The following is a 56,753-nucleotide window of genomic DNA, read 5'->3' on the forward strand; positions in this document are numbered from 1 at the left end:
TTCTAACACACCTTTTTGTTTTTGTGTATTTTCTTGTATAAGATATTAACTTTTTATGCTTTAGTCATTAACAGTTCGATTGATACTGAATTTATTCCTCTAACTTATGCTATCTTTAAGTATAACGTTGCTAACAATAAGCAACAGGGGTTAGGAACTAGCCTCTCCAAACGTGGATGTCTAAGCTCTACTTCTACGAATCGTAAGCATACGGGATCAATGAAGCAACTTGGGCAGATGAAGCGTCAGAAATCCCAACTCAAAGAGGGCGTGGTGTTAGAAACCCCGTTCTCCTACGAGGCGGGGTAGTTCAGTGCGACCTGTACTGGTCAATTGGTACGGGACACCGTGTCCTCTGGTGATTTCTACCACCAGCCCTCATGTAAAACACTCATAAGAGTGCGGTCACAACCGAGTAGGTAACGAAATAGTTGGAATGCAGACCACAAATGTAGCCGTAACTGCTAGGGATTAAGCGGTAAGGAGCTAGAGGGAAGATGTAGAAGGGTGAACATAGTCTAAGATGGCGAATAAACTGCGACATCCCGCAATAAGCCAAATTATCCCTGACAGGCTTAAACCAAAATGGTAAGAAGGTAGCTAATATGTTTGAACTTCATATTAGCGTAGAAATACAAACCCTTCCGCAGAAAAGTCATCCACCCTAACTATATTGTTAAAACCAATTGATACAACAGGGTAAACCCTACAGAGTCTCAGTAATGAGTAGGTCTGAGGTAACAAAGACGGAACTCTCTGGAGGGTAGAAGATGGAGGAAAAAGCGAATGCTCAACTGTAATAGTCGAGATAAGGGTTCAAAATTTGCCCTTGAGCGAAAGCAATAGCAGACTTCCTCTGGGTCTTATACGGACAGAAACGAAAACAAAGATTCTAAATTGGAGTTAAAAGTTAGATGTCAAAAGTAATTTTGATAAATGGAGACACAAGACAACTAGAGGACTGGAGTCAGGTCAACTGGCAAAAAGCCTATAAAGTTGTTAAGAATTTGCGTTGCCGAATCTTCCGTGCTAGAAAACTTGGTCAGTGGAAGCAGTTGAGAAGATTGCAGAAACTGTTAATAAGAAGCCTATCAAACCTATTGCTAAGTGTTAGACAAATTACTCAAATCAATGACGGAAAGCAAACAGCAGGGATAGACAAGGAGGTGATAAACACCCCTGCACAGCGAGTAAAACTTGTCAAGGAATGGGAAATGCCAAAAGCAGTACCTACAAAACGGGTATATATACCGAAATCCAATGGCAAGAAACGTCCTCTCGGCATCCCAACCGTGAGAGATAGAGTTGCACAAGCAATAGTTAAAAATTCACTAGAACCTGAATGGGAAGCCGTATTTGAACCAAATTCCTTCGGCTTTAGATGCGGAAGAAGTTGTCATGATGCCATCGACCAATGTTTCATCCGTCTTAAAGGAGACACAAGAACAGGTGGAAATCGCACCTATGACAAATGGGTTTTAGACGCTGACATTAAGGGCTTCTTTGATAACATTGCCCATGAATCTATCCTGAACATGATAAAAAGTCACCCTAAAAGAGAACTTATCAAAGGATGGTTAAAAGCTGGATTTATCGATAGCGGTATCCACAACCCTACCGAAACAGGCACTCCTCAAGGTGGTGTTATAAGTCCATTGTTAGCAAACATTGGATTGCACGGGTTAGAAAAGTATATAAAGCAATGTAACCCAAAGCTAGGCATCATAAGATATGCAGATGATTTTGTAGTCACAGCAAAAGATAAAGAATCTTTGGAAAAAGTGCTTATCCAGATAAAGCAATGGTTATCCGAAAGAGGACTAGAAATCAGTACTGAGAAGACTCGGATAGTTCATATAGATGAAGGATTCGACTTTTTAGGGTTTAACCTTCGCCATTATAACGGCAAACTATTAATCAAACCTCAAAAAGAAAAAGTCCTAGCCTTCTGTAAAAAGATAAGAATAACCTTATCCAATATGAAAGCTCGGACACAAGAAGATGTCATCAAAAAATTAAATCCACTTCTCAGAGGTTTTGCTAACTATTACAAAGGGGTAGTAAGTAAAGAAACCTTCTCATACATCGAAAATCGAGTATGGCATTACCTTTGGTGTTGGGCTACTCGTAGGCATCCCAATAAATCAAAAACATGGGTTTCCAAACGTTATTTTAACAGTTTCAAAGGAAGAAATGGAGTCTTTATGTGTAATGGTTCTGGCAGGAAAGGAAAAGAGGTAACTCATATCCTATACAATATAAAAACAACACCAATAACCAGACACATTAAAGTAAAAGGTAATGCCAGTCCAGATGATTCCTCACTTCGTGAATATTGGAATAACCGTAAAATTAAACAGGGCAAAAACTACTGGGCAAAAGGTAGCAAATACTACCTAGTAGCCAACAATCAAAACTGGAAATGTCCTATATGCGGAGAAAATTTATTCAACGGAGAACAAATAGAAACCCATCATATTGTACCCGTCAAGGATGGTGGTGAAGATTCCACTGATAATCTTGTACATTTACACAAGGCTTGTCATAAACAGGTACATTCTAAATCCAAGTTGAAGGCTTGAAGTAAGGCTTGAGCCGTGTGATTAGTAATAGTCACGCACGGTTCTTAGGGGAGGGGAGAAGGGCGACCTTCAAACCTTACCCGATTAGTGCAGAACTCCTATTGTTGTTAATAATCATGATGAATCAAGAATATGACATAGAAAATCAATTTCTGAATCGAACTTTAACAACTGGAGAGTGTATTTTTCAGGAAGGAGACAAGGGAGATTTTGCTTATATCATTGAACAAGGAGAAGTGGAAATCTCGACGGTAACGCCCGAAAATGAACGTATTATTTTAAATACACTCATGCCTGGGGATATGTTTGGAGAATTGGCTTTAGTAGATGGTAGTCCTCGATCGGCTTCCGCTTATGCTAAAACTAATGTGGTGTTAACTGTCGTTACAGGAGAACAAGTTAAGAGTAGAATTGAATCTGCTGATCCTATTTTAAAGTTATTATTAATGGTAGTAATGAACTATTTTAGATCGGAAACAGGACGACTTCGATCGAAATCAGAATTTGATATATCATCCCTAGATAACACAAAAAAAGAGTATCAAGAAAAGATTTTTCAGGCAATAGAATTAATCAGATTAGAAAGTGATTTAAGAAATGGTTTTAAACAAAATCAATTAGTTCCATATTATCAACCTATTGTGGATTTAAACACTAATTTAATTGTCGGTTTTGAGGTATTATTAAGATGGTTTTCTCCCACTAGAGGGAATGTTTCCCCCGGCATATTTATTCCGTTAGCGGAGTCAACTTCCTTAATTATTCCTATGGGAGAATGGTTATTGGATAAAGCCTTGAGTTCGATCGAATTGATCAAAAAAGAGACAAATTTAGATATATTTTTAAGTATAAATATTGCCGAAAAACAGATTCAAAATCAAGATTTTTTACAGGTTTTTAAACAAAAAGTAAATGAATCTTCTGTTAAGCCCCAACAAATCAAATTAGAGATATTAGAAAGAAGTTTATTTGAGGGAGAAAAAGCCTTAACTTTAGTACAAGATTGTCGTCAATTTGGCTTTCCTTTAGTGATAGATGATTTTGGCACGGGTTACGCTAATTTAGCCTATTTAAAAAACTTTCAATTCGATACATTAAAAATAGATCAATGTTTTGTAAAAGACTTAGAAAATAATGTCAAAGATAAAATTATTTGTAAAACATTAATTCATTTGTCTCATGGTTTAAATATGACTGCCGTAGCTGAAGGCATTGAAAATCAAGAACAATGTGAGATATTATCTTCTTTAGGATGTAATTATGGACAAGGATATTTATTTTCACCCCCCGTATCTTTTGAGCGTGCGATCGAATTAATCAAAACTCAGATAGAGTGACATCTTCCCACGCTAAGTTACAGACGTGGGTTTTCAAATATCTTACTTAGACTTTCTAGCTATTGAGATTAAACATCGATAACAGTAATCCAATCTTGATAATTTGCTTCTCTATTTTCCGTAATAGCAGTTAATTTTTCCTTAATTTTTAAGGTGATATTTTTCTGTTGAGGAAGGTGATAATTTTCTACTCTTTTGACGGGGGTAACTTTTGCCGCAGTGCCACATAAAAACACTTCATCAGCGATAAATAATTCTGTTTTATCTATTTCTCTTTGTTCAATTTCTATACCTAAATCTTTAGCTATAGTTAAGACACTATCCCTAGTAATTCCTTCTAAAATATCTTGATCTAAACTAGGGGTAATTAACTTATTATTTCTTACCATAAAAATATTCATCCCCGTCGCTTCACAGACTTTTCCTTTGGAATTCATCAAAATCGCTTCATCAAAACCACTATCAACGGCTTCGGTTTTAGCTAAAGCGGAAGTAATATAAGCTCCACTAATTTTACCTCTTAAGGGTAAACTACGATCTTCTTGACGATACCATGAACTGATACGGCAACTAATACCATCAGGAGAAAGATAATCCCCCATTTCTAAACCATAGACAAAAAAGTTTTTTTCAATGTTGTGAAGTCTTGGCGCAATACCCAAATCGGAGGTATAAACAAAGGGACGGATATAAAAGGCTTTAGTGGGTTTATTTTTACTAACAAAATCTCTAATTACTTCTTCTATCTTCTCTGCTGACAATTCGTAATGTAAATATTTGGCACTATTACTTAATCTCTGACAATGACGATCTAAGCGAAATAATAACACTTGTTGGGGATTTGCAGGGTTTATTGTACCTCTCAACCCTCCAAACGCTCCTGTACCATAATGTAACGCATGGGTTGCGATCGAAATATTAGCGTCTTTAAAGGGGAGAAATTTGCCTTCAAAATAGGCGATAGGTAAAAAATCTGACATGATTTGTGATTTAACGGTCTTTTGATAGATCATTTTATCATACCATTAAGAATGAAGAATTAAGAATGAAGAAGAATGAAGAAGAATTAAGAATTAAGAATTAAGAATTAAGAATTAAGAATTAAAGGTGTTAATCAATAGCACACCGTGTAATTTATTGCACTTCTAATAGCTACCGTCTGCTAAAGCGATACTATACACTATAAACTATACACTATACACTATGATTTATTGTCTTAATCCTCAGTGTAATCACCTAAATCCAGACACTAACCGCCATTGTCAAAAGTGTAACTCAATTTTACTGATCAACGATCGATATGGGGCAATCAAAGAGATTGGGAAGGGAGGATTCGGAAAAACTTTTTTAGCGGTGGATTATGGTAAAAGAAATTTATCCCGTTGTGTGATTAAACAATTATTACCCTCCTCCATGAATGAAAATCAAAAAAATTGGCAATTATTTGCAGAAGAAGCAAATCGCTTAAAAATGCTTAATTCTTATCAACAAATACCTCAATTAATTGATTTTATTAAACAGAATAATGGTTATTATATTATTCAAGAATTTATTGATGGAGAAAACCTTGCACAAGAGTTGCTTAAAGATGGTATTTTTAATCAAGAAAAAATTGTTAAATTACTCAAAAATATCTTACCTATACTCAAAGAAGTTCATCAACTAAATATTATTCATCGAGATATAAAACCAGAAAATATTATCAGAAAAATTGATAATCAAATTCTTTATTTAGTGGACTTTGGAGCGTCTAAATTATTAGATTCTGAGGATAAATTTAAAACCGCTACGGTTATTGGTAGTGCTGAATATATTGCTCCCGAACAAGCAAGGGGTAAAACAGTTTTTGCTAGTGATTTATATAGTTTAGGAGTAACTTGTATTCATCTATTGACAAATCGATCGAGCTTTGATTTAATCGACTTAAATAATCATTGGATTTGGGAACAATACTTAACACAAAAAATATCTAAAGATTTAAAAAAAATTATCAATAAAATGATTGCTTTTTCTCTGAATACAAGGTATCAAAAAGTAGAAGATATTATTAAAGATTTAGATAATTTAGATAAAAATAAACTTAATTTATCATGGCAAAATTTGACAATTTTTAGTATATTAGGTTCGATCGTAATTCTATTTACTCATAAATTTAATTTATCACCTCCTCAACCCGTCAAAGATACTCCTCCTGATACCCCCATTAATGATTCTATTGTCAATACTCCCATTGATGATTCTTCCCCTAATATAAAACCGAATGAATCGATTAAATCAGTAGAAATACTAGAAAAAGAAGCCATAGAAGGTTTAATGTTATTGACAGATATTCAAGATCAATACTTTAGAAGAAATGGAGAATTTTTAGACAAAAATCCCTATTTACCCTTCGCAAATGGACATATATTTAGAATAGAAAAACTAGACGATCGACATATAGCAATTATAGCCTTAGCTCAAGAAAAAAATTTAAGAAATTTTGTCGTAATGATTTGGGGAGGTAAACCAGATTTACCAGAAAATATTGCAAAAACTAAGCAATATAAAGCAAAAGATAACGATTGGGGAGTATTCGCAACCCCTAGTATGGGTTTAAATAAATCAAATTCTCCTCAAAATGCCATCAGATTTAATTATTGTGAAACCGAAAAACCAGTGTCAAAATTTCCTAACTTTAGCAATATTAAATTAACAGATTCTTTACCGTTATCTTATGAAGAATTGTCTTGTCCTGAAGGATATATTTATTCATTATTATTTCTTGAAATAATGAGTCAAAAAGCGGCGGAAATTCCTCCCTCAATTATTTATGACATAGAAGGAGATAATTTACGCATTAAACAATAAAGCTCAACAAATTTTACACTAATTTTCAGGGAACATCAGATTATAACCTTGATGAGTGTAAATCACATTTTTTGTATATAATGATTCAGGGATTGTTTAGTAATCCTGAAGAATAGCATCAGCAAGACATAAATGAAGGAAAAAATAATTTTCCTATATGATGCGATCGAGATTAATGTTGTCTAGTATTTTGAAATAGTCATGAATAGATTTTTAGTGGGCGATGCCGTGCCTTGGTTTCAATGCAAAAGCTCAACTAATCCTCAGTTTAACTTTCACAGTATAGGAGGACGCTATATTGTTCTCACTTTTTTTGGTTCAGCCGCCAATCCCATCGGATTTCAAATTTTATCCTTTTTGTGTCAACAAATACGCCATAAGTTTAATGATAGCCACTTATGTTTTTTTGGTGTTAGTATTGATCCTCAAGATTTAGAATTAAATCGTGTTCAAGACATGATACCGGGTATTCGCTTTTTTTGGGATTTTGATCTCAAAGTTAGTAATCTCTATGGTGCATTACAATCTAATCAAGATAGTATAATTAGTTATGCCCCTTTTACCTTAGTTCTTGATCCCTCATTACGAGTAATTGCTAACATACCTATTATTGACGCTGATAGTCATAATCGATCGATCGAACAAATTATCAATCAATTACCCTCAATAGATGATTACGCTCAAGTACCCATATCAGCACCCATATTAATAGTACCCCGTGTGTTCGAGCCCCAATTTTGTCGCCAATTAATCAACTTATACAACGAAAATGGTGGCAGTGAGTCGGGCTTTATGAGGGAAAAAGATGGTAAAACCATCGGCATTCAAGATCATAGTTTTAAAAGAAGAAAAGACTATAATATTGAGTCAGAAGATATTAAAACAGGTATCAGACAACGGTTAAGTCGAAGATTAGTCCCAGAAATCGCTAAAGCCTTTCAATTTCAAGTCACCCGTATAGAAAGATATATTGTTGCTTGTTATGATAGTAACTCAGGGGGTTTTTTCCGTCCCCACCGAGACAATACCACCAAAGGCACTGCTCATCGTCGTTTTGCCGTGACTATCAATTTAAACGCCGAAGAATATGAGGGGGGCAATTTAAGATTTCCCGAATTTGGCTCAAAAACCTATCGAGCGCCAACGGGAGGGGCGGTAGTTTTTTCTTGTTCTTTACTCCATGAAGCCACTCCCGTAACTAAAGGATTTCGTTATGCGACTTTACCATTTTTATACGATGATGAAGGGGCAAAAATAAGAGAGGCAAATCAACAATTTTTGGCAAATCAAGTTATTAATCTGAATAATTAGGGAGTATTGCTAATTTTAACTTGATGTCGAAAGGAGGCATTATCGTTGTCTTTTTCCCAATTCGATCGAATCTTAACTAAGGTTTAAAAGGTTTTACCTAATCCTGCCTGTTTACAAATTTGATTAACTGTTATTCGATCGCACCCTTTACACAATATAAATAGGGAGTGCTGAAAAAGTCTTTTGATGGGGATAGGTGTCAGGTTTCAGGTGTCAGGTGTCAGGTTAAATAGGGGTTGCTGAAAAAGTCTGAGGGTTGAATAATACTCAACCTCCACCACCTGAATTCGATATAAAAATAGATGAGGGCTGACTTGGAAGACAGGCAGACAGGAAGATTATATTTCTGATGAATGAATAAAATTATCTCAAAAGTTAGCAGTTTTGGCAATTTTCACATAAACCAAAAAATTCTAAAGTATGATAATAAAGTTTAAATTTATGGTCAGAAAAAATTTTATTAAGACTATGATCTATTAAACAATTTTCTTGAATTAAAATAGTTGATTGTCCACAATTAATACAATTAAGATGATGGGAATGTACTTTATTTATGAGTCTATATAAAGATTCTCCTTGAGGGGTTACTCTCTCTTGTACAATACCTTGAAGATGAAAATATTTTAAAGTCCGATATACTGTTGCTAGTCCTATTTTTAGATGATTTTCTTTTAACCTTATATATAAATTTTGGGCTGTAATTTCCGTATCTAAATTTTCTAATAACTCAATCACTTTTTGTTGATTTTTAGTATATTTAATAGACATAAATTTATTATTTTATCAATAATTAACACTTTAAAAAATAGGATGATTACTACATAATTATAATTTAATAGTCTTCATTTTTTGCAAAATTAAATTTAGACAACCTCATTTTATCTGTTATTATGATAATGATTATCATTATTTTGATTAACGATGAGTTTATTATTATATCGCCCAAGACGTTTAAGACGTACAGAATCCCTTCGATCGATGGTACAAGAGAACCATTTAACCGTCAATGATTTGATTTATCCTATCTTCGTCATGGAAGGAAAAAACATCAAACAAGAAATTCCCTCCATGCCTAACTGTTATCGCTATTCCCTCGACTTATTCTTAAAAGAAGTACAAGAAATTTATGATTTGGGTATCAATTCGATCGCCCTTTTTCCCTTAATAGAACAAGAAAAGAAGGATAATAAAGGAAAAGAGAGCTACAATCCAGAAGGATTAGTACAACGCACTGTAAGAGCGATTAAAGCCGAAATACCGCAAATAACAGTAATCACAGATATTGCCCTTGATCCTTACTCCCCTTACGGTCATGATGGTATTGTTAAAGATGGAGAGATATTGAATGATGAAACCGTAGAAGTCTTGGTAAAAATGGCACTATCCCACGCCGAAGCAGGAGCAGATATAGTCGCCCCTTCCGATATGATGGATGGTAGAATAGGGGCAATTAGACAGGCATTAGACAAAGAGGGATGGATAAATACAGGAATCCTAGCCTATTCAGCAAAATACGCCTCAGCTTATTATGGACCTTTTCGGGATGCTTTAGAATCTGCCCCCCAGTTTGGGGATAAAAAAACCTATCAAATGGATTATGCCAACGGTAAAGAAGCGATTAAAGAAGTAGCCTTAGACATTAAAGAAGGTGCAGACATGGTAATGATTAAACCTGCTTTAGCCTACTTAGATATTATCAGACGGGTACGAGATTATACTAATTTACCCGTAGTTGCCTATAACGTTAGTGGAGAATATGCCATGATAAAAGCAGGTAGTCAAAGAGGATGGATTGATGAAGATAAGGTAGTGTTAGAAACCCTTACCAGTATGAAAAGAGCGGGTGCAGACTTGATTTTAACCTATTTTGCCAAACAAGTAGCCCAACAATTAAGCCAAAATTAATTTATTGTAGGTTGGGTTAAACGAAGTGCAACCCAACATTATCAAAATTTTGTAGCACTATTACTTCCCATTTGATTTATAGTAAGCATCCAGAGGGCTGATAAAGGCTAAAGCCATAACTACAAACCTTTACCAAACTTTCGGTTGAAACTGGTTAGAATTAATAATAGTCATATTTTCTCCTGATGGAATCATCACAAATAAACCTTGAGAATAAGCATAATTAGCAACTTCATCCGTGACTACCATGGCTGCCACAGCACCCAATGCCCTCATATTTTGGTATCGTGGCATTAATCGTTTAAACTTTTCTAACCTTTGTAAATGTTCATCCACATCTCTTTGAGTCAATTTGCTTTTTACTTCTACCAATACCACTTCAGTATTATTTACTAATAATAAATCAATTTCTAAACCGCCTTCTTCTCTTTTTACTGCTACATCGGATTGTAATTCATGGACATCAATACCTCTTTCTTGAAACAAGCGTACAGCAGATGGACGTACTTGCCATTCCACAAACTCCCCTAAACGATTTCCTAACTTTCCAATTTCTTGGCTTACTTGTTTAATTCTGCGATCGGTTTCTTGCATTCTGCGATCGGTTTCTTGCATTCTGCGATCGGTTTCTTGCATTCTGCGATCGGTTTCTTGAGATTGTTGTTTAAGGATACGTTCGGTTTCTTGAGATTGTTGTTTAAGAATACGCTCCGTTTCTTGAGATTGTTGTTTAAGGATACGCTCTGTTTCTTGGAAACGTCTTTCTGTTTCTTGAGATTGTTCTTTGATAACACGCTCCGTTTCTTTTTGGGCGGCTATTAATTCACCTAATAATTGCCAAACTTCTTCTGCTGTATTTACCATATTTTTATTACATGGATTCTTTCTCTACCTAAAATTATACTTAATTTTCCGAAATAGTTCGATCGAGCCTTATAACCGAAAAGAGATACATAACCCCTTGTCAAAATTTATGATAACGATTATCATTTTAATTAGTCTCATCATCAAAAAAATATGACATATACGGAATCTTCTCTCATCAAGTCGGCTAATTCTTTCGTACCTAATCTCATCACGGAATCTCAACCCCCCGTCACCGAAGCGGATATGATTCAAGCCGTTAGAACATTGTTACTAGGTTTAGGGGAAAATCCCGATCGAGAAGGATTAATAGATACCCCTAAAAGGGTAGTAAAAGCCTTAAAGTTTCTCACTTCTGGTTATAATCAATCCCTCGATGAATTGTTAAACGGTGCAGTATTTCACGAAAACGCCAATGAAATGGTATTAGTCAGAGATATTAACTTATTTAGCTCCTGTGAACATCATATACTACCTATTTTAGGTAGGGCGCACGTCGCCTATATTCCTAATGGTAAAGTTATTGGCTTATCAAAAATTGCGCGTATTTGCGAAATGTATGCCAGACGATTGCAAGTGCAAGAGCGTTTAACTGCTCAAATCGCCGATGCTTTACAAGGATTATTGCAACCTCAAGGGGTAGCAGTGGTTATCGAAGCAACTCATATGTGTATGGTAATGAGAGGAGTGCAAAAACCCGGTTCTTGGACTTCGACAAGTGCATTACGAGGGGTATTTAATGATGACGCAAAAACTCGTCAAGAATTTATGAATTTAATTCAACATCGCCCCACTTTTAACAGTTAATGGTGTAGGGTATTGGGATGAGGGGATGAGGGGATGAGGAGAGAAGGGGAAAAAAAATTACTGAGTTTTCTATTTTCCTTTCTTAATTCTTAATTCTTAATTCTTAATTTTTAATTCTTATATTTATGAATAATTTAATTTTACCAAAAAGAGGCTTACCAGTCACTATTATTACTGGTTTTTTAGGTAGTGGCAAAACCACTTTACTTAATCATATTCTTACGAATAATCAAGATTTGAAAGTAGCAATTTTAGTTAATGAATTTGGTGATATTGATATTGATAGTCAGTTATTAATTTCTACTGATGATAATATGTTAAGTCTTAGTAATGGTTGTATTTGTTGCACCATAAATGATGATTTAATGGATACGGTTTTTCAAGTTTTAGAAAGTGATAAAAAAATTGATTATTTAATTGTTGAAACTACGGGAGTAGCTGATCCTTTACCCATAGTTTTAACTTTTTTAAGTCCAGAGTTACGAGATTTAATTCGTCTTGATTCGGTGTTAACTTTAATTGATGCAGAAAATTTTACGGCGGAACATTTTGAGAGTGATGCCGCTTTAAAACAGGTAATTTATGGAGATATTATTTTATTAAATAAGGTTGATTTAGTCACTGAAGATAAGATAAAAGCCTTAGAAAGTGATATTTTTTGTATCAAAAAAGGTGCTAATATTTTACACACTGAATATGGTAAAGTACCCTTACCTTTAATTTTGGATATTGATATAAGTAAACCTACTAATTATCCTTCGGAATCTGTTACTAATTCTCATGATCATAACCATCATCATCACGAACATGATCACCATCATAACCATGATCATCACCATTCTAATCATTTAGAAGTAGATGGTTTTATGTCTATTTCTGTAGAGTTCGATCGAGCCTTTCATGTGGACAAATTTCAGAATTTTATTACTGATAATATCATGAATCAAGTATTTAGAGCAAAAGGAATTTTATGGTTTGCTGAAAGTGGATTAAAACATATTTTTCAACTAAGCGGAAAGCGCTATGATATTGATACAGAAGAATGGCAAAATAACCCTAAAAATCAGTTAGTGATGATAGGAAGAAATCTGGATGAAAATAAATTAAAAGAGAAACTCAAACAATGTTTAATTAATTCGTAATCAGTAATTTTCTAAAATATAATTTTCATAAAAAGAATATGATAACAGCAGTAATGGGTAACTTTGGGGTAGGAAAAACCTATTGGATAAAACAACAAATAAAAGAGAATAATGACGATAGTTATTATTTTAGTCCGCAAACTCAAACTTTTCCTATTGATGGTGCTTTTTTACAAAGTTTTTTCCCTGATTTATCAATTACTGATTTAGAATCTCCCACCGAATTATTAAAGTTAGCCCAAAAAAATGATATTTATGTAGAAATTCCTGAATATCTGGATTTAAAAGCAATTCTTCCTCTTTTATCAGCTTTAAATTGTCAAAAAATTGCCATAGTTAGCAAAGACGAAAATCAACAAAAATGGCAAGGATTAGCAGATAAAATTATTGTTAATCAAGAAGTAATAATTAAGGATAATTTAAACTCTTTTTCTAATTTACAAATACATCGAGCCGGTTTAACCCAAGAAGTGGTAGATTTTGCCAGTTTAGAGACTTTTTGGCAAGAATTAACTCAAGGTGCTTATGGTGATATTCTTCGGGCTAAAGGTATATTTAATATTATGGATGGTCAATGTGTTTATGGTGAATATTTGCACAATGGCTATAATCCCGAATTTTATCCTTTAAATTTATCATTATCTTTAGAAGGCAGACCAACTCATTTTAGCGGTTTAGAAATTATTGGTTGTAATTTAGAAAAACAAGCCATTGCTGACACCTTGGGGGATTTTTGCCTTGAGGATTCTGCGGTTTATTTCTATCAACAACAAGTCAAAGAGTCTTTAGGAGAATTGTAATATCAAAATAGATAATAGCTGAATGTACCTAATTTCCCGATAGAATTTGAGATTAAATAACTTCTGAGTTTTTCTCATGGGAGGAAGGTGGAAATTCAGCCCATTTTCTGCATATTTGCTGATAACATTGAGGGGGAGTAATGGGAAGGTTTTTGAGATAAAAAAAGTAACTTGATTAAACGATTCTAGTAATAAAATAATTTCTGTAGCTGGATTATAGTTATCCACTGCTTCGAGAATGTGGGCACTCATAAAGTGATGTTGTAAAATTACCGTATCGGGAGTGGCTAACCAAGCATTCAAGAAAGGTGTTAACCGATTTCGGGAAACAAAATGAGTTTTAAATGTCTCTCCTGTAATCCCCATAGAAGGAGAATTAGTACTACAAGTAATTACTCCCCTAGAAGCTGTTAAATAACCTGCCCAAGCGTTATAACCGATCGCCACAAGGTTGGTAGCGATCAAGTTTTCTTGCCAGTTCAATAAATTGGGGTTATTGTTCATTGAAAAGAATAGTTATAAACTCTCGGTTTTTTCTCGGATAAGTTTTGTGGCTTCCACCATATTTTTTAAAGCTGGAATGACCTCCTCCCAACGGCGAGTTTTTAAGCCACAATCAGGATTCACCCAAATTTGTTTTAAGGGTAAATTGCTAATACCTTCTTGTAATTGTTGCGCCATTTGCTCGGTAGAAGGTACAACAGGGCTATGAATATCGTAAACGCCATTACCGATTTGATGAGCATAACCTGCCTCTGTCACTTCCTCCAGAGTTCGATTATTACTACGACTATTTTCGATGGAAATAACATCAGCATCGAGTCTTTCAATATCTTTAATAATATCACCAAACTCTGAATAACACATATGAGTATGAATTTGAGTGGCAGGATTGGCGATCGCCGTTGAGAGACGAAAAGCATCCACAGCCCAAGCCAAATAATTACTCCAACGCTCTTGTTTAAGGGGTAATCCTTCCCTGAATGCGGGCTCATCTACTTGAATCACCTTTGCACCAGCTTTTTCTAAATCGGCTACTTCTTCTCTTAATGCTAAAGCAATTTGAAAGGCTTGATCTTGTCGAGAAATATCTGTACGAGGAAATGACCAGTTTAAGATTGTCACAGGACCTGTTAACATACCTTTAACGGGTTTAGTGGTTAAGGATTGCGCTACCTCAAATTCTCTGATAGTCATAGGTTCAGGACGTGCTATGTCCCCAAAAATAATGGGCGGACGAACATAACGACTACCGTAACTTTGTACCCAACCATGTTCAGTAAAGGCAAATCCTGACAATTGTTGACCAAAATATTCTACCATGTCCGTACGTTCAAATTCCCCATGCACTAACACATCAAGACCAATGTCTTCTTGAAGTTTAATACATTCAGCAATATGATGATCGATCGCATCTTCGTATTGTTGCTGTGTCAATTCTCCTCGTTTATATTTTACTCGCAACTGTCTCACTTCAGAAGTTTGGGGGAAAGAGCCGATGGTGGTAGTGGGTAACATCGGTAAAGGTAACTGTTTTTCAAGGCGCTCTAAATAAGATAAAGTGCGATCAAAATCGTTAGTTTTCAAATTGGTGAGCTTATGGGCGACATTTTCAGAATAAGGGCTAAATTCTTTAAATATTTGCCATTGTGCGTCAATTTCATCGTAAAAACTTTGATTATCAGCTTCAGAAAGCATTTTTACCTCCCTTAATTTTTGTTGAGCAAAACTCAACACATTTCTTAAAGGTTCGGCTAAATTAACCTCTTTTTGAGCATCAAGGGGAACAAATTGCAAAGATGCAGAAGGTTGAATACTAATATTAGTCGTAATTTCTTGAATTTGGTGTAAGGTTGAAATCACAGATTGAGGGCGAATTTTCCAGACATTTCGCGCATCGATAATACCAACTCCTAACCGTTTATCTTCAGGAAAACCACCTATTTTCAATAAATCCAGATTATTCCCCCTCGTAAAGTCTAAACTAATAGCCTGTACTGGTAAATTAATTACCCAGCTATAATTTGCACCCAAATCTTCAAAATAAGTAACAAGGTTAATGGGTAAACCAATGTTAGCTAATTCATGATAAGTGGTGAGGATAGCTTCTTTTAATTCTGAGGTTTCCTTAGTAACTAAAATTGGCTCATGAAACTGTACTTCTTCGATACCATATTCTTTGAGTTGAGTTAATAAATCACCATAAAGAGGTAATAACTTCTCCAGATTTTCTTGCAAACTCCCTTCTTTTCTACTCAATTCTAATAAAGTGACAGGGCTTAAAATGACAGGATTTGAGCGTTTACCGAGGATGAGTTGCGATCGCCTTACCTTGGCTAGAAAATCGTCAAAATTAGCTTGGGGTTGGCAATCAGAGCTAATTTCAGGCACTAAATAATGATAATTAGTATCAAACCATTTAGTCATTTCAAGGGCTGGAATACCATCAACACCTCTACCCATAGCAAAATATTGTTTTAAACCCGTCAAAGACTGAAAACGATTAGGAATCAAACCTAAACGCACACACCAATCTAAAACATGATCATAAAACGTCATATCACCTACTGCAATGCGATCGATTCCTGCCTCTAATTGTCTTTGCCAATTGGCAGTTTCTACAGATTCAATGGTGTGAATTAAAGCATCAGCTTCTAATTTTCCAGCCCAAAAACCTTCGAGCGCTTTTTTTACCTCTCGTTTTTGTCCGATACGAGGATAACCTAACGTTCCTGTTGTAATTGTCATCTTGATTAATATTCTAATTATGATAAACTTGAAAAAAAAGTCATGGTAAGATTGACCGCCTTTTATTGTTTAAAGCAGTAGTGTCCGAATAGTTTTAGTTGATAGCAAGTATTACTCCCCTAACAAAAACCTTGATTTGTATAAAATAAGGCTACGAAAAATTATGATCACAACAACTGCTAAAATTTTTGTGATCAGTCATTCAACCAAATTTATATAAATTCCATCAAAGTGAATGAAGACTATATGCCAAGATAGAACGTACCCATAATTGAGGGTTAGGGATAAAGAACTATTTTTTGTGTAAGGCTTATAAGCTATTGACCGATGAAAATAAGTTAGAATTGACGTTGACACGAAGAACGGACTCAACTCTTAATTTATTACATCTTTAACCCAAAAAGTAGCTACTCATAATTTAGCCACACATCGGTAAAAAATACGATCGAAAAAAATATTGAAGACACCATCATCTGTACCTCGCAGATAAATAAAATAACATGGTTGAGTATCGGTGGGCATTCTGACTAATGAGACTTTGCTCAATCACAGTTGCGGGACAGCGTCGGATTTTAACCGGACTTTCCCCCTTACGTTCGATGGAAGTGACCCATCAAAACCGATGACTTAAATTATATCAGAGTTTATGTAATTTTGGCAATAATTTTTTTGCTCACAGGAATTAAGCATTTTTCTCTAAAGTCAAACAGGGGAAAAATTCCCCCATTAGTCTGAAAATAACGATAAAAATTTCTACTCCGACATCAAAACTTGTTCAATGCGTTGTAAAGCCCAATCAATTTCAGAGCGAGAAATAACTAAAGGTGGTGCAAAACGAATAATATTTTCTCTGGTTTCTTTGGCTAAAATACCCAATCCCATTAAGGCTTTACAAAAACGTCGAGCGCCCCCTGCACTGGGTTTTAACTCCAATCCAATCAATAAACCTCTGCCTCGAACTTCCTGAATATAAGGGCTAGGAATAGTTTGTAATTGAGAAAGAAAATAAGCCCCTAATTGTGAAGCTCGTTCAGGTAAATTTTCCTCAATAATAACATCTAAAGCGGCGATTCCCACCGCAGCAGCTAAAGGATTCCCCCCAAATGTGCTACCATGATCGCCGGGGTTAAAAACATCCATAACTTCGTGGGTACTAATAAAAGCTGAGATAGGATAAAATCCTCCTGATAAGGCTTTACCGATCGTGATACCATCGGGTTTCACTCCTTCATGTTCAAAAGCAAACATTTTCCCCGTGCGTCCTAATCCTGTCTGAATTTCGTCGAATACCAATAAAACATTATTTTTGCGACAAATAGATTCTATTTCTTGCAAATAACCCACAGGGGGGATAATAATTCCTCCTTCTCCTTGAATCGGTTCGAGGAAAAAAGCCGCAGTATTGGGAGTAATAGCGGATTTTAGAGCTTTTGCATCTCCATAGGGTATTGTCTTAAATCCGGGGGTGAAGGGTGCAAAACCTGATTGATATTGTTCTTCGGTGGAAAAGCTGACTAAACTAATAGTACGTCCGGCAAAATTATTATTACAAACAATAATTTCTGCTTGGTTATGGGATACTCCTTTGACGGTGTAAGCCCATTTTCTAATGGCTTTAATGGCGGTTTCTACTGCTTCAGCCCCAGAATTCATAGGCAATACTTTAGGTAAACCCGAAATATGACAGATTTTTTGGTAAAATTTTCCTAATTGGTCATTATGAAAGGCACGAGAAGTTAAAGTTACCTTACTAGCTTGTTCTACTAATGCCTGATAGATGAGGGGATGACAATGTCCTTGATTTAAGGCAGAATAAGCACTTAAACAGTCAAGATATTTATTGCCTTCTACATCCCAAACCCATGCACCTTGCCCTTTATTGATTACGACTTCAAGGGGATGGTAGTTGTCTGCACCGTAATCATTTTCTAGTTTAATGTAGTCTTGACTATTGAAAACTTTGTTTTTGTTGAGGTTGCGGTTTTCGATTGTTTGCATTGTTTTTTCCTAAATTTTACCCATTGACTGATATTACAAATCCATTCAGCATCAAAATTTTTCAGGGGAAAGCATCCTTTAAATATGACAATTAAGGATGTTTTATGATATTTTCTTTAGCTTAAATATAGCTTGTAAAACCAGTCACCCATTCTACTTGGGTGTAAAATTTAGGAAAAATAGTGATGATTGAGCTTAATCTCTGTAGCATTGATAAGTTTAACTAATGTTGATTATTGTAACCTATTAACGGAAGCCATGATTAAAATGACTTTTTTTAGGAAGAATTACAGAGATATGTTAACTACCCTCAAAAATATCACAGAGAGTAGATGATAATGATAGTGAGAGAAATGTTTGATATATCATCTGTGCCTCGCAGATAAATAAAATAACATGGTTGAGTATCGGTGGGCATTCTGACTAATGAGACTTTGCTCAATCACAGTTGCGGGACAGCGTCGGATTTTAACCGAACTTTCCCCCTTACGTTCAATGGAAGTGACCCATCAAAACCGATGACTTAAGTTATATCAGAGTTTATGTAATTTTGGCAATAATTTTTAAGTGTTCTGAATTAGCAAAATTATTGAATCAAAGCGGCAATTAAATCTCCATATTCTTCCGCCATACCTAAAGTACCAGATAAGCGTATTGTTTGGACATTATTCAATTTAGAGATAGCTTCCATTGTCTTGAGGGAGTAAGGAGGAGAATTTTCGCCGATAATGTTGAAAATTGGTTGTTTTATCTCAGAAATTAGATTTAAAAACTCCTCACGACTATCGAGGGGATCAATTTCTCCTGTTACAAAAGCTACAGAGCCAAATCTTGCTCCTTTTTGTTGAGTGATTTGTCGTTTACGGTTAATAAATTCAGGGGTTAATTGGCTTTCATTGACGAAAACGTGACGACGATACATAAAACGCAAGAAAGCTGGAGTTGTATTGAGATAGTAAAGGAATTGTCCGAGAATGGGGGTATTAATAAGATTTTTGACGAATTTTCTCACATTATCATTAACACCCATAACTTTTAAAGGTCCTTGAGCTGTGGGAGCGATTAAAATTATTTTAGCCACTAAATCAGGGTTATTTTTAGCTAATGTTAAAGCATATCCTGCACTATGTCCTGCGGTGACAATTATTATTGGTTCAGAAAAATAATGGTTAACAAAATCTGTTAATAATTGTTGATAAATGTTGGGTTGATAATCAATTTTAGGTCGATCAGACTCCCCAAAACCAAGCCAGTCAAAGACGGTAACTTGATATTGAGAAGCTAAAAACTCCGCAATGGCGTTCATTTCGCTACGGGAAGAAACAGTACTAAATGATGGTAATAATAGTATCGCTTTTCCTTTTCCTAGAGTTTCAAAACTGATTTTAAATGCGGATTGTTCGTAATTCCAAATAAATTTATCTATTTTTTTATCAATATTTGCAGTAATAGAAATCATGTTTTTTCCTAAATTTTAAAATGTTAAAGATACGGTATTAAAAAAGCAACTTCTCGCCCCAGTATGACAAGCAATATTTCCTACTTGCTCAATTTTGAGTAATAAAGTGTCACCATCACAATCATAAAATATAGAATTAACTTTTTGAATATGACCTGATGTTGCTCCTTTATGCCACAACTCCTGACGAGAGCGACTCCAATAGTGGGCTTCTTTAGTTAATAATGTTTGTTTAATGGATTCTTTATTCATCCAAGCCATCATTAAGATTGTACCGTCTTGATGGTCTTGAGCGATAGCTGGAATTAATCCTTGTTCATTAAACTTTAATATTTCTATCCAAAGATAATTTTGATTGAGTAAGTTATTCATAATTTAAAAAGGTAAATTTGCTAAAGAAAATGATTTTTTATTGTTCATTTCTACTAAACAATTATTCAATGGCTCTATAATATTTTCTTGTGCTAAATTACGCCCAATAAATACTAATTGATTTTTGGGTTTTTCTGTCCATTCATCGGCTTGTAATTCATAACGAGGACCACTTAATTGAAAAATATGTCTTAATTCGCTAACATCAAACCACATGATTCCTTTTGCTCTAAATACTTCTCTAGGCATTATATTTATTAAAAAATCTTCAAATTTATCTAAATCAAAAGGTCGATCGCTTATAAAAGAAACGTAATTAAAACCATCATTTTCGATGTGATGACTATAGTTTTTGTGATTGCATTGAAAGTCTTTTATTTCTTGTTTATAACTACTATTTTTAGTTAAATTTATATCTAAAATTAAAGCTAAAGGAACTTTTCCGAATTGACTTTTTAAGATTCTTGCTCCTGCTTTTTCTTGTAAAATAAATGATTCTAAATCCTGCAATTTTTCTTCCTTTACAAGATCAATTTTATTGAAAATAACCAAATCTGCATAACGAATTTGATTTAATGCTGATTCGCTATCAAAATGTTTTTCAGTGAAGGTTTCTGTATCAACTAAAGTAATAATAGAATCAATGCGAGTTAAATACTTTAATTCTGTACCTAAAAAAGTGAGAATAATCGGAAGTGGATCAGCTAATCCTGTAGTTTCAATAATTAGATAATCTATCTTATCTTCCCTTTCTAAAATTTGATAAACTGTATCAATTAAATTATCATTAATGGTGCAACAAATACAGCCATTTCCTAATTCAACCATATCTTGATCAATGGAAATTAATAACTGAGAATCGATATTAATATCCCCAAATTCATTTACTAAAACTGCTACTTTTAATCCTTCATTATTAAGTAAAATATGATTAAGTAAAGTCGTTTTTCCACTTCCTAAAAAACCTGTAATTATAGTTACAGGCATCCCAGCTTTAGGAATAATTGGCAACGCATCGGATAAACTCATGGTTAACATTTTCATAGTTAATAAGTTCCTTATTTTAGTTTTATAGTAAGCCTTTTAAGGCTTTATTTGATAAAAGCTAAAGCCCTCACTACAAACTTTTTTTTTACATTACACAGTTTTCTAAAAGTAATTTTAATTCATCAATTTTAAGATGTTGTCCAATAAAAACTAATTCTGTTTTTGGTTGTTTTTTCCAATGTTCATCAATGATACTAAAACGTTTCCCACTAAGATGAAAGATATGTTTAAATTCGCTATCTTTAAACCATAAAAAACCCTTCGCTCTAAATACTTCTATGGGTAATTGATTATCTAAAAAATACTGAAATTTTCTAATACTTAAGGGTTTATCACTGGTAAAAGAAACTGACACAAAACCATCATTATCTAGGTGATGAGAATGATCATGTTTATGATCATGACGATCGAGCTTATGATGTTTATGTTCTTCTTTATTAGGCTGAAAATAAAGATCAGATTCAAATAAACCAACACTTAAAATTAAAGGTAAAGATACTTTAGCATTCGTTGTTTTTAAGATTCTAACATCTTCTTTAATTTCATTAATTTTTTGTTCGATGTCATCAATTTTACCAGAATCAACTAAATCGGTTTTATTAAGTAAAACTACGTCAGCATGAGCAAATTGACTAAAAGCCGCCTCGCTATTTTCAAATTTATCTAAGCTAAAATTTTCACAATCGGCTAAAGTAATAATGGAATCTAATCGAGTTTTATCTTTTAAATTTGTGCCTAAAAAAGTTAATGCCACAGGAAAAGGATCAGCAATTCCTGTAGTTTCTACGATTAAATAATCTATCTGTTTTTGACGTTCTAAAATTTTATCAATAGCGGTGACTAAATCTTCATTAATTGTACAGCAAATACAACCATTATTTAATTCTATGATATTATCTTCTGTGGAAATAATTAAGTCATTATCAATGCCAATTTCTCCAAATTCATTAACTAATACTGCTGTTTTTAAGCCCTCTTGCTGAGTTAAAATATGATTTAATAAAGTAGTTTTGCCACTACCTAAAAATCCTGTAATAATAGTAACTGGTATTCTTTCATGGGATAGTAAAACTGTTTGAGTCATGATATTTTTATTATTTAAGTATTGGTTAGGAATATTTTTAGTTTGAAAAGATGGTTTTCTGCTCGATCGAGTTTGCTAATTTTTCTTTTAAATTAGAGATAGTTATTGATCCTAAATCTCCTAGTTGACGAGTTCTAATACTTAAAGTTTTTTCCTCTAATTCTCGATTTCCTAAAATAGCTAAAACGGGAATTTTTTCTAATTCTGCTATACGAATTTGTTTCCCTAATCTCTCTCCGCTTTTATCAATTTCTACTCGATAACCTGCTTGTTTTAAGTCTTGAAAAATTTCCTGAGTATAATCTAACAATTCATTATTTACAGGTAATAATTTTATTTGTACTGGTGCTAACCATAATGGAAAATCTCCTGCATAATTTTCGATTAAAATACCAAAAAATCTTTCTAATGAACCAAAAATTGCTCTATGAATCATAATTGGTCGTTGGCGTGTGCCGTCTTTAGCTACATACTCCATATCAAAACGATCGGGTAAATTGAAATCGACTTGAATTGTGGAACACTGCCAAGTTCTGCCGATGGCATCTTTGATTTTTAGGTCAATTTTAGGACCATAAAAAGCACCTCCCCCTTGATCTTCAATGTAATTCCACTGTTTTTTATGCAAAGCATGAATTAGTGCTTCCGTAGCTAAATCCCACACCTCATCACTACCAACAGATTTTTCTGGGCGAGTGGAAAGGTTAATTTCATAATCGGTAAAGCCAAAATCTGACAAAATTTTCTCAGTTAAGTTCAAAACTCCTAAAATTTCTTCGGCAATTTGTTCGGGTAAGCAAAAAATATGAGCGTCATCTTGGGTAAAACCTCTTACTCTCATTAAACCATGTAATACGCCTGATCGTTCATAACGATAAACCGTTCCTAATTCTGCCCACCGTAGGGGAAACTCCCGATAAGAGTGAAGTTCATTTTTATAGGTTAAAACGTGAAAAGGACAATTCATGGGTTTGATTTGATAGGCTTGTTGTTCAACATCCATAGAATCAAACATATTTTCTCGATAAAAGTCCCAATGCCCTGAAGTTTTCCATAAGTCCAAATTGGCGACATGGGGAGTATATAACAATTCATAACCGCCGTCTAAATGAGCTTTACGCCAATAATCTTCAATCAAGTAACGCATCATTGCACCTTTAGGATGCCAAAAAACTAAACCGCCTCCTGCGTCTTCCTGAATGCTAAATAGTTTCAGTTGTTGTCCTAATTTACGGTGATCCCGTTTTTGAGCTTCTTCTTTACGTTTTAGATATGTTTGTAATTCTGCTTCTGTACCCCACGCAGTGCCATAAATACGCTGTAATTGAGGTTTATGTTCATCACCTCGCCAATAAGCCCCTGCTAAACTTTCTAAGGTAAAGGCTTTGGGGTTAATTTCTCCCGTAAAGTTAACATGAGGCCCTGCACATAAATCCCACCAAGAGTTAAGGGGTTTTAATGGTGTTTGATCTGGGGGTTGATAGTCGGGAAAACCAATAAAATAACGGGTGATAGTTTCATTTTCGGGGATACTATTTAATATTTCTAATTTGTAATTTTCGCCTAATTCCCTGAGTTTTTCTTGAATTTCCGTTCTTTCGACTACTTCTTTGATAATTGGTAGGTTAGCTTTCATTATTTCTCGCATTTTCTCCTCTATTTTCCCTAAATCTTCAGGGGTAAAGGTTGAGGCTCGATCGAAATCATAATAAAATCCTGATTCTGTAGTAGGTCCAATAGTAACTTTAGTTTCAGGAAACAAACTTTGTACCGCCATCGCCATGACATGGGCGCAACTATGACGGATTTTTTCTAATGTTAAAGAATCTGTGACGATATTTTCCACCATGGGAATAGCAATCATAATCAACAAAAAAACGATAATGATTATCATTATATCAAATAAGCCACCTTTTCCTCTATGACACAAAAAAAATATAGAGCCTACACTGATTGTATAAAGCTCTATCGGGTTTGTTTTATGATTGTGGAAAAGAATGACCATTAAAAGATGCTAGTAAAAACTGAACCACCAATAATGCCTACTACACCAATTCCGATGAGAACGTTGGTGAAGAAACGACCAGCTTCAGGATTTAATCCTAATTCTTTGTCTTCGTTTCCTGCGGTGAAAAATAATGACCAAGCCTGATTACCGCTAATGGCTTCAAATTTATTAAAATCTGAGCGGAAAACCACGGGAGCGAATAAATCTTTGTTGTTGAAAATATCTAGATCAGCGTTCATATTTTTATCTGTTTAAAACTATTTTTTGTGTCTATTAATTGTAATTGTTAACTAAATTGACTTATAGATTCGTTAACCAACTGATTAAACCTTGACCTGTGAGAGCTTCAAAACCTAATAAAGAGATAAAACCCATCATGGCTAAACGACCATTTAATAACTCAGAATATTTGTTAAAACCGAATTGTTGACTTTCATCTACATACATTTTTGGTTCGATCGCATAGTTATTAAAACGACCTTGTTCTTCGACGACGTATTTTTGGAATGATGACATGATTTTTTTGTTTTATTTTTTATCTGTATGTAAACAATATTAACGTTATGTAAAGTTTTATGACAATGACTTGACACGAAAAAAAGGTAGTGATACCCGAATGAACCTCAATTTGATGTGGATAAGCTAAGGGAATTATGATGTAAGTCTAATTTATTCATAACCTGATAACTCTTGATTTTGAGTTCGATCGAACCCTTTTTTAGAGTTAAAATAACATCATCAGTAATGCAAAAACGGAAATTATGATTGCCACCATCGAAAAAACCAAAACCATCACCTTAGAAGAATTTTTGCAACAACCCGAAACAAAACCCGCCCAAGAATTTATTAATGGAGTTATTACTCCTAAGCCTATGCCACAAGGACAACACAGTACCATACAATCTGAATTAGTATCCGCAATTAATCAAATAACCAAAGCCTCTAAAATTGCTTATGCTTTCCCCGAATTGCGTTGCACTTCTAACAAGAGATCGATCGTGCCTGATGTAGCGGTGTTTGTGTGGGATAGAATACCCCGTACAGAAAAAGGAAGAATCGCCAATCGATTTGATGGGTTGCCTGATTGGAGTATTGAAATTTTATCACCAGATCAAAGTTTAATGAAAGTATTAGATAATTTACTTTTTTGTTCTCAAAATGGAACTAATTTAGGATGGTTAATTAATCCTGAAGATGAAACAATTTTAGTCGTTTTTAGTGATCAAAAAGTTAAAATTTTTCGTGATGATAATACTCTACCAGTCTTAGATAAAATAGAACTAAATCTAACAGTTAACGATATTTTTAATTGGCTTAATATTTAGTTTTAGTAAAAAAAATTTCTCCACAACTCCAAAATAACAAAATATCATTGTTGTCTCGTAAGTCCTATACTATAATAATGATAATCATTTTTATATTTAGACAAAGGACAATCTATGATAACGAAAGAGAAAGATTTAGTGCCCGTAACGGTTTTAACGGGTTATTTAGGGGCGGGTAAAACCACTTTACTTAATCATATCCTTACATACGAACATGGCAAAAAAGTAGCCGTAATCGTTAATGAATTTGGAGAGGTGGGCATTGATAATCAGCTAGTGATAAGTGCCGATGAGGAAATTTTTGAAATGAATAACGGTTGTATTTGTTGCACCGTTAGAGGTGATTTAATGCGTATTATCGGTAACTTGATGAAAAGACGTAATAAATTTGATCACCTTGTCATTGAAACCACTGGTTTAGCCGATCCAGCTCCGGTAATACAAACTTTCTTCATTGATGAAGATATGAAATCAAAGTTACTTTTAGATGCGGTGGTTACGGTGGTGGATACAAAGCATATTCATCAACATTGGAGTGCAGATGAAGCTCAAGAGCAAATTGCTTTTGCTGATGTGATTTTACTCAATAAAACTGATTTAGTTACTTCTGAGGAGTTAGAGAATTTAGAAAAACGCATCCGTAGTATGAACGCTATGGCGAAAATTTATCGCACTCAAAATGCTGAGATTGAAATGAATCAATTGTTAGGCATTAGATCATTTGATCTGGAAAAAGCCTTAGAAATCGATCCTAATTTTTTGGGAGAAGAAGCCCACGAACACGATGAATCGGTGTATTCTATTGCTATGGTGGAATTTCAGCCTTTGAATTTAGAAAAATTACAAGATTGGATTGGGGATTTACTGCGTAATCGAGGCACAGATATTTTCCGCATGAAGGGTATTTTAAATATTGCTAACATGAACGATCGAGTCGTATTTCAAGGAGTGCATATGTTGTTTGACGTAACGCTCGATCGTCCTTGGGGAGAAGAAGAAACCCGTAAAAGTGAATTGGTATTCATCGGGCGTAATTTAGACGAAATGGAATTAAGAGAAAGTTTTAAGGCTTGTTTGGATCAATAATCACTTATAAAGATTAAAATGTTAAAAATACAATGGACAGGAAAATTAACAGAATATATTACGGCGGTAAGTTGGTCAAAAAAAGGTCATTTGGCGGTAAGTTCAGCCGATGGTGAGGTAATGTTATTTACAGATACCCCCCAACTTATCCTTACCCCTAATGATACTCAAAGTTCGATCGATCGTGTTGCTTTTTCCTCTGACAGTCAATTTTTGGTGGCAGGAGGGCAAAATGGAGAGGTTTTTATTTGGCGACTTCCCGACTTAAAATTAGTTGATACCCTAGACTGGAATCTGCAATGGTTAGAAAATTTGGCATGGCATCCCCAAAAAAACTATCTTGCCTTTAGTCAAGGGCGTTATATACAGATTTGGGATGTGGAAACACTGGAAATAATTACCTCTTTACCCTTTGAAAATTCTACGGTGTTGGATTTTGCTTGGCATCCTCAAGGGCAATATTTAGCCGTTGCTGGGGATGGTGGAGTGAAAATTTGGGATACCACAGATTGGTTAGAAGAGCCTATTTATATTGAAACCTACGCCCCTGCCTTTAAAATAAAGTGGGCAGGATATAAAGATTATCTAGCTATTAGTTGCCTAGACAATACTGTAATGTTATGGGACAATTTTGATTTGTTACCTTGGCAACTGTCGGGATTTAGTGGTAAAGTTCGTAACCTCACATGGTCAAAAACAATAGCAGAAAATGCCCCTTTGTTGGCGACTTCCTGTCGAGGGAATGTGTTGGTGTGGCAAAAAGAGAAAATTATACAAAAGGGTTGGAATGCAACTATTTTAAATATTGACGATCGCATTATTCAGGATTTACAATTTAATCCTCATAATCTTTTGTTAGCTGGTGGCAATGAAGAAGGTTGCTTATTTTTATGGGAAAATGAAGAGCAATTAATGGAAGATTTTATAGGAATAGAAGGGGGTTTTTCTTGTTTGCAATGGGATTTTTTCGGAAAAAAATTAGCAGTCGGTAGTGATATGGGAGAAATATTCATTTTTATGTAGGTTGGGTTAACGAAGTGTAACCCAACATCCTCAGATTAATTTGGATATATTAACCCAATATCCTCATTTTGATTGAGATATAGTTATAATGTTGGGTTTCGTGCCTCAACCCAACCTACGGGTTACAAATCATCAGGAGTTAATCCAGTTAATTTAGCAATTCTAGCTAACATTTTTGGTCCAATTTCTTCACCTTCATGGAAAGCAAAAACGACATTACTCCATCCTGATTTTTCCAGAATTTTATGAGAGCCAGTCTGACGTTTGATTTTCCAACCTTTATTTTGCAAGGCTTTTAAAACCTGTTTAGCTTTAGTTCCAGACCATTGACTCATAACGCAACAAATGATAAATTAAGTTCATATTCTGGGGTTTTTATTTCTTCAAGTTGATCTGCTAAAACACGCAAAGCTAGGGCTTGAACTTTAGAAACTGCCTCGTCTTGAGTATTACCATAAACTAACACACCCGGAAGTTCAGCAATTTCAGCAATGTAGCGCCCATCTTCTTCTTGTTCTATTTCAATCTTATAATTCATTACAATTTACTATTATTCATAGTGATACTTTTTAAATTATACTCTTTATTTTTTTGTAGGTTGGGTTAACGAAGTGTAACCCAACATCCTCAGATTAATTTGGATATATTAATCCAATATCCGCATTTTAATTGAGATATAGTGATAATGTTGGGTTTCGTGCCTCAACCCAACCTACGGGTTACAAATCATAAGAAGAAAGGGTTATTACCAACTCATTACCCTAACATTGTCTTCAAAAAGAAGGGATTGAGTCGCTTGAGGAGAACCCATTTTTACCCCTTGAATTAAGTCATTGTCTGAAATTCCTCCTTGTTTCATACAACTAGGACAAATTAGAACACTTCCTCCTTGGGCGATAAATTCTTGCAACATTTGTTGTAAAGTTTTACCCGTTATTCCATTAGTATGTTGAGGCAATTTTTGAGATGCTAAATTAACTGCCGATACATTTAAAAAAATAGTAGTAGGATGTCCTTGTTGTAAAACCTTTTCCGCAAAACCGATCGCCATTGCACCACGCCAAGAATCATCTGTGGTTAAATTCACGAATAAACTAGTCGTTTTAGGGGAAGTAACCGCAGTTTGTTGCCCTTGACTCTGTGTAGTTTGTGCTTGAGAGAAATTCGGCGTAACAACTATGCCAGAAATTCCGATTAAAGAAGATAAGAGTAAAGAAGAAATGACTTTCATATTATGAGCAAAAAATATTAACAGACTTATAACTCAGTGTTAATAGAAAGCTATTTATTTGTCAAAAGACCAATAGTAAAACTTTTAATAAATCTAAATATCGTAAATTTTTATGATAATCAAATCAGTGCGATAAACTTTGTTAATTTTGTTTTCTGGATTAGACTCAAGATTTTAATAAATCCTCTCCTAAAATTTGATTTTTTTAATAAAAATATTTTGTAATTTATACAGCATTTCAGGACGGGTTAAAATGCCCTGACTAGGACTAAATAATAAAGCTAATAGAAATAAAATACTTGCAACAAGGACGATCGAAGCCCCTGAAGGTACGTTTAAATAATAACTTAAATAGATGCCAATTATCCCACTAATACTTCCAAAAACTCCCCCTAAAATCATCATTTGATGTAATTCTTTAACTAATAAATAAGCAGTAATACTAGGTGCAATTAACAGAGAAACTACTAACACAACTCCTACTCCTTGCATACTAGCAATAATAGTTAAAGTTATGGCAGAAATGAGCATTAAATTAAGCCATTTTACGGGTAAACCTACCGCTTGAGCGCCTAAAGGATTAAAGGTATAAAATAGTAATTCTTTGTAAAATAGTTTAATAAATGTTAATACAAAAAAAGTAATTATTAAAGTTCTTAAAACATCATTACCCGTGACGACTAAAATATCACCAAAAAGAAAACTATGTAAATCTATTCTACTTTTTAAAAGGGTAATTAACATAATTCCTAATGCTAAAAAACCTGAAAAAACTAATGCCATTGCTACATCTATTTTTATTTTTGATTCTTCTTTTATCCAAGCAATTATTAAGGTGCTAAATATTCCCGAAATAAATGCACCTAAAAATATATCTATGCCTAAATAAAAGGCGATCGACAATCCGGGTAACACAGCATGGGCAATAACATCCCCTAATAAACCCATTCTTTGAACAATTAAATAACTTCCCGTTACAGCACATAAAACCCCTAAAAAAATAATTATGATCACAGCATTTCTCATAAACTCAAATTGTAAAGGCTCAAAAATTATATCGATAAAATTAGTCATTTTTAGCATTACCTTGTAAGAAAATTACATTGTCACCATAGGCTTTTTGAATATTTGTAGCTGTGATAACTTCTTGACGAGTACCATCAGCAATTAAAGTTTTATTAATCAATAAAAATCGATCGTATTCTCTCATGGTTTCCCTTAATTCATGCCCTACCACTAATAAAATTTTGCCCTCAGATTTAAGCTCATCAAATACCTCAAAAAGCATCGCTTCCGTTTTCTTATCAACTCCCACAAAGGGCTCATCAAATAAAAATAAATCAGCCTCTTGGGCTAATGCTTGAGCTAAAAATACCCTCTGTTGTTGCCCCCCTGATAACTCCCCAATGGGGCGATGTTTTAATTCCCACATTCCCACCCTTTCTAAAGCATTTTTAACAATTAACTTAGATTGACGAGAATAGGAACAAAATAAACCTGTATGCCTTATTCTCGCCATCATTGCTACATTTTCTACGGTGATGGGATAATCCCAATCAATTTGCGCTCTTTGGGGAATATATGCCACCTGTTTTAATTGTCCAGACAAGGTGCGAGAATGAAATTGAACGATACCTTTTTCTAAGGGAATTAAACCTAAAATCGCCCTTAAAAGAGTACTTTTCCCCGCTCCATTGGGTCCGATAATTCCCACGATTTCCCCCGGCAATAAACAAAAACTAATGTTATCAACTGCCATTAAGCCTCGATAGTTGACAACTAAATGCTTTACTTCTAACATATACCTAATATGAGAATGATTATCATTATTTTAAATTAAACAAGTAACTATGTTAAGAAAATTGGGTATTTTGACTATTTTCATCGGTTTATGGGGTTGTACTCCTTCTCCAAATGTAGAAACAACGGCGGAAACTTCATCGGAGAATCTGCCCTTAGTGGTAGCAACTACCAGCGTTTTATGTGATCTGACGGAGCAAGTAGCACAAGATACTGTTAATTTGAAATGTTTAGTCGCCCCCGGAGTTGATCCTCATGTTTATCAACCTACTCCAGAAGATAGACAATCGATCGAAAATGCTGATTTAGTTTTTTATGGTGGTTATAATTTCGATCCCAACCTCATTAAATTAATTAAAGCTACTAGCAATAGTAACCCGAAAATTGCCGTTCATGAACAGGCAGTACCGAATCCGATTATGGCTAGTGAGCATCATCACGGTGAAAAAGATCATGATCACGATCATGGTAGCGAAGAAAAAGTCCCCGATCCTCATGTTTGGCATGATCCCAAAAATGGTGTAGCAATGGTTGAGGTAATTACCCAAGGATTAACTCAACTACAACCAGATTTAGCACAAACCTATCAAACTCGATCGAATCAAATCACCACAGAATTAGGTAAAATAGGTCAATGGATTGGGGTACAAATTGCCACTATTCCCCCTGAAAAACGTAAATTAGTTACTACCCATGATGCACTTGGTTATTATGTTACTGCCTATGGCATCGATTTTCAAGGAGCTTTATCGGGTTTAAGTACGGAAGAATCCCCTAGTGCTGGTACTGTAGGAAATTTAGTCAAGGATATAAAAAAAACTCAAGTACCCACTATTTTCGCCGAAAGTTCGGTAAATCCAAAGTTAATTGAAACAGTGGCAAAAGAAGCGAATGTGCAAGTTTCTCCCCAAGAGTTATATGCAGATGGTTTAGGAGAAAAAGGCACAGAAGGGGAATCTTATCAAAAAATGTTAATTAGTAATACTAAAACAATTGTGGAAGGTTTAGGAGGGCAATATACGGGATTTAATTAGGGGTTGCTCAAAAAGTTTTTATCGATTAGAGAGACTAGGAGACTAAGAAGAAATGTCTAAACCTTTGATTTTAATAGTCTTTTGACTCCCAACCGCAAACCTTAATTAATAACACTTTTGTTAGGTTATAGTAATATAAACAAATTTTAAAATTAAGTGAGGATAATTAAATGAAAATTGCCGTTATATCTTGTCTTCATGGTAATTTACCAGCATTTGAGGCGGTTTTAAAGGATATTGACGAAAATCAATGCGATTCTATTTATAGTTTAGGGGATTTAGTGGGATATGGTCCTCACCCTAACGAAATTGTGGATAAAATTCGAGAGTTACAGATTCCTTCAGTGCAAGGTTGTTGGGATGAAGATATAGTAGAAGGGTTAAACGCCTGTGAATGTAGTTATCCTTCGCTATTAGCCGAAAAAAGAGGTATAATCGCCCATGAATGGACAAATCAACAAATTACTCCTGAAAATCGTCAATTTTTAGCGGAATTACCCCATACTCTTAAAGTTGATAATCTCTGTTTTGCCCATGGTAGCCCCCAAAGTAACCACGAGTATATTTTGCCTGAAATGGATGCTTTTACTGCCTTAGAGCGTGTTTTAAGTGCCAATGCTGACGTTTTATTTTGTGGACATACCCATATTCCTTATGTTCGGAATTTAACGGAAGGTATATTACAAGTTAAGATTGAGCAACCGACTATAGAATCAACCCTAGAAAGACAGTTTCACAGTCCTTTAAAACGTATTGTTAATGTAGGTTCTGTGGGTGAACCTCGTCATGGACGACCAAATGCAACTTATGTGATATACGACAAAGAAACGGAGGAGGTAATTTTAAGGGAGGTAGAGTATGATTATCAGTCAACTTGTCGGGATATTATCGAGAAGGGTTTACCGCCAATTTTTGCATGGCGTTTGAGTCGGGGTTTAGAGTTTGCAGAAAAAGCGGAAGACGCAACCCATGTTTGTCAAAGATAATTAAGAATTAAGAATTAAGAATTAAGAATTAAGAATTAAGAATTAAGAATTAAGAATTAAGAATTAAGAATTAAGAGTTAAGAGTTAAGAGTTAAAAGTCTCCTCTATGTTATCTCGATAACGGTCAAAGTGTTCATTATTTACTATCAATTATTCATTAACAAAATGTGGGCAATTTTAAGCGGAATTGAAGGAAATTTACAGGCTTATCACGCAGTTATCGATGATATTTTGCGACAAAAAATATCTGTGGAAGAAATCTATATTCTGGGTGATATTATTGGCTTGTCTCAGGAAAATGAGGCTTTAGTTAAAGAAATTCGTTACCCTCATCATTCTATCCCTATTCGGGGGTGTCGTGGTTGGTGGGAAGAGCAATGTCTCATTCTTCATAGTTTACATTCTACGGCTGATCCTGTGGAGTTGATCGATCGATTTGGGGTTCATGCCACTAAAATTTTATGGGATTGTGTTTCCCGTGAGACGATCGAATGGTTACGAAACTTGGATTTTGGTTTTGTGGAGTTTGACTGTCTTTTAATTCATGGTAGTACCGTTAGTGTGAGTGAGGCTTTAACTCCTGATACTTCCCCTTGGGTAATTTTAGATCGTTTACAACGGATGAATGTTAATTATCTTTTTTCGGGACGATCACACCTTTTGTATGAATATAGGTTACAACAGGGGAATATAACCTCAACGGTTATGACTTTAGATAGTCAAAATAGTTATAGCAAGGAGGTGAAAGAGAAAAAAATTATTGGTGTGGGCAATGTTGGCAAAATACCTCACCAAGCAACTTATACTTTATATAACCCTTACAATAATCAATTAATGTTAAAGACTCTTAAATATTAAAGTACAAAATTTACCTCAGTTCGAGATAAAATTTAGACTAAATCGATCGAACCTAAACATACTATAATAGCGTGGGTTAAACAGTGTCTAACCTGTTAATAAACATCATCGTGAGAACCTAAAGTTAATAAATTGATAGCTAAACTATTATCATCAGGATCATTAACAAACTCAAAAATAATTCTGTTACTATAATCAATGGAACATGACCAACATTCTTGCAGATCACCTTTTAATTTATGACTTCTTAAACTTTGTTGTGTATAATCTTCAGCGAGAATTGTCAAAGTATTTTCTACCGCATCACGGATTTGGGGATTTTTGCGAATTAAACGTTTAAAATCTCTAATGAATCTTTTACTCCAAAATAATTTCATTCTTCCTCTAAATCTGCCATTAAATCAGCTACAGTTCCACTTTTAACTTCTCCTTTAATAAACGCTTCACGAGAATCTTGAACTGCCTTTAATAGTTCTTCTTTTTCTTTTTGTTTGAGACGATGATTGATAATTTTAATTAAATGCTCTTGTTCGTGATCAGACAATGATTCTACAATTTCAATTACTGATTGAAAATTAAATTTTTCTTTGCTTAAAACCATAATTTGGGATAAATCTAGTAATTAATAATTAAAATCATATCATTTATTTCCGTGTTGATATTTCGATCGAGGAGACATTACAGTTATATTTTTAGTAATTCTATCGTATCTTTACTAGCGTTTAAAATTTTTTATCTAATCCTTTTGATTGACTGTTATTGTTATTCGATCGAACAAATTATGACGTTTGACAGGAATTGTTATATTATCGTTAATATAGATTGAATGATTATCAACTTCTTTCTCTCAACGATCGAATAAGTCTTATAAGTTATTGAGCATAGAATTAGGAAAATTTATAATTTAGCGTGTTTCAATAAAGTCTTTTATGTATTGACAAAGTAGTCACTTTTTTTCCTCATATTTTGCATAAATCAAGAAAATGAGACTGATAGTTAAATAATAGCATTGTGAGATAACGATCGTTAATCAATGATCAAAACATAATATAAAGAGGAATAAAATGAAAAACATAATTAATTTATCACTGAAAATAGTTATTTTAAACATTTTTGGTTTATTTTTATTTACAGACTCCGCCTTGAGTCAAAAAAGAGAATTTGAGGTTCAAGATTGTTATATAAGTGTTGATAAATCGGAATTAATCATTTCTGCTGGTGGCGGTGAAAATGGTTGTCAGTATCAACATAAATTTAGTAACGGTTTAACAGAATATCAATTAAATTTTGACATTGGTTATAATAAACCAAATTCAAAAGTAGAAATTATCAATAATGGGAAAAAAAATATAATTTCTATTCCTGAGTTCATAGGAGTTGGTACAGCTATAGAAATTAATTTGCTTAACTTTTATAGTTCAAAAAATCCATCACTGCTATTTCGGTATTCTTTCTATGGCAATGGGTTTAATAACTGTAATATAACAAATATGACTCTTTTTGATCCCAATATACCATCTGGTTATATAGTCGCAAAAACAACAAATTTAGGGGTTTCTAGGTTAGAACCTGAAAACCCTAACTATATCCATAGTTGCATTGATTTTCAGGATATAGATAATGATAAAGTTTTAGAAATCATTGCCACTGATGGTAGATTTGGTTATCAATTTGGTGCTTGTGGTGCTTGTTCATCTGCACCTCTAAAAGTGTTGAAATTTAGTGGGAATGAGCTTGTTGACGCAACCATTAAATATCCTAATTTTATACAAAAACAGGCTGGAGAGGCTTGGGATAGAGTTTTATCAATAAATCCTAAATCTTCGATTGAAAACGGTAGTTCTTATGGTAGGGATACAGCAAGTAGTGGATATTTTTTAGCAATGGCAACTTATCTCGCCTTGAAAAGTTTATTAGGTGAATATAAAGAAGGGATGGCTCTTGTTAATAAAAGAATGGAAATTGATGAGTTAAAATTTACTACTGAAGGTCAAAAATTTCCCTATGATGTCGAAGAATTTTTAATAGATTATCGCTATATGAATAAAAGTGATGGATTAATGGTTTATCTTCCCCAAAATAATAAATTAACTTGTCAACAATCGATTGATTCTGTTAAAGCAGAATTAATTAAAAGGAAATATTTTGTTAATTATAATGCGCCTCATTTTGGACTAATTAAACCTAAATTAACCATTAATAAAGATATAGTTAAACAATGGTACTATGAATATCCCCAAAATCGTACAAAAACTGTTGTTTTTCAATTATCTGGGGATTTTGATGCACTTGTGGACTTTCTTCGTTCTCGAAAATTAATGGAAAGTTTAACGGCTAGAATACTAGGTTCTTGTCAAGATTTTGGTTTAGTAGTATATGGTCATTGGTACGAAGGTTCTGTCCCCGTTGGTTATTTTCCTGATGGAAGTGTGAGAACTTTTATTTGGGTTGATAATTATAGTGGCAACTCTGAATATACGAGAGAAATAAATAGAGTAACACAACATAAATGGGGTTATTATTATTCTCCTTAAACTTCTATTTGATCAAAAGTCTATAAAATTGATCTTCGGGTAAAGGAGACATTACAGTTATATTTTTAGTAATTCGATCGAACCTTAACTAAGGTTTAAAACTTTGTATCCAATCCAGCCTGTTTACAAATTTGATTAAATCTTTTCTCTTGATTGACATTAGGCTACCTCTAAATCAATATAAGTAGGATTTGGTAATGATTCCCCTTGGGTTTCGTAAGCAATAATTAAAGATTCTAAGGCTTCCTCTCCATTCGCTACCGCCTCAGTATAAGTATCGCCATGAGTACGCCATTTCTGCCCCACAAAATCGGGAAAACCCACTAAAAAACAGTTGTCTTCATCACTCCATTGAATCACCATTTGATATTTATATTTACTCATTGTTACCTCCTTTTGTTACTTCTAAAATAGCTATTTTAATTAATTTTTCTTGGTATTTTTTAGCATCTGCACCGTCATTGCCTGATAAAGTGATTTTTCCTAGATAATTTTCATGTATCCAGTTAGTATGACTACCTTTACCCGGTATTTGTTTAAAACCTGCTTGGATTAAGATTTTCTTTAATTCTTTAACTTTTTTAGGCATTTACAAAATTATTACTAATTAATCGATCGAATTAGGAATGATAACTTTTCATTAACTTTCATCTAAGAGGCAAAATATTAGCTCTAGTTTTAGCCTGATTGATAGTAACTAAAGCCCCTGTAGTCAATTCTGATTCAAATTGTTTAAGGGCATTTAAAATTAATTCTCCCATTTCATCGGGAAAGACATTTTGAGTTCTAACTTGAATTACGCTAGGGCTATTAGCTTGACTCACCGCTAAAAGTGAACCAAAATCGAGATCGTGAGTAAATACAATATATCCATTATGAACTGCCCATGCCATAATCTCAGAATCCTTTGCTTTTGGATTACCTACTTGCGTCCAATGTAGAGCATGATAACCCGCATTAGTCAATACCGATACCCATTCAGGGGATAAATTCATATCAATAACAATTTTCATAGACTGATAAGGACTACCTCTTTTTCCTCACTACGCCATGAAGCATAAGCTAAGGCTTGATAGATGTCTTCTTCTTCTAAGTAGGGATAGGCTTTGAGGATAGTTTCTTTACTATGCCCTTGTGCCATTAATCCGACTATTGTTCCCACTGTAATTCGCATTCCTCGAATACAGGGTTTTCCTCCCATTACCTCTGGGTTAAGGGTGATTCTGTTTAAGGTTTTCATAATGTTATCTGATACATTTATAAGAGTGGGTTGAATATTCTTCAACCCTTAAATTTCTAAGCGACTAATAAACCACTATGTCTTAACAAAGGTTTGGTATCTGGTTGTCTGCCTCGGAATTGTTTAAATATTTCCATCGGCGATCGACTTCCCCCTAATGCTAAAATAGTATCTCGGAAACGTTTACCCACTTCCACAATAGCGTTTTCATTTTCTAAGCCTACTTCCTCAAAAGCAGAAAAAGCATCCGCACTTAACACCTCTGCCCATTTATAACTGTAGTAACCAGCAGAATAGCCTCCTGCGAAGATATGCCCAAAACTACATAAAAACTTGTCTTCGGGTAAAGGTGTCATTACTGTTGTATTTTTAGCAATTCGATCGCGCACATCGTGGGGTGTGTCGCTACCATTGGGATTATAACGGGAGTGTAATTCAATATCCACTAAACTAAAATGTAATTGACGCAACATCGCCGAGGCACTCATATAATTTTTAGAAGCCAATAACTTCTCGTAATAGTGATAAGGCAAAGTTTCCCCCGTTTCATAGTGTTTCGCCATGCCAAAGAGAGTATTCTTTTCTAAACACCAATTCTCCATAAACTGACTTGGCAACTCCACCGCATCCCATTCCACATTATTGATACCAGATGCGCCGATATAGTCGATTTTAGTCAACATATGTTGTAAACCATGCCCAAATTCGTGGAAAAGGGTTTCTACCTCTCCAAAAGTCATTAAACTAGGTTTACCATCGATAGGCGGTGTTTGATTACAAGTGAGATAGGCAACGGGAAGACGAGTCATCATCTTGCCATCCTGCTCAAATTTTGCCCTACCTAAACAATCATCCATCCAAGCGCCACCTCTTTTTTCTGAAGGGCGCGAATAGGCATCAAGGTAAAAATGGGCGATAACTTCGTTATTTTCATCAGCGACTTGAAAATATTTAACATCCTCATGCCAAACGGGCGCTTCTCCATCGGCGGAGGTAATTGTCACCCCAAAAATCCGTTTTGCTAACCCAAATAATCCCTCTAAAACTTGGTTTAAGGAGAAATAAGGACGTAATTCTTCTTCTGTGAAGTTAAACTTAGCTTCTCTCTGTTTTTCTGCCCAATAACTCACATCCCAAGGTTTTAAGTCGTCTATCTTGGCAAATTCTTTTAACTCTTGTAACTCTTTTTGAGCGACATCATAACTGACAATGCGCAATTCTTCTAATAATTTTTCGACACTTTCCACACTATCCGCCATTTTTTTGGCAAGACTAACTTGAGCATAATTACCATAACCTAAAATCTGGGCTAATTCCTGTTTTAAGCTCAAAATTTTGGTAATCAGGGGATTATTGTCAAAATCTCCGCTTCCTGCACGACTAATGAAAGCTCGATAGACTTTTTCTCGTAAATCCGATCGTTTGCTAAACTTTAAGAAGGGTACATAACTAGGATAATCTAAGGTTATCACCCACGCACCATTTTCGGGAGTTGCGTTTTCATCTCCTTCCATTCTGGCAGTTTGTGCCGCTAAACTCAATAAACTAGCGGGTAAACCGTCTATTTCTTCGGGAGTGGTAAGGCGTAATTTAAAGGCTTTGGTAGAATCTAAGACGTTATTAGAGAATTTTGTGGATAATTCCGCTAATTCTAATTGAATTTGATTAAAACGCTCTTTTTTCTCTCCTTCTAAGGCAACCCCCGATAATTCGGCTTCTTTGATAGCGGATTCGATGATTCTTTTTTGTGCGGAATCTAAGGTATCCCATTGGTTACTATTTCTAATCTGGGTGAAACCTTCGTATAATGCCTTACTTTGACTTAAACGATTGGCAAATTTAACGAGGTTGGGTTGCACTGTTTCATAAGCGGTGCGTAATTCAGGGCTGTTTTTTACTCCCATTAAATGCCCAATAATCCCCCAACTCCATCTCAGTCTTTCTTCGATATGATTCAACGGCACAACTAAACCTTGCCATGTGGGTTGAAAGTTGCTTTCTAATTGGTTAACTTCAGTCTCTAATTCTGTTAATAATTGTTCGATCGAGGGGATAATATGTTCTGGTTTAATATCATTAAAAGGGGGTAAACCCTCACCGATTAATAAGGGATTCGTAATAGTCGTCATAGTAAAATTGCTTTCTATGTAAAAATTAAGTTTTTAGACGGGCATCATGTATTATGATCCTAGTGGCTTTAGGCATTTTTCTAAGCCTTGAAACACTCACTAGAAATAAAGGGAATGATATTATCTTATCCTATTGAATTTCGTGATGGTGAACAATGCCCATGGTGTTTTATCGCAATCAAAAATCATTTATGAGAAATTGTAACAACACAAACACAGGTTGCGTGACAATTCTCTTTTATCAGTGTTTGATTTTAACGATGATGAAATATTTTCAAATTGCTTGGAAACTAAGGCTCAAAATATACTATAACGTTTTTTATAATCTCTACTGATATTGAATTTTGATTTATCAGCAATATTTTGCGATACAAAAATAACAACAAGAAAATTTTTAAAAATTAGTTGATTCATTCTGCAAACGGTTCATTTTTTGTAATAATTAGAGAATGACTTTTACAAGCCTTAATTTAACATCAAGGTTTTTTCCCTGATTCTTACACTATAACCAAAGTAATCAATTACATAATCTAATTTAGTTATGACTCAATTTGCAGGAAATGCTGATGTACCCGATATGGGGCGCCGTCAGTTTATGAATTTACTGACTTTTGGTACTATTACGGGAGTAGCGGCTGGAGCTTTATATCCAGTGGTTAGCTATTTCATCCCTAAATCCTCTGGAGGTGGTGCAGGTGGTGTCACCGCTAAAGATAAACTCGGTAATGATATTGTCGCCAGTGCTTTTTTAGCTAATCATCAACCGGGCGATCGAACCTTAGCCCAAGGTTTAAAAGGTGATCCTACCTATCTAGTTGTCACAGAAGATAAAGCGATCGAGTCCTATGGTATCAACGCTGTCTGTACTCACTTAGGTTGTGTTGTACCTTGGAATGCTTCGGAAGATAAATTTATTTGTCCTTGTCATGGTTCTCAATACAATAACGAAGGTAAAGTAGTTCGTGGTCCAGCACCTCTTTCTCTTGCTTTAGTTCATGCTGATGTAACCGATGATAAAGTAGTTTTAACCGATTGGGAAGAAACCGACTTCCGTGACGGTTCAAAACCTTGGTGGGCTTAATCATTGACTGTTAACAATTAACCGCATCACAGTTTTTTTTGTAACTGATTTAGATAAAATTCAATAACTGTAAAAAATATCAATGAGAGATCATTCTTTTTTGGCTAGTATGGTAAAAAACATAAACAAAATTGTTTTAGTTGCGATCGCCAGTGTTTGTTTATTCCTTGCTAGTGACTTATTATTACCTCAAAGTGCCAACGCTTATCCTTTTTGGGCGCAAGAAACCGCTCCTGTAACCCCTAGAGAAGCCACTGGTCGTATTGTATGTGCTAACTGTCACCTCGCCTCTAAACCTGCGGAAGTAGAAATTCCTGCGGCGGTATTACCTAACACCGTATTTGAAGCTGTCGTAAAAATTCCCTATGATCATTCTCAACAACAACTATTGGGTGATGGTAGTAAAGGCGGTTTAAACGTTGGTGCAGTTTTAATGTTACCCGAAGGTTTCCAAATCGCCCCAGACGATCGTATTCCTGAAGAAATGAAGGAAAAAGTCAATGGCGCTTACTTCCAAACTTACCGTGAAGGTCAAGAAAATTGGGTGATTGTGGGTCCTTTACCCGGTGATACTTACGAAGAAATCGTCTTCCCTGTATTATCTCCTGATCCTGCCACCAATCCTAACATTCACTTCGGTAAATACTCTGTTCATTTAGGCGCAAACCGAGGCAGAGGACAACTTTACCCCACTGGACAACCTAGTAACAACAATGTATTTAAAGCTCCTGTTGCTGGTGTTATCAGTTCGATCGATGAGGTTGATGGTGGTAGCTATACCGTCACCATTACTGGAGAAGATGACAATACTACTACAGTTGATATTCCTGCCGGTCCTACATTAATTGTAACGGAAGGTCAACAAGTAGCTAATGGTGAAGCCTTAACTAATGATCCCAACGTAGGCGGTTTCGGACAAAAAGACACCGAAGTTGTGTTACAAAGTCCTGCTCGTATCTTCTGGTTATTAGTGTTTATCGCTGGAATCATGTTATCTCAGATTCTCTTAGTACTCAAGAAAAAACAAATCGAGAAAGTACAAGAAGCTGGTATGTATTTCTAATTTAAGGTCAAAAATTCGTAGGGGTTGAATATTATTCAACCCTTTTTTTGCTCAATTTTTCTTAAATCTAAGATTCGATCGATCTCTATTGATTTGCTTTATGATGGAGTAAGGATTTAAAGCTACTGTGAATTGTTTATTTAATAAAGATTAATTTTGCGATAATTCCTAGTAACGCTGTAAATGCAACAGTTATCAGGGTATTTAAACGAGCGTCAACACTATCTAACCTTTTGTTGATACCATTTTGTCCTTCTTTTAACGTAGCTGTATCTACTTTCATCTCATTTACATCTTGGGTTAAATTATCTAGCTTGGTGTTGATTTGAGTCAAGACTTCTTTTAAGTCTGTTTCAATGATTGTACTCATGTTAAAATTTCCTTAGCTTTAATAAAGATGATCAAGGAGTAGTTGACCGCTACTCTTTTTTGTTTTATCTTAACCTATACCGTCTAAAATCGTCATCAATTACTTATTTTTTATATCTTTTTCGATCGATAAAACAGGACAATTATCAAAAGAAGAAATTAAACGCATTTTTGCCTTAGCTCGATCGAACTTATCATCAAATAAAGTAAATTGATCATAACAAGCATTAGTAAAATTAGTCATTGTTAAATCAGTATTAGTAAAATTAACACCCCTCAAATCAGCATTAGTCAAAGAAGCATTATTTAATTTAGCTTTATGTAAATTAGCTTTGTGTAAATTAGCTTGATTAAAATTAGCTTTAGTTAAATCAGTATCGGAAAAATTAGCCCCAGATAAATCTAAATTATTTAATTTTGCTTCCGTTAAATTAGCATTTTTTAATAGGGGAGGAGAACTAACTTTATCATTAAAAGTTAATAAATTTGTGTCCTGTAAAAACATAATAATATAACGCTTTCTTTCACCATCAATTTCATCTAAAACCGTCTGAGTCATTGCCCTTAATAAATAGGGATTTTGCTGTAATTTCCACAGAGGATTATCCAGAGTTAATTGAGTTGTTTGAGTTAAATAATCCGTTAAAATTGTCTGACGATAACGATCTAATTCTAAGGTATAATTTGCATTACTATCCTGTATTTGTAGTGGTCGATACAGAAACTGCTCACTGAATATGTTAGAGATAGTTAAAAATCCAATGACGAGGGTTGTAGTCGCACTAATTAAAGCCCCCACGATCGGACCGATGGCAACTTCAGGAATATGCACAGAAGAAGTAATAGCCTCAGCGATCGTATTGATAAAAGAAGATAAAGTTTTTTGAAAACGTTTAACCAGTTTCAATAAAAAAGACTGTTCAGATTGCTTTTCCTCTGGCATTATTGATGAGCTTAGATGAGTTATCAAAATAAATATATCATAGAGATTGCTTCGTTACCTCGCAATGATAACTTTATTGCTTCGTTACCTCGCAATGACAACTCTATTGCTTCATGCCTCGCAATGACAAAACAATTAACAGAAGTTTCCTCATCACTCATTCCTCATTACTCATTACTCATTACTCATTACTCATTACTCATTACTCATTACTCATTACTCATTACTCATTACTCATTACTCATTACTCATTACTCATTACTCATTCCTCATTACTCATTATCCATTATCCATTAAAATAAGAATTTGCTGATTAGATAATTTTTGATAAAATTTGCGCCATAAACTTAACTAATCTAATATTTTGACTGTCAATTCTCTCAAAACAGAGAATATATATATACTAACTTTTTATGATAACTGAAAAAATTTTTGGGAAAAAAAATCCCGTGATTGGTGTTGTGCATTTATTACCCCTTCCTACTTCAGCACGATGGGGAGGAAACTTAAAAGCAGTAATGGAAAGAGCCGAACAAGAAGCCACTGCTTTAGCGGCGGGAGGGGTTGACGGCATTATTATTGAAAATTTTTTTGATGCCCCTTTTACTAAAGATAACGTTGATCCTGCCACCATTAGCTCCATGACTTTAATTGTCGATCGAATTATGAACTTAGTCATGTTACCGATCGGACTCAATGTTCTCAGAAACGATGCCAAAGCAGGATTAGCTATAGCTAGTTGCGTAGGAGCGAGTTTTATTAGAGTAAACGTCTATACAGGAGTAATGGCAACAGATCAAGGATTAATTGAAGGTAAAGCCCACAAAATCCAAAAATATCGCCGAGAATTAGATGCAGATGTAGCAATTTTTGCCGATGTCTTAGTGAAACACGCCCGTCCGCTTGGTACACCTAATTTAACCACCGCCGTTAAAGATACGATCGAAAGAGGTTTAGCCGATGCCGTGATTTTATCAGGTTGGGCAACAGGTTTACCCCCCAATCGAGAAGACTTAGAATTAGCTCAATCCGCCGCCAACGGTACTCCCGTTTTTATCGGTAGTGGTGCAACTCCCGAAAATATTGCCGACTTAATGGCTTTTGCAGACGGTGTTATTGTTTCAAGTTCCTTAAAACGTCATGGTAAAATAGACGAGACGATCGATCCCACCAGAGTATCGCAATTTATGGAAGCCATGCAAACTCCCGTAATTGTTAATGATAAAAATAAAAATGAAACTAAAATTAAAGTTTAATAATCTTAGAGTCTAAATTCATTTGTTAAAATTTCAATAACCTTAATACCTTATTTAAAATTATTATGATACGTCGTCGCCGTAACCAACCTTGGATTCAACGTCAATCTCGATTTATTATCGGTTCGATCGCCATTGTGGGTTTAATATTAACCATCTATTTAACCCTAAGTAAACTAGGAGGAGCAGACATAGCCTGTACAGCAGAAGCAGGAGGCTGTGATAGTGTCTTAGATAGTGCCTATGCCTATCCATTCGATCCCCAAGGCAAAACTGGACCTCCTTTAAGCATTTTTGGGGCTTTTGCCTATCTCAGTATGGCTGTATTTGCCTTAGCACCCCTATTTGTTAACCCTGATAAAAACAAAGAATTAAGACAAAAACTGGAAAACTGGACATGGTGGTTAATGGGCATCGGTAGTTTTGCCATGACTGCCTTTAGCAGTTATTTAATGTTCGTTTTAGCTTTCAAACTTCAAGCTGTATGCCCTTACTGTATAGGTTCGGCATTATTTTCATTTAGCTTACTCACCTTAACAATTATCGGTCACGAATGGGAGGATATGGGACAATTATTTTTTACAGGTATCGCCGTTGCTTTAATAACCCTTGTGGGTGCTTTGGGAGTTTATGCCAATGTAACCCCCATTATGGGACAAGATGACAATATAGAAATAACTGATGGACAAAGAATACCAATTCCTCAAGCCCAAACAGCAGCTCAACCACCTTTGGGATGGGAAATTACCACCACATCAGGAGAAGCCGAAATTGCCCTAGCAAGACATTTAGCAGAAAATAACGCCGTGATGTACTCCGCTTATTGGTGTCCTCACTGTTATGATCAAAAATTATTATTCGGTAAAGAAGCCTTTAACGCAATGGCAAAAGTCGAATGCGATCCTAAAGGTGTTGCCCCTGCCCCTCAAAAGTGTATCGATGCTAAAGTTCGAGCTTTTCCCACATGGGTTATTGATGGCACTATCTATGAAGGAGTCCAAAGTTTAGAAAAACTAGCAGAATTGACGGGTTATAAAGGGGATATGAATTTTAGATATAGAATGCGTTAAGCAAAAATAGAAAATGAAGACTAAGGGAATAATACTACTTTGCCTCTTGTCCTTCTTAATTTTTAATTCTTAATTTTTAATTCTTCATTCTTAATTCTTCATTCCTCAAAATATGCTATGATGAATCAGTTATGTCATGGTGCGATCGAACGGTGGAAACCAAAAATATATCCATTTCATGACATTAAACGAAAATAATTAATAATCCCTATAGACTTTTGTCAAGGGAATTGTCAATATTATAGAATTGTTCAAAGATTAACCATAAAGGGATCAAGATTTGTGTTATATCTGGCAGAAGTAAAAGGTCAAAATAGAGCATTTGTGACAGGAGCGTATAAAACCGACTTGAAACTATTAGCAGTTCAGTCGGCGGATCAGACGTGGAATGCAGTATCAGGAGATGACTCCTTGACTATAGATGCGATCTCAGATCAAACTATCAAAGGAGCTCTTTATATTGTTAATCTGGATAATAATAGGCAACTTCAGGGCAATCCAGAATTAGCAGGTTCTCGTGTGGTGAATTATCTGCGTCATTTTTCTCGTACCTTAGAAAAAACCAAAGAACAAGAAATCGAAATCGAAGAATGGAAAACCTCCCTGAGAATACAGGGAGAGGAAATCGCTAAAAGACAAGCTGAATTAGATCAAGTACAACAGTTATTACAACAACAACAAGAAGAATTTACTCAGTTAGAAAAAGAAAAAGAAAATCTAACTGGAGCATGGGAAGAACTTAGAGAACAACAAAAATTAATCTCGGAAAATAAAAGCAATCAAGGGGAATTTCACCATAAGTTAAATTCTATCTTAGGTAATATTTCAGATCCTAGTCTTGGGAAAAATAATGTACAACAAATTGTTATTAGTGTCAACACTCAACAAGAATTGTTAGATAATTATTGGCAAAGTGTGGACTCGCTCAAAACATCTTTACAACAAAAACAACTAGATTTAACGCACAAAAAACAAAGTCTTGAAGAAAAACGACAACAATTAGAATCTGTGCAAGGGGAATTGCAACAAGTAACAATCAAATTCCGTTCAGAGCAAATTTTATTACAAGAAAAAGAGGAGTCTTTACGGCAATTAAATATCTATTTAGAGGCAATCAGTAAATTAGATCAAGAGGTTTCTTTCTTATCTGATGATGTGGATGATATGGACATCAATTTTCAAGACTTAGAAAGTATGCCTTTGGGTAATTTAGAGGAGATTGTAAATAAGATTCAACAAGATACCGCAAAGCAAGTAAACTTTGTCAATTTACAAGAGGAAGAATTGACTTTACAGGCAAATGAAGTGAAAGAAATTCAAGGGAAGCTCGATCGAGCTTCCGAAATCGAAAAATTCACCCTCGAAACCGAGTTAGCCGATGCTCAAGAAGCGATGAAGCTACTTAATGAGACTTTGGTAGGACAAAGAAAGACCTTGAAAAAACAACAAAAAATGCTCAATGAACATTTTAAAATCCTCAGTCGTCGTAAAGGGGTAATGGATGTTGAATTTGGAGAAACAGTAAATTTAAGACCATTATTAGGGGAAATAGAAACTCAACGGAGTTTAATGCAATACCATAGGGATAAACTAAATCACGAAGTTGGACTATTGCGACAAAATGTCGTTCAAGTTGAACAAAGTGTTTCCTCTCAAAAACAACAATATGAGCAACAACTAGCCCAAATTCACCAAGAAGAAGAAGCATATTTACATCTCCATCAAGAAGTCGCTCACATTGAAGCTAAAATTAACTTTGTCGAACAGGGTTTACATCCTATTCAAGAACAGTTAAATCATATTCGTAATTATACTCAAGGAGTAGAACAGTCCACCGAACAATTAACGACGGTTGTTAATGAGTTACGATCGATGTTTTAACACCAATGGGATTATGCTATTTAAAATAATTTTATCTCTGGTCAATTTATTCACGGTAACGGCGGTTATGGCTCAACAGAGCGATTTTTCTGAAAAAAGTGCCGAATTTGACCTAGAACCTAGTATCATCGAAAATAGCCCCGTAATTAGAGAATGGATTAAAGAAATACCTGATGTTTCTGATAAAATAATTCATCAACCAAGTTTTCGTACTCGTTACCGTCTTGGTTATACAGAATTTCCATCTAATAAAAATTCTGGGGGTTTTTTTGTCGGGGTAGAAGATATTTTTATCGGTAATACTCCCTTAACTTTTAGTGCCAAATATAGCCAAGATTTGAGTAATTCCGATCGCCCTCAGTTCGATCGATTATCAGTGGGGGCGAATTTACAATATTATTTATTACCCTTGGGGAGTTATGTCAATATTGCCCCTGTTTTGGGGTATCGCTATATAGAAACCGCAGGTTATAACACTGGGGGGGTAAATGTGGGAGTAAGATTAGGATTAATTTTTTCTCCTCAAGGCGCAGGGGATATTTTCATTACTCAAAGTTTTGTTTCTCCTACGGGTAACGAAGAAGTAGGAATTACAGAAATCAATGTTGGTTATGCTGTTACCAAAAATCTCCGTTTAGCCACAGAAATCGGTTGGCAAAATTCCATTAAACAAAATGATTCTCAGATTAGTGTTGGTTTTGAATGGATGCGGTAATGCTTAATTTATCTTCAGAAAATATTGCTACAAATAAAAAATACATTTCAAGGATGATTCGATCGAGCATTCAATTTATTATACATATTAGAGTATTAGACTTCTTCAACAAAAATATTTACTCTTGTTTATATGGTATTTCTTAAAATACTAAATTTACTCAAATCACTGTATTTTTTATATTTTAGAAAATAAACCATTTTTTTTGTTTTTTTATTTCTTTTTCAGCTATTTTTTTATTTTTAATAGCTATTGTATAATTAGGGTTTAATTCAATAGCTTTAGTATAGTCCATAATGGCTTTTTCATATTCTTTTAAATTCTCATAAGCAACACCACGATTATTATAAGCATAGGTATAATTTGGGTCTAATTCAATAGCTTTTGTATAATCCATAATGGCTTTTTCATATTCTTTTAATTGTCCATAAACAATGCCACGATTATTATAAGCAGATTTATAATTTGGGTCTAATTCAATAGCTTTTGTATAGTCCATAATGGCTTTTTCATATTCTTTTAAATTCTCATAAACAACACCACGATTATTATAAGCATAAATATAATTTGGGTCTAATTCAATGGCTTTTGTATAGTCAATAATAGCTTTTTCATATTGTTTTAATTCTCTATAATTATAACCAGTTTTAAAATAACCAGACGCATTTTCATTCGATTCAATTGTAATATTTAACTGTAGATTCTTAATTAAATTTTTCGCAATTAATCTTTTTTTTTCGTCTTTTTTGAGACAATTATTTACTATCTCTTGCCAATTTTTTGGGATAATTTTTAAATCAGGCTCTTGATTAATTACTTCCTGCATTAATGCTAAAGGAGTCTCACTATTAAAAGGCAATTCTTCCGTTAACCCTTCATAAATAATAATGCCCAATGACCACATATCCCAAGCTGAGGAGATTTTGCCCTCGTAGGCTTCTGGAGGAGCGTAACCCATTGATCCCATCATTGTGGTGGTTTTAGTCGAATTATTCTGCACACTTCTAACTAAACCAAAATCCGATATTTTCCATTTATCCCCTACCCTTAAAATATTACCCGGTTTCAAATCTCGATGAACAATTACAGGTTTTTGACTGTGTAAATAATCCAATCCTTTGGCTATATCTAATACTAATTGTTTAACTTTTTCTTCTGGTAATTTACCTTTTTTTAACTCATCTTCCAAACTATAATCTGCTTTTTCCATCAATAAATAGAGAAATTCAAAATTATTTAATGTACATTCTCCGCAGGTATAGCAATCGAGTAAATTAGGATGTTTTAAGGTAGTAGAAAAAATCAATTCATCTAATTGTTTATCGGGGTTATCGGTGATAATTAATTTAACCGCCAATTCTCTAATAAATCTATCTCTAACCACTTCATCCGCTAAATAAACTCCACCAAATCCTCCTGTACCTAAGAGACTTTTTAGGTAATATTTATTATCAATATTTTGCCCTTCGAGCATTCTAAATAATATTTGATTATTCATCTTTCTTTGACCATGACAATATCTTAATTGTAACTCAATTTATTATAGATAAGAAATAATTTTCTTGGTGATAGTCAAAACCCATTAACATAAGTTTTTGTGTTATCTTTAGATAACTTAACTTTTAAGTCTGAATTTTATTTCAAGACGATCGAACATAACCTAAGCATTTTCTCATGGTTAAACAAAATCATGAAAATTAATTAAAATAGTAGGCATTGCCCATTTTATCCTTACCTATATTATTTTTAAATACAGAAAAAAAAGAGGTATAAATCATGGAAATAGTAATTACAATACCAGATACAATGACATCAAAACTAGAGAAAAAATGGGGAAATTTATCACAAAAAATTATAAAAAATATTGCTTTAGAAGCATACGAAAATAGATTAATTAGCACTTATGAATTAAAAGAAATATTAAATTTATCCTCATCTTTGGAAGTACATAAATTTTTAAAAGATTCTGGAATTTTTTTAAATTATGATGAGGAAGATTTAGAAGAAGATTTGAATACAATTAATACATTAAGAGGTATTAAATGATCATTATTGCGGATACTTCTCCTCTTTGTTATTTAATTATCATTGATTGTATTAATATTTTACCAGAATTATATGGTAAGATTATCATTCCAGAAGTAGTTTATCAAGAATTAACTAATCAATGTTCACCTAAAAAAGTAAGAGAATACTTAAAAAATAAACCAGAATGGTTAGTGATAAAAAATCATCAAGAAAAAATTGATTTAGAATTAGATAAACTTGATAAAGGAGAAAAAAGTGCTATTATTTTAGCAGAAGAAGTTAAAGCAGATTTGATTATTTTAGATGAAAAATTAGCTCGAAAAGTTGCTAAAAACCGAAACTTGAAAATAATTGGTTTATTAGGTATTCTTTATGATGGTTGTTTAGCAGGTTTAATTGAAGTTAATAAGTTCAAAGAATTAGAAAAAACTAACTTTTTTATATCTCCTAAATTGTTAGAAAATATTATTAATAAAGTAAACAATAGCAATTAAGAATCATTTATAGGCAGAATCATGATCTGTGTGTAAAGATAGTAAGCGTAAATAATCTCCTTCTCTAACACCGATCGATCGACATTTTTGAGTTATCCTCAAGGTATATAATTTTTCTCCTTTTTTTCCTTGTTTATTTTTGATCATTTCCCATTTTAAGCCTTGATCTTGATATAATTGTTCCCATGTTAAATTAGATATTTTTTTCAAAGTTTTAAATACTGCAATTAAATCTGATTTAGATAAATTAAATAAGTGTTTTTGAAAAATGGTATTATTTAAGTCTAGTAAAACTTTATTCATAAATATTTAATTTTGTAGCTAATTCATCTAAATTAGAGACTAAAGGAGGATTATTATAATTCCATTCTAATGCTTGATTTAAGTCATTTTGTACTGTAGGATTATTTAACCAATTTTCTTGATCATCATCGGGTAAATTTTCGATTTTTGTAGAAAATTCTCGCCATAAACTACCCCATTTTTCTAAGTCAATAATAACGGCTTTTTTTTCCCCTTCTTCGTTAACAATATATTGAATACCATCCATAATGTTTAAGTTTGAAAATAATAATAATAGTATTATAGCAATTATCTCTAATATTTGATCAAATGTAGGTCAATTCGATCGATTCGCCAGAAATTGATAAGGGTAATAGCTATAGCTAAAGTCTCTTTTAGGAACTTTTTAAGGATTATTCTATTTTTAATTAAGAGATAAATGTTGTTTTAATTTATGGTAAGGAATAATAAAATCTAACTGATTATTTAGATTTTGACTAGCCACATCTAACTCATAATTTTTTTGTAAATTTAACCATAATTTTGCTCCTGTATCAAAAAATTTTCCTAAACGTAAAGCTGTGTCTGCTGTCAGGTTACGTTGTCCATTTAAAATTTGATAAATTCGATTTTTCGGTACTCCAATAATATCGGCTAGTTGGGAAGCATTTAAGCCTATTTCTTCTAATTCATCTGCTAATATTTCTCCCGGATGAATCGGTTTTTTCCAATCTGTCATAAGTTACCTTTTTTTGATATTAATAGTTGAAAATTCATCATAAAAAATTAATGATAATCAACAATTTCTACTTCTTGAGCGCCATTATCCCAAGAAAAACAAATACGCCATTGATCATTAATTCTAATAAAGACTTTATTTTGTTAGTTAATTTGTCGAGTATCTCTAAATAAACTGGTGGTTTGATGAGGGGTTAATTGCCCCGTTTTTTGCAAATTATCGAGAGTTGAAGCTACGGTTTTTGCTAATTCTTTTTCTCCTATTTTAGTGGCATTTACCTGCATATTAATTAATAATTCTCCTGTTTTATTGGGATCAACTGTTTTCGTTAATTCGGCACTATAAATCTTCAATTTCCATCGCAACAAATCTTGATCAACATCTTCATTAATTTGCTGAATTTCTTTATAAGAACCAGTATAATTTAAAGTAGTAATTTGCTTGACAATCGAATTATTTTCTGCGGTAATTAAGTCTATTTCTAAGACTTCTTTTTCTCCGTTACTATTACCAAAATCCGCAGGAGGAACTTCTACAGAAATTAAAATATCCGTAAAGCAATTTGTGTGAATTGTACCTAATAATAACTCATTTTTTAGCACTTCTTCTAAAGGTAAAAAATCGGGACGTAAACAACAAAAACCTTTTAATTTTACCTGATTTTTCGGATTTAATTTTAATTTTGCTCCTTCCATTGCTACTGTTTGAAAACTGCTTAATCTGGCGGTTAAAAGACTCTGAAAATTAGCTAAATTATCAGCATAAATAAACGTACCTTTACCCTTTGCACATAAATCTGTCAGAAATGCGGTATTAAAATTACCAGCATCCCCTAAGCCAACGGTGTCGATGACTATGCCGTTTTGACTGATTTCTTGCCCTTGAACCACGATCGAGCTAGTATCATCTAACATCATGCCGTTACCATCGGTAGCGTTACCATCGGTGATTAAAATGCCCACCCTAGCCACTCCTTTTTCTGGTGGTAATACTTTTTGAAACCAATTTAACGCCAAATCGGTACGGGTGACACCGGTAGCAATAAGATTATTAATAGCTTGTGTGGTTTCAGTTTTGTTGTTACTGTTGTTAACCAAAGTGATCACATTCGTATTATAACAGGCGAGGGAGAGACGATCGATCGGTCTTAAATTGTTGACAATAGCGATACAGGCTTCCTTAGCTTTTGCCAGTTTATCACCATTCATGGAGCTACTGGTATCAAGGGCGATGGCGATTCTCAGGGGTAAACCTTCGGCGGTGGTAGTTGCAGTATCAGGATTTATTCTCACACGCAATATATGCTCTGATACACTTGAACTAAGTTTGTTCGATCGATCCCATTGGCATTCAAGATTAAACATGGATAAATGATTGTGATACTAAAGTTATATATTTTGATTATAGGCTAGGAAGCATTCAAAGACGTGGAGTTAGGATATACTAAGATTTATAATTACAGGTAGTGCAAATCGATCGAACTCTATATTAACACTTTTAAATCACAAAAAGCAGGATTAATAAACTCATTCTTATCCTCTAAACTAACATAACCAAGATTAACAGCAAGTTCCATTAATTCAGTTAAAAACCGCCTTAATTCATCTAAAACTTGTTGTTTATTCAACATAACTATTGTTTCATTATTTGAATAACCAAATTCTCTTAAATAACATTTAATTTCCTCACCAATAGGCACAAATTTAATAATTATTGCATAACTTTCAGCGAACTCTAAACGAATAGTTTTACCCTGTTCTAATTCTGCAATATCTTCACAAAATCTATCCTCTAATAACATACAAATATCAGGATCGAAAAAAACATTAAATTTTGTTTTCCCTACCGCCACAATCACTTTATGATCATATTCGTAGCAAAACTTTCTTAATCCTAATTCAAAAGGCGACAATTCCCCTAAAGGATCATCAGGAGGAGGAGCAAAATTTTCTAAATTACGTTCTGCTAATCTTATTTTAAATTGTTCAATACTATTCATATTTTATTCCTTAATTTTTATTGATGTTAGGTGTAAGTATTGGATAACCATATTTAATTGTACCGTCTGCATTTCTACCAATTTTTGCATAAGTTACATTTTCCGTAACCCTTCCATCAGTATGATAAATTCTACCAATAGGACGATTAAATTTAATGGTATAATTTCCATAATATTTAGGAATTAACTTTTCTAATTGTAACCAATCTTGATCATTTAACCATTGTCCTTGATCCACATTTTTACTTGATGCTCTACCCTGTAAATTATTAGAGTTTAACTTTGCTCCATGATGTCGTAAAATATGATCATAAGCCTTCATTGATTTGGGATTATCCCATTGTGGTTCATTTCCTCTTCCTCGCCATTTACAACCACTACCTACCTCGATCATATTATCGATAATATCAGATTCAACAATTTCAATAGATTTTAATTCATTCAACCACAAAAAATTTAACCTCCTCATCATTCCAGATGTACTAATTATAAACTGTTTCAGTTTCAAGTTCGATAACCTTAATAGAGATACCTATTCATTTTTCTTCGATCGATTTGCAGGTAAATTGTGCAAGTAGTGATATATTTATTACTTAATTATTGACTACTGACGATCGAATATTTATGCGTATTGCCTTATTTACCGAAACATTTTTGCCCAAAGTTGACGGCATCGTTACCCGTTTAAAACATACCGTTGAACATTTACAAAAACAAGGAGATGAAGTCTTAATCTTTTCTCCTGAAGGCGGTTTAAAAGAATATAAAGGAGCAAGAATTAACGGTATTAAAGGTATTCCCCTCCCCCTCTATCCCGAATTAAAATTGGCAATTCCTAACCCTTCCATTGGCTTTGCCTTACAAAGATTTAAGCCTGATTTGGTTCATGTGGTTAACCCTGCGGTGTTGGGAGTAGGGGGCATTTTCTACGCCAAAAAATATCATATTCCCTTAGTCGCATCTTATCATACCCATTTACCTCAATATCTTCATCATTATAATTTAGGGGCATTAGAAGGTATTTTATGGGAATTGCTTAAATTAGCCCATAATCAAGCATTATTAAATCTTTGTACTTCTACCGCTATGGTGGATGAATTAGTCAATCACGGTATCGAAAGGGTGGATTTGTGGCAAAGAGGAGTTGACACAGACTCTTTTCAACCTAGTTTAGCATCCTCAGAAATGAGAAATAAACTATCTCAAGGTAATCCAGACGCACCATTATTACTATATGTCGGTAGAGTATCCGCAGAAAAAGAGATTGACAAGATAAAGCCCGTTTTAGAGAGTATTCCAGAGGCTAGATTAGCTATTGTGGGCAATGGACCCGCTAGAGCGGAATTAGAGACTTATTTTGCTAATACTAACACAAATTTTGTCGGTTATCTCCATGGGCAAGATTTGGGAAGCGCTTATGCTTCTGCGGATGCTTTTATCTTCCCTTCTTCCACAGAAACCCTCGGATTAGTATTATTAGAGGCTATGGCGGCAGGTTGCCCTGTGGTTGCCGCTAGACGGGGAGGCATTCCTGATATTGTCACCGATGGTGTTAACGGCTATATGTTTGATCCTGATGATACTCAAGGTTCGATCGAGGCTACCCGCCGTTTATTAGCCCATAAAGAGGAAAGAGAGCAATTACGACAAAATGCTCGTTTAGAAGCGGAAAAATGGGGCTGGAGTTCAGCCACGGCTCAATTACGCAACTTTTATCAAGGAGTACTATCTCAAAATAATAATGTTTTAGTTGCCTAGTGATGAGTAATGAGTAATGAGTAATGAGTAACGAAAGAATTTAGGTGTTAATTCTGCATTCTCCATTCTTCATTCTCCATTCTAAAAAAGGGAATCCGTATCGCTAATACTCTCATCTAAATCCTTGCGTTTTTCCATTTGGCAAAGAAAATAACCAGTCATCATCGCAGATGCTAATAAATTAGCTAAGTTTTGTCTGTCAGTGACTATTTGAATGTTAAATCCCTCAGAAGGTAAACCCCCTAATAAACCTTGGACATTATGGGTGATAATTTCTCTTACTTCGGGGGTAGCAGATTGGGCGATTCTTTCTAAGGTGTCTGGATGTTGTTTCTGTAAATATTCTACTAATGCGTTTCTTTCCGTCGTTTCTGATTCTCTCTGAAAAAAATTTGAATCAAATACCATTATTTCTTCCCTCTATTGGAATTTTAGCCTTATGCTCTTATAACATATCTTAACGGACATTGCGCAAAAGATGCTAGAGCTTTTCATTAACTACACACATTACACAAAATATCGATCGAAGGTATCAGGTAACAGATTTCCACTTTATCTATAGTAAAAAAATCACCAGAATCAAAATAACTATGATACTATCTGAGTTAAATAAATATATTAAAAAATTTTAAAAATTATTTTTGTTGGGGGAGTATAATTATGAAAAATCAAAGATTATCGTCAGGAAATTTACCCGTGCAACGAAGCTATAATCATCCTTTAAAAATAGGCGTAATTGGCGTAGGCAATATGGGACAACACCATACAAGAGTCCTTAGTTTGCTCAAAGATGTGGAATTGGTAGGTATAGCAGATGTTAATGTGGAAAGAGGATTAGATATTGCTAGTAAATATAGAGTACATTTTTTTGAAAACTATTTAGAAATGTTACCCCATGTGGAAGCAGTGTGTATCGCAGCCCCCACTAGACTTCATCATCAAGTCGGTTTAGAATGTCTTAACGCAGGGGTTCATGTTTTAATCGAAAAACCTATCGCCGCTAGTATTTCTGAAGCAGAATCCTTAGTTAATGCTGCCGCTTCTACTAACTGTATTTTACAAGTTGGACATATAGAAAGATTTAATCCCGCTTTCCAAGAATTAAGCAAAGTCTTAAAAACTGAAAATTTACTCGCATTAGAAGCCCATCGCATGAGTCCTTATTCCCATCGTGCTAATGATGTTTCTGTGGTATTAGACTTAATGATTCATGATTTAGATTTACTATTGGAATTAGCAGGATCACCTGTCACTAAATTAAGCGCTACGGGCAGTCGTGTCTCTGAGTCTAAATATTTGGACTATGTAACTGCTACTTTAAATTTTGCTAATGGCATTGTCGCTACAGTCACTGCCAGTAAAGTAACCCATCAAAAAATTCGCCGTATCGTCGCTCATTGTAAAAGCAGTCTTACGGAAGCCGATTTTCTCAACAATGAAATTTTAATCCATCGTCAAACTACTGCTAACTATACAACTGACTATGGACAAATATTATATCGTCAAGATGGTTTAATC

General features: G+C 34.3%; 60 protein-coding genes, 1 pseudogene and 2 riboswitches (1 of these 63 running past the window's edge). Of the genes and pseudogenes, 25 read left to right on the forward strand and 36 right to left on the reverse strand.

What is annotated here, in order from left to right:
* Window positions 1–914 precede the first annotated feature (914 nt).
* Window positions 915–2,582 (forward strand): group II intron reverse transcriptase/maturase, encoded by a 1,668-nt coding sequence (gene ltrA, locus ACN4EE_RS02720; protein WP_431704863.1) that lies wholly within the window; start codon window positions 915–917, stop codon window positions 2,580–2,582.
* 116 nt (window positions 2,583–2,698) lie between these two features.
* The gene (locus ACN4EE_RS02725) at window positions 2,699–3,919 is read left to right on the forward strand and encodes an EAL domain-containing protein (RefSeq protein ID WP_431704864.1); all 1,221 of its coding nucleotides are present in this window, start codon (window positions 2,699–2,701) and stop codon (window positions 3,917–3,919) included.
* A 68-nt stretch (window positions 3,920–3,987) separates the two neighbouring features.
* Here the strand turns inward: ACN4EE_RS02725 and ACN4EE_RS02730 are convergent, their stop codons facing one another.
* Window positions 3,988–4,899 carry a branched-chain amino acid transaminase gene (locus ACN4EE_RS02730; protein WP_431704865.1) on the reverse strand — a complete coding sequence of 304 codons (912 nt, stop codon included), beginning with the start codon at window positions 4,897–4,899 and terminating at the stop codon, window positions 3,988–3,990.
* A gap of 223 nt (window positions 4,900–5,122) precedes the next feature.
* On the opposite strand from ACN4EE_RS02730, the gene ACN4EE_RS02735 reads away from it, so the two are divergent.
* Window positions 5,123–6,766: a protein kinase domain-containing protein gene (locus tag ACN4EE_RS02735; protein WP_431704866.1), complete on the forward strand. Its 1,644-nt coding sequence runs from the start codon at window positions 5,123–5,125 to the stop codon at window positions 6,764–6,766.
* Between the two features lie 201 nt (window positions 6,767–6,967).
* Window positions 6,968–8,077, forward strand: a complete 1,110-nt coding sequence (locus ACN4EE_RS02740) for a 2OG-Fe(II) oxygenase (RefSeq protein ID WP_431704867.1) — start codon at window positions 6,968–6,970, stop codon at window positions 8,075–8,077.
* Window positions 8,078–8,452: 375 nt separating this feature from the next.
* On the opposite strand, the gene ACN4EE_RS02745 is transcribed toward ACN4EE_RS02740, so the two are convergent.
* Entirely contained in the window at window positions 8,453–8,845 is a 393-nt protein-coding gene (locus ACN4EE_RS02745; RefSeq protein ID WP_431704868.1) for a Fur family transcriptional regulator, read from the reverse strand.
* A gap of 153 nt (window positions 8,846–8,998) precedes the next feature.
* On the opposite strand from ACN4EE_RS02745, the gene hemB reads away from it, so the two are divergent.
* Entirely contained in the window at window positions 8,999–9,982 is a 984-nt protein-coding gene (gene hemB, locus ACN4EE_RS02750; protein WP_431704869.1) for a porphobilinogen synthase, read from the forward strand.
* Window positions 9,983–10,111: 129 nt separating this feature from the next.
* Here hemB and ACN4EE_RS02755 read toward each other — a convergent pair whose 3' ends face one another.
* A complete protein-coding gene (locus ACN4EE_RS02755) occupies window positions 10,112–10,846 on the reverse strand; it encodes a hypothetical protein (protein WP_431704870.1) in 735 nt (244 codons plus the stop codon).
* 153 nt (window positions 10,847–10,999) lie between these two features.
* On the opposite strand from ACN4EE_RS02755, the gene folE reads away from it, so the two are divergent.
* The 3 genes from folE (at window position 11,000) to ACN4EE_RS02770 (ending at window position 13,595) form a co-directional block, all read left to right on the forward strand.
* Window positions 11,000–11,653, forward strand: a complete 654-nt coding sequence (folE, locus tag ACN4EE_RS02760; protein WP_431704871.1) for a GTP cyclohydrolase I FolE — start codon at window positions 11,000–11,002, stop codon at window positions 11,651–11,653.
* A 125-nt stretch (window positions 11,654–11,778) separates the two neighbouring features.
* Window positions 11,779–12,795: a CobW family GTP-binding protein gene (locus ACN4EE_RS02765; RefSeq protein WP_431704872.1), complete on the forward strand. Its 1,017-nt coding sequence runs from the start codon at window positions 11,779–11,781 to the stop codon at window positions 12,793–12,795.
* Between the two features lie 38 nt (window positions 12,796–12,833).
* Window positions 12,834–13,595, forward strand: coding sequence for a CobW C-terminal domain-containing protein (locus tag ACN4EE_RS02770; RefSeq protein ID WP_431704873.1), 762 nt, complete (start codon window positions 12,834–12,836; stop codon window positions 13,593–13,595).
* Here ACN4EE_RS02770 and ACN4EE_RS02775 read toward each other — a convergent pair.
* The 10 genes from ACN4EE_RS02775 to ACN4EE_RS02820 form a co-directional block, all read right to left on the reverse strand.
* Window positions 13,581–14,099, reverse strand: coding sequence for a hypothetical protein (locus ACN4EE_RS02775; RefSeq protein ID WP_431704874.1), 519 nt, complete (start codon window positions 14,097–14,099; stop codon window positions 13,581–13,583). The genes ACN4EE_RS02770 and ACN4EE_RS02775 overlap by 15 nt on opposite strands.
* 12 nt (window positions 14,100–14,111) lie before the next feature.
* Window positions 14,112–16,343, reverse strand: coding sequence for a 5-methyltetrahydropteroyltriglutamate--homocysteine S-methyltransferase (metE, locus tag ACN4EE_RS02780; protein ID WP_431704875.1), 2,232 nt, complete (start codon window positions 16,341–16,343; stop codon window positions 14,112–14,114).
* A gap of 496 nt (window positions 16,344–16,839) precedes the next feature.
* Window positions 16,840–16,982, reverse strand: a riboswitch (cobalamin riboswitch).
* A 114-nt stretch (window positions 16,983–17,096) separates the two neighbouring features.
* Window positions 17,097–18,341: an ornithine--oxo-acid transaminase gene (rocD, locus tag ACN4EE_RS02785; RefSeq protein ID WP_431704876.1), complete on the reverse strand. Its 1,245-nt coding sequence runs from the start codon at window positions 18,339–18,341 to the stop codon at window positions 17,097–17,099.
* Window positions 18,342–18,733: 392 nt separating this feature from the next.
* A riboswitch (cobalamin riboswitch) is annotated at window positions 18,734–18,876 on the reverse strand.
* Between the two features lie 51 nt (window positions 18,877–18,927).
* Window positions 18,928–19,800 carry an alpha/beta hydrolase gene (locus ACN4EE_RS02790; protein ID WP_431704877.1) on the reverse strand — a complete coding sequence of 291 codons (873 nt, stop codon included), beginning with the start codon at window positions 19,798–19,800 and terminating at the stop codon, window positions 18,928–18,930.
* Window positions 19,801–19,815: 15 nt separating this feature from the next.
* Complete coding sequence (gene hisI, locus ACN4EE_RS02795; RefSeq protein ID WP_431704878.1) at window positions 19,816–20,172, reverse strand: phosphoribosyl-AMP cyclohydrolase; 357 nt, start codon at window positions 20,170–20,172, stop codon at window positions 19,816–19,818.
* Window positions 20,173–20,175: 3 nt separating this feature from the next.
* On the reverse strand, window positions 20,176–21,216 hold the full coding sequence (locus tag ACN4EE_RS02800; RefSeq protein WP_431704879.1) for a CobW family GTP-binding protein: 1,041 nt from the start codon (window positions 21,214–21,216) through the stop codon (window positions 20,176–20,178).
* An 88-nt stretch (window positions 21,217–21,304) separates the two neighbouring features.
* Window positions 21,305–22,303: a CobW family GTP-binding protein gene (locus ACN4EE_RS02805; RefSeq protein WP_431704880.1), complete on the reverse strand. Its 999-nt coding sequence runs from the start codon at window positions 22,301–22,303 to the stop codon at window positions 21,305–21,307.
* Window positions 22,304–22,340: 37 nt separating this feature from the next.
* Window positions 22,341–24,167, reverse strand: a complete 1,827-nt coding sequence (gene thrS, locus ACN4EE_RS02810) for a threonine--tRNA ligase (RefSeq protein WP_431704881.1) — start codon at window positions 24,165–24,167, stop codon at window positions 22,341–22,343.
* Between the two features lie 140 nt (window positions 24,168–24,307).
* Window positions 24,308–24,550, reverse strand: coding sequence for a hypothetical protein (locus tag ACN4EE_RS02815; RefSeq protein WP_017292950.1), 243 nt, complete (start codon window positions 24,548–24,550; stop codon window positions 24,308–24,310).
* 61 nt (window positions 24,551–24,611) lie between these two features.
* Window positions 24,612–24,827 carry a chlorophyll a/b-binding protein gene (locus ACN4EE_RS02820; protein WP_431704882.1) on the reverse strand — a complete coding sequence of 72 codons (216 nt, stop codon included), beginning with the start codon at window positions 24,825–24,827 and terminating at the stop codon, window positions 24,612–24,614.
* Window positions 24,828–25,072: 245 nt separating this feature from the next.
* Here ACN4EE_RS02820 and ACN4EE_RS02825 point away from each other — a divergent pair, with 245 nt between their 5' ends.
* The 3 genes from ACN4EE_RS02825 (at window position 25,073) to ACN4EE_RS02835 (ending at window position 27,745) form a co-directional block, all read left to right on the forward strand.
* Window positions 25,073–25,636: a Uma2 family endonuclease gene (locus tag ACN4EE_RS02825; RefSeq protein ID WP_431704883.1), complete on the forward strand. Its 564-nt coding sequence runs from the start codon at window positions 25,073–25,075 to the stop codon at window positions 25,634–25,636.
* Window positions 25,637–25,750: 114 nt separating this feature from the next.
* Window positions 25,751–26,722: a CobW family GTP-binding protein gene (locus ACN4EE_RS02830; RefSeq protein WP_431704884.1), complete on the forward strand. Its 972-nt coding sequence runs from the start codon at window positions 25,751–25,753 to the stop codon at window positions 26,720–26,722.
* 18 nt (window positions 26,723–26,740) lie between these two features.
* Window positions 26,741–27,745, forward strand: a complete 1,005-nt coding sequence (locus tag ACN4EE_RS02835) for a WD40 repeat domain-containing protein (RefSeq protein ID WP_431704885.1) — start codon at window positions 26,741–26,743, stop codon at window positions 27,743–27,745.
* Window positions 27,746–27,867: 122 nt separating this feature from the next.
* On the opposite strand, the gene ACN4EE_RS02840 is transcribed toward ACN4EE_RS02835, so the two are convergent.
* The 5 genes from ACN4EE_RS02840 to ACN4EE_RS02860 form a co-directional block, all read right to left on the reverse strand.
* Window positions 27,868–28,080: a type II toxin-antitoxin system HicA family toxin gene (locus ACN4EE_RS02840; RefSeq protein WP_431704886.1), complete on the reverse strand. Its 213-nt coding sequence runs from the start codon at window positions 28,078–28,080 to the stop codon at window positions 27,868–27,870.
* Window positions 28,077–28,283: a type II toxin-antitoxin system HicB family antitoxin gene (locus ACN4EE_RS02845; protein ID WP_017292955.1), complete on the reverse strand. Its 207-nt coding sequence runs from the start codon at window positions 28,281–28,283 to the stop codon at window positions 28,077–28,079. Before ACN4EE_RS02845 ends, ACN4EE_RS02840 begins: the two co-directional genes overlap by 4 nt.
* A gap of 207 nt (window positions 28,284–28,490) precedes the next feature.
* A complete protein-coding gene (locus tag ACN4EE_RS02850; RefSeq protein ID WP_431704887.1) occupies window positions 28,491–28,976 on the reverse strand; it encodes a DsrE family protein in 486 nt (161 codons plus the stop codon).
* Window positions 28,977–29,165: 189 nt separating this feature from the next.
* Window positions 29,166–30,050 (reverse strand): metal ABC transporter permease, encoded by an 885-nt coding sequence (locus tag ACN4EE_RS02855; protein WP_431704888.1) that lies wholly within the window; start codon window positions 30,048–30,050, stop codon window positions 29,166–29,168.
* Window positions 30,043–30,777 (reverse strand): metal ABC transporter ATP-binding protein, encoded by a 735-nt coding sequence (locus tag ACN4EE_RS02860; RefSeq protein WP_431704889.1) that lies wholly within the window; start codon window positions 30,775–30,777, stop codon window positions 30,043–30,045. The genes ACN4EE_RS02855 and ACN4EE_RS02860 overlap by 8 nt, the downstream gene beginning before the upstream one ends.
* Window positions 30,778–30,826: 49 nt before the next feature.
* On the opposite strand from ACN4EE_RS02860, the gene ACN4EE_RS02865 reads away from it, so the two are divergent.
* The 3 genes from ACN4EE_RS02865 to ACN4EE_RS02875 all read left to right on the forward strand — a co-directional run bounded on the left by ACN4EE_RS02865 (window position 30,827) and on the right by ACN4EE_RS02875 (window position 33,654).
* Window positions 30,827–31,810: a metal ABC transporter solute-binding protein, Zn/Mn family gene (locus ACN4EE_RS02865; protein ID WP_431704890.1), complete on the forward strand. Its 984-nt coding sequence runs from the start codon at window positions 30,827–30,829 to the stop codon at window positions 31,808–31,810.
* 170 nt (window positions 31,811–31,980) lie between these two features.
* The gene (locus tag ACN4EE_RS02870) at window positions 31,981–32,796 is read left to right on the forward strand and encodes a metallophosphoesterase family protein (protein WP_431704891.1); all 816 of its coding nucleotides are present in this window, start codon (window positions 31,981–31,983) and stop codon (window positions 32,794–32,796) included.
* A gap of 165 nt (window positions 32,797–32,961) precedes the next feature.
* A complete protein-coding gene (locus ACN4EE_RS02875) occupies window positions 32,962–33,654 on the forward strand; it encodes a metallophosphatase (protein WP_431704892.1) in 693 nt (230 codons plus the stop codon).
* 95 nt (window positions 33,655–33,749) lie between these two features.
* Here the strand turns inward: ACN4EE_RS02875 and ACN4EE_RS02880 are convergent, their stop codons facing one another.
* On the reverse strand, window positions 33,750–34,031 hold the full coding sequence (locus tag ACN4EE_RS02880; RefSeq protein WP_431704893.1) for a type II toxin-antitoxin system RelE/ParE family toxin: 282 nt from the start codon (window positions 34,029–34,031) through the stop codon (window positions 33,750–33,752).
* Entirely contained in the window at window positions 34,028–34,255 is a 228-nt protein-coding gene (locus ACN4EE_RS02885) for a hypothetical protein (protein ID WP_431704894.1), read from the reverse strand. The genes ACN4EE_RS02880 and ACN4EE_RS02885 overlap by 4 nt, the downstream gene beginning before the upstream one ends.
* A 463-nt stretch (window positions 34,256–34,718) precedes the next feature.
* Between ACN4EE_RS02885 and ACN4EE_RS02890 the strand changes: the two genes are divergently transcribed.
* Window positions 34,719–36,188, forward strand: a complete 1,470-nt coding sequence (locus ACN4EE_RS02890; RefSeq protein ID WP_431704895.1) for a hypothetical protein — start codon at window positions 34,719–34,721, stop codon at window positions 36,186–36,188.
* Between the two features lie 159 nt (window positions 36,189–36,347).
* On the opposite strand, the gene ACN4EE_RS02895 is transcribed toward ACN4EE_RS02890, so the two are convergent.
* From ACN4EE_RS02895 to ACN4EE_RS02915, 5 genes are read right to left on the reverse strand one after another with little or no spacing between them, the layout of a single operon-like run.
* The gene (locus ACN4EE_RS02895; RefSeq protein WP_431704896.1) at window positions 36,348–36,572 is read right to left on the reverse strand and encodes a type II toxin-antitoxin system HicB family antitoxin; all 225 of its coding nucleotides are present in this window, start codon (window positions 36,570–36,572) and stop codon (window positions 36,348–36,350) included.
* Entirely contained in the window at window positions 36,565–36,777 is a 213-nt protein-coding gene (locus ACN4EE_RS02900; protein ID WP_431704897.1) for a type II toxin-antitoxin system HicA family toxin, read from the reverse strand. The genes ACN4EE_RS02895 and ACN4EE_RS02900 overlap by 8 nt, the downstream gene beginning before the upstream one ends.
* A gap of 58 nt (window positions 36,778–36,835) precedes the next feature.
* On the reverse strand, window positions 36,836–37,201 hold the full coding sequence (locus ACN4EE_RS02905) for a DUF5615 family PIN-like protein (RefSeq protein ID WP_431704898.1): 366 nt from the start codon (window positions 37,199–37,201) through the stop codon (window positions 36,836–36,838).
* Window positions 37,198–37,428, reverse strand: a complete 231-nt coding sequence (locus tag ACN4EE_RS02910; protein WP_431704899.1) for a DUF433 domain-containing protein — start codon at window positions 37,426–37,428, stop codon at window positions 37,198–37,200. Before ACN4EE_RS02910 ends, ACN4EE_RS02905 begins: the two co-directional genes overlap by 4 nt.
* A 56-nt stretch (window positions 37,429–37,484) precedes the next feature.
* Window positions 37,485–39,557 carry a M3 family metallopeptidase gene (locus ACN4EE_RS02915; protein WP_431704900.1) on the reverse strand — a complete coding sequence of 691 codons (2,073 nt, stop codon included), beginning with the start codon at window positions 39,555–39,557 and terminating at the stop codon, window positions 37,485–37,487.
* 541 nt (window positions 39,558–40,098) lie between these two features.
* Between ACN4EE_RS02915 and petC the strand changes: the two genes are divergently transcribed.
* Together petC and petA are read left to right on the forward strand one after the other, a co-directional pair.
* Window positions 40,099–40,638, forward strand: a complete 540-nt coding sequence (petC, locus tag ACN4EE_RS02920) for a cytochrome b6-f complex iron-sulfur subunit (RefSeq protein ID WP_431704901.1) — start codon at window positions 40,099–40,101, stop codon at window positions 40,636–40,638.
* An 82-nt stretch (window positions 40,639–40,720) separates the two neighbouring features.
* Window positions 40,721–41,701, forward strand: coding sequence for a cytochrome f (petA, locus tag ACN4EE_RS02925; RefSeq protein WP_431704902.1), 981 nt, complete (start codon window positions 40,721–40,723; stop codon window positions 41,699–41,701).
* 136 nt (window positions 41,702–41,837) lie between these two features.
* Here the strand turns inward: petA and ACN4EE_RS02930 are convergent, their stop codons facing one another.
* A complete protein-coding gene (locus ACN4EE_RS02930) occupies window positions 41,838–42,071 on the reverse strand; it encodes a hypothetical protein (RefSeq protein WP_431704903.1) in 234 nt (77 codons plus the stop codon).
* Window positions 42,072–42,170: 99 nt separating this feature from the next.
* A complete protein-coding gene (locus ACN4EE_RS02935; protein WP_431704904.1) occupies window positions 42,171–43,013 on the reverse strand; it encodes a pentapeptide repeat-containing protein in 843 nt (280 codons plus the stop codon).
* A gap of 413 nt (window positions 43,014–43,426) precedes the next feature.
* Here ACN4EE_RS02935 and btpA point away from each other — a divergent pair, with 413 nt between their 5' ends.
* From btpA to ACN4EE_RS02955, 4 genes are all read left to right on the forward strand, one after another.
* Entirely contained in the window at window positions 43,427–44,269 is an 843-nt protein-coding gene (btpA, locus tag ACN4EE_RS02940; protein WP_431704905.1) for a photosystem I biogenesis protein BtpA, read from the forward strand.
* A gap of 65 nt (window positions 44,270–44,334) precedes the next feature.
* Window positions 44,335–45,339, forward strand: a complete 1,005-nt coding sequence (locus ACN4EE_RS02945) for a vitamin K epoxide reductase family protein (protein WP_431704906.1) — start codon at window positions 44,335–44,337, stop codon at window positions 45,337–45,339.
* A gap of 282 nt (window positions 45,340–45,621) precedes the next feature.
* Window positions 45,622–47,220 carry a pilus motility taxis protein HmpF gene (gene hmpF, locus ACN4EE_RS02950; RefSeq protein ID WP_431704907.1) on the forward strand — a complete coding sequence of 533 codons (1,599 nt, stop codon included), beginning with the start codon at window positions 45,622–45,624 and terminating at the stop codon, window positions 47,218–47,220.
* 13 nt (window positions 47,221–47,233) lie between these two features.
* Entirely contained in the window at window positions 47,234–47,935 is a 702-nt protein-coding gene (locus tag ACN4EE_RS02955; RefSeq protein ID WP_431704908.1) for a hypothetical protein, read from the forward strand.
* Between the two features lie 184 nt (window positions 47,936–48,119).
* On the opposite strand, the gene ACN4EE_RS02960 is transcribed toward ACN4EE_RS02955, so the two are convergent.
* Complete coding sequence (locus ACN4EE_RS02960; protein ID WP_431704909.1) at window positions 48,120–49,433, reverse strand: protein kinase domain-containing protein; 1,314 nt, start codon at window positions 49,431–49,433, stop codon at window positions 48,120–48,122.
* 278 nt (window positions 49,434–49,711) lie between these two features.
* On the opposite strand from ACN4EE_RS02960, the gene ACN4EE_RS02965 reads away from it, so the two are divergent.
* Window positions 49,712–49,981, forward strand: coding sequence for a UPF0175 family protein (locus ACN4EE_RS02965; protein ID WP_431704910.1), 270 nt, complete (start codon window positions 49,712–49,714; stop codon window positions 49,979–49,981).
* Window positions 49,978–50,457: a DUF3368 domain-containing protein gene (locus ACN4EE_RS02970; RefSeq protein ID WP_431704911.1), complete on the forward strand. Its 480-nt coding sequence runs from the start codon at window positions 49,978–49,980 to the stop codon at window positions 50,455–50,457. The genes ACN4EE_RS02965 and ACN4EE_RS02970 overlap by 4 nt, the downstream gene beginning before the upstream one ends.
* A 3-nt stretch (window positions 50,458–50,460) precedes the next feature.
* Here the strand turns inward: ACN4EE_RS02970 and ACN4EE_RS02975 are convergent, their stop codons facing one another.
* From ACN4EE_RS02975 to ACN4EE_RS03005, 7 genes and pseudogenes are all read right to left on the reverse strand, one after another.
* The gene (locus ACN4EE_RS02975) at window positions 50,461–50,760 is read right to left on the reverse strand and encodes a hypothetical protein (RefSeq protein ID WP_431704912.1); all 300 of its coding nucleotides are present in this window, start codon (window positions 50,758–50,760) and stop codon (window positions 50,461–50,463) included.
* Window positions 50,753–51,007 (reverse strand): hypothetical protein, encoded by a 255-nt coding sequence (locus ACN4EE_RS02980; RefSeq protein ID WP_431704913.1) that lies wholly within the window; start codon window positions 51,005–51,007, stop codon window positions 50,753–50,755. Before ACN4EE_RS02980 ends, ACN4EE_RS02975 begins: the two co-directional genes overlap by 8 nt.
* Before the next feature lie 156 nt (window positions 51,008–51,163).
* A complete protein-coding gene (locus ACN4EE_RS02985) occupies window positions 51,164–51,478 on the reverse strand; it encodes a HigA family addiction module antitoxin (RefSeq protein WP_431704914.1) in 315 nt (104 codons plus the stop codon).
* A gap of 47 nt (window positions 51,479–51,525) precedes the next feature.
* Window positions 51,526–51,606 (reverse strand): annotated as a pseudogene (locus ACN4EE_RS02990) (type II toxin-antitoxin system RelE/ParE family toxin); the annotation flags it as partial.
* A 15-nt stretch (window positions 51,607–51,621) separates the two neighbouring features.
* The gene (locus ACN4EE_RS02995) at window positions 51,622–52,842 is read right to left on the reverse strand and encodes a vWA domain-containing protein (RefSeq protein ID WP_431704915.1); all 1,221 of its coding nucleotides are present in this window, start codon (window positions 52,840–52,842) and stop codon (window positions 51,622–51,624) included.
* Window positions 52,843–52,961: 119 nt separating this feature from the next.
* A complete protein-coding gene (locus tag ACN4EE_RS03000; RefSeq protein ID WP_431704916.1) occupies window positions 52,962–53,477 on the reverse strand; it encodes a hypothetical protein in 516 nt (171 codons plus the stop codon).
* Window positions 53,478–53,487: 10 nt separating this feature from the next.
* Window positions 53,488–53,922 (reverse strand): hypothetical protein, encoded by a 435-nt coding sequence (locus ACN4EE_RS03005; RefSeq protein ID WP_431704917.1) that lies wholly within the window; start codon window positions 53,920–53,922, stop codon window positions 53,488–53,490.
* A 179-nt stretch (window positions 53,923–54,101) separates the two neighbouring features.
* Here ACN4EE_RS03005 and ACN4EE_RS03010 point away from each other — a divergent pair, with 179 nt between their 5' ends.
* Window positions 54,102–55,235, forward strand: a complete 1,134-nt coding sequence (locus tag ACN4EE_RS03010; protein WP_431704918.1) for a glycosyltransferase — start codon at window positions 54,102–54,104, stop codon at window positions 55,233–55,235.
* A gap of 81 nt (window positions 55,236–55,316) precedes the next feature.
* Here ACN4EE_RS03010 and ACN4EE_RS03015 read toward each other — a convergent pair whose 3' ends face one another.
* Window positions 55,317–55,643, reverse strand: coding sequence for a DUF760 domain-containing protein (locus ACN4EE_RS03015; RefSeq protein WP_431704919.1), 327 nt, complete (start codon window positions 55,641–55,643; stop codon window positions 55,317–55,319).
* Between the two features lie 252 nt (window positions 55,644–55,895).
* On the opposite strand from ACN4EE_RS03015, the gene ACN4EE_RS03020 reads away from it, so the two are divergent.
* Window positions 55,896–56,753, forward strand: the 5' portion of a protein-coding gene (locus ACN4EE_RS03020; RefSeq protein ID WP_431704920.1) for a Gfo/Idh/MocA family oxidoreductase. Its footprint extends 201 nt past the window's final position; only the first 858 of its 1,059 coding nucleotides appear in the window; it begins with the start codon at window positions 55,896–55,898; its stop codon lies beyond the right edge, outside the window.

This window comes from Geminocystis sp. CENA526, assembly GCF_050753365.1.
GTDB lineage: Bacteria > Cyanobacteriota > Cyanobacteriia > Cyanobacteriales > Cyanobacteriaceae > Geminocystis.

What these genes read in the sequence shown, in the direction of transcription:
- ltrA (WP_431704863.1), top strand. Translation starts at nt 915, where the DNA reads ATGTCAAAAGTAATTTTGATAAATGGAGACACAAGACAACTAGAGGAC.
- ACN4EE_RS02725 (WP_431704864.1), top strand. Translation starts at nt 2,699, where the DNA reads ATGATGAATCAAGAATATGACATAGAAAATCAATTTCTGAATCGAACT.
- ACN4EE_RS02730 (WP_431704865.1), bottom strand. Translation starts at nt 4,899, where the DNA reads ATGTCAGATTTTTTACCTATCGCCTATTTTGAAGGCAAATTTCTCCCC.
- ACN4EE_RS02735 (WP_431704866.1), top strand. Translation starts at nt 5,123, where the DNA reads ATGATTTATTGTCTTAATCCTCAGTGTAATCACCTAAATCCAGACACT.
- ACN4EE_RS02740 (WP_431704867.1), top strand. Translation starts at nt 6,968, where the DNA reads ATGAATAGATTTTTAGTGGGCGATGCCGTGCCTTGGTTTCAATGCAAA.
- ACN4EE_RS02745 (WP_431704868.1), bottom strand. Translation starts at nt 8,845, where the DNA reads ATGTCTATTAAATATACTAAAAATCAACAAAAAGTGATTGAGTTATTA.
- hemB (WP_431704869.1), top strand. Translation starts at nt 8,999, where the DNA reads ATGAGTTTATTATTATATCGCCCAAGACGTTTAAGACGTACAGAATCC.
- ACN4EE_RS02755 (WP_431704870.1), bottom strand. Translation starts at nt 10,846, where the DNA reads ATGGTAAATACAGCAGAAGAAGTTTGGCAATTATTAGGTGAATTAATA.
- folE (WP_431704871.1), top strand. Translation starts at nt 11,000, where the DNA reads ATGACATATACGGAATCTTCTCTCATCAAGTCGGCTAATTCTTTCGTA.
- ACN4EE_RS02765 (WP_431704872.1), top strand. Translation starts at nt 11,779, where the DNA reads ATGAATAATTTAATTTTACCAAAAAGAGGCTTACCAGTCACTATTATT.
- ACN4EE_RS02770 (WP_431704873.1), top strand. Translation starts at nt 12,834, where the DNA reads ATGATAACAGCAGTAATGGGTAACTTTGGGGTAGGAAAAACCTATTGG.
- ACN4EE_RS02775 (WP_431704874.1), bottom strand. Translation starts at nt 14,099, where the DNA reads ATGAACAATAACCCCAATTTATTGAACTGGCAAGAAAACTTGATCGCT.
- metE (WP_431704875.1), bottom strand. Translation starts at nt 16,343, where the DNA reads ATGACAATTACAACAGGAACGTTAGGTTATCCTCGTATCGGACAAAAA.
- rocD (WP_431704876.1), bottom strand. Translation starts at nt 18,341, where the DNA reads ATGCAAACAATCGAAAACCGCAACCTCAACAAAAACAAAGTTTTCAAT.
- ACN4EE_RS02790 (WP_431704877.1), bottom strand. Translation starts at nt 19,800, where the DNA reads ATGATTTCTATTACTGCAAATATTGATAAAAAAATAGATAAATTTATT.
- hisI (WP_431704878.1), bottom strand. Translation starts at nt 20,172, where the DNA reads ATGAATAACTTACTCAATCAAAATTATCTTTGGATAGAAATATTAAAG.
- ACN4EE_RS02800 (WP_431704879.1), bottom strand. Translation starts at nt 21,216, where the DNA reads ATGAAAATGTTAACCATGAGTTTATCCGATGCGTTGCCAATTATTCCT.
- ACN4EE_RS02805 (WP_431704880.1), bottom strand. Translation starts at nt 22,303, where the DNA reads ATGACTCAAACAGTTTTACTATCCCATGAAAGAATACCAGTTACTATT.
- thrS (WP_431704881.1), bottom strand. Translation starts at nt 24,167, where the DNA reads ATGATTGCTATTCCCATGGTGGAAAATATCGTCACAGATTCTTTAACA.
- ACN4EE_RS02815 (WP_017292950.1), bottom strand. Translation starts at nt 24,550, where the DNA reads ATGAACGCTGATCTAGATATTTTCAACAACAAAGATTTATTCGCTCCC.
- ACN4EE_RS02820 (WP_431704882.1), bottom strand. Translation starts at nt 24,827, where the DNA reads ATGTCATCATTCCAAAAATACGTCGTCGAAGAACAAGGTCGTTTTAAT.
- ACN4EE_RS02825 (WP_431704883.1), top strand. Translation starts at nt 25,073, where the DNA reads ATGATTGCCACCATCGAAAAAACCAAAACCATCACCTTAGAAGAATTT.
- ACN4EE_RS02830 (WP_431704884.1), top strand. Translation starts at nt 25,751, where the DNA reads ATGATAACGAAAGAGAAAGATTTAGTGCCCGTAACGGTTTTAACGGGT.
- ACN4EE_RS02835 (WP_431704885.1), top strand. Translation starts at nt 26,741, where the DNA reads ATGTTAAAAATACAATGGACAGGAAAATTAACAGAATATATTACGGCG.
- ACN4EE_RS02840 (WP_431704886.1), bottom strand. Translation starts at nt 28,080, where the DNA reads ATGAGTCAATGGTCTGGAACTAAAGCTAAACAGGTTTTAAAAGCCTTG.
- ACN4EE_RS02845 (WP_017292955.1), bottom strand. Translation starts at nt 28,283, where the DNA reads ATGAATTATAAGATTGAAATAGAACAAGAAGAAGATGGGCGCTACATT.
- ACN4EE_RS02850 (WP_431704887.1), bottom strand. Translation starts at nt 28,976, where the DNA reads ATGAAAGTCATTTCTTCTTTACTCTTATCTTCTTTAATCGGAATTTCT.
- ACN4EE_RS02855 (WP_431704888.1), bottom strand. Translation starts at nt 30,050, where the DNA reads ATGACTAATTTTATCGATATAATTTTTGAGCCTTTACAATTTGAGTTT.
- ACN4EE_RS02860 (WP_431704889.1), bottom strand. Translation starts at nt 30,777, where the DNA reads ATGTTAGAAGTAAAGCATTTAGTTGTCAACTATCGAGGCTTAATGGCA.
- ACN4EE_RS02865 (WP_431704890.1), top strand. Translation starts at nt 30,827, where the DNA reads ATGTTAAGAAAATTGGGTATTTTGACTATTTTCATCGGTTTATGGGGT.
- ACN4EE_RS02870 (WP_431704891.1), top strand. Translation starts at nt 31,981, where the DNA reads ATGAAAATTGCCGTTATATCTTGTCTTCATGGTAATTTACCAGCATTT.
- ACN4EE_RS02875 (WP_431704892.1), top strand. Translation starts at nt 32,962, where the DNA reads ATGTGGGCAATTTTAAGCGGAATTGAAGGAAATTTACAGGCTTATCAC.
- ACN4EE_RS02880 (WP_431704893.1), bottom strand. Translation starts at nt 34,031, where the DNA reads ATGAAATTATTTTGGAGTAAAAGATTCATTAGAGATTTTAAACGTTTA.
- ACN4EE_RS02885 (WP_431704894.1), bottom strand. Translation starts at nt 34,255, where the DNA reads ATGGTTTTAAGCAAAGAAAAATTTAATTTTCAATCAGTAATTGAAATT.
- ACN4EE_RS02890 (WP_431704895.1), top strand. Translation starts at nt 34,719, where the DNA reads ATGAAAAACATAATTAATTTATCACTGAAAATAGTTATTTTAAACATT.
- ACN4EE_RS02895 (WP_431704896.1), bottom strand. Translation starts at nt 36,572, where the DNA reads ATGAGTAAATATAAATATCAAATGGTGATTCAATGGAGTGATGAAGAC.
- ACN4EE_RS02900 (WP_431704897.1), bottom strand. Translation starts at nt 36,777, where the DNA reads ATGCCTAAAAAAGTTAAAGAATTAAAGAAAATCTTAATCCAAGCAGGT.
- ACN4EE_RS02905 (WP_431704898.1), bottom strand. Translation starts at nt 37,201, where the DNA reads ATGAAAATTGTTATTGATATGAATTTATCCCCTGAATGGGTATCGGTA.
- ACN4EE_RS02910 (WP_431704899.1), bottom strand. Translation starts at nt 37,428, where the DNA reads ATGAAAACCTTAAACAGAATCACCCTTAACCCAGAGGTAATGGGAGGA.
- ACN4EE_RS02915 (WP_431704900.1), bottom strand. Translation starts at nt 39,557, where the DNA reads ATGACGACTATTACGAATCCCTTATTAATCGGTGAGGGTTTACCCCCT.
- petC (WP_431704901.1), top strand. Translation starts at nt 40,099, where the DNA reads ATGACTCAATTTGCAGGAAATGCTGATGTACCCGATATGGGGCGCCGT.
- petA (WP_431704902.1), top strand. Translation starts at nt 40,721, where the DNA reads ATGAGAGATCATTCTTTTTTGGCTAGTATGGTAAAAAACATAAACAAA.
- ACN4EE_RS02930 (WP_431704903.1), bottom strand. Translation starts at nt 42,071, where the DNA reads ATGAGTACAATCATTGAAACAGACTTAAAAGAAGTCTTGACTCAAATC.
- ACN4EE_RS02935 (WP_431704904.1), bottom strand. Translation starts at nt 43,013, where the DNA reads ATGCCAGAGGAAAAGCAATCTGAACAGTCTTTTTTATTGAAACTGGTT.
- btpA (WP_431704905.1), top strand. Translation starts at nt 43,427, where the DNA reads ATGATAACTGAAAAAATTTTTGGGAAAAAAAATCCCGTGATTGGTGTT.
- ACN4EE_RS02945 (WP_431704906.1), top strand. Translation starts at nt 44,335, where the DNA reads ATGATACGTCGTCGCCGTAACCAACCTTGGATTCAACGTCAATCTCGA.
- ACN4EE_RS02955 (WP_431704908.1), top strand. Translation starts at nt 47,234, where the DNA reads ATGCTATTTAAAATAATTTTATCTCTGGTCAATTTATTCACGGTAACG.
- ACN4EE_RS02960 (WP_431704909.1), bottom strand. Translation starts at nt 49,433, where the DNA reads ATGAATAATCAAATATTATTTAGAATGCTCGAAGGGCAAAATATTGAT.
- ACN4EE_RS02965 (WP_431704910.1), top strand. Translation starts at nt 49,712, where the DNA reads ATGGAAATAGTAATTACAATACCAGATACAATGACATCAAAACTAGAG.
- ACN4EE_RS02970 (WP_431704911.1), top strand. Translation starts at nt 49,978, where the DNA reads ATGATCATTATTGCGGATACTTCTCCTCTTTGTTATTTAATTATCATT.
- ACN4EE_RS02975 (WP_431704912.1), bottom strand. Translation starts at nt 50,760, where the DNA reads ATGAATAAAGTTTTACTAGACTTAAATAATACCATTTTTCAAAAACAC.
- ACN4EE_RS02980 (WP_431704913.1), bottom strand. Translation starts at nt 51,007, where the DNA reads ATGGATGGTATTCAATATATTGTTAACGAAGAAGGGGAAAAAAAAGCC.
- ACN4EE_RS02985 (WP_431704914.1), bottom strand. Translation starts at nt 51,478, where the DNA reads ATGACAGATTGGAAAAAACCGATTCATCCGGGAGAAATATTAGCAGAT.
- ACN4EE_RS02995 (WP_431704915.1), bottom strand. Translation starts at nt 52,842, where the DNA reads ATGTTTAATCTTGAATGCCAATGGGATCGATCGAACAAACTTAGTTCA.
- ACN4EE_RS03000 (WP_431704916.1), bottom strand. Translation starts at nt 53,477, where the DNA reads ATGAATAGTATTGAACAATTTAAAATAAGATTAGCAGAACGTAATTTA.
- ACN4EE_RS03010 (WP_431704918.1), top strand. Translation starts at nt 54,102, where the DNA reads ATGCGTATTGCCTTATTTACCGAAACATTTTTGCCCAAAGTTGACGGC.
- ACN4EE_RS03015 (WP_431704919.1), bottom strand. Translation starts at nt 55,643, where the DNA reads ATGGTATTTGATTCAAATTTTTTTCAGAGAGAATCAGAAACGACGGAA.